The 45,392-nt window shown below is 72.0% G+C and carries 46 protein-coding genes and 1 pseudogene; 22 read left to right on the forward strand and 25 right to left on the reverse strand.

The genetic code is table 11. The features are described 5' to 3' along the window. The first annotated feature begins 32 nt into the window (after positions 1 to 32). Positions 33 to 524 (forward strand): G/U mismatch-specific DNA glycosylase, encoded by a 492-nt coding sequence (gene mug / locus AB8A24_RS26945; RefSeq protein WP_369477850.1) that lies wholly within the window; start codon positions 33 to 35, stop codon positions 522 to 524. A 51-nt stretch (positions 525 to 575) separates the two neighbouring features. Here mug and AB8A24_RS26950 read toward each other — a convergent pair whose 3' ends face one another. Genes AB8A24_RS26950 through AB8A24_RS26960 form a run of 3 tightly spaced genes read right to left on the reverse strand, consistent with a single transcriptional unit; the run spans position 576 to position 2,752 of the window. After that, positions 576 to 1,013: a hypothetical protein gene (locus tag AB8A24_RS26950; RefSeq protein ID WP_328964278.1), complete on the reverse strand. Its 438-nt coding sequence runs from the start codon at positions 1,011 to 1,013 to the stop codon at positions 576 to 578. Between the two features lie 40 nt (positions 1,014 to 1,053). Next, the gene (locus AB8A24_RS26955) at positions 1,054 to 1,803 is read right to left on the reverse strand and encodes an ABC transporter permease (protein WP_369477833.1); all 750 of its coding nucleotides are present in this window, start codon (positions 1,801 to 1,803) and stop codon (positions 1,054 to 1,056) included. Positions 1,804 to 1,840: 37 nt separating this feature from the next. Beyond that, positions 1,841 to 2,752: an ABC transporter ATP-binding protein gene (locus AB8A24_RS26960; protein ID WP_369477834.1), complete on the reverse strand. Its 912-nt coding sequence runs from the start codon at positions 2,750 to 2,752 to the stop codon at positions 1,841 to 1,843. A 108-nt stretch (positions 2,753 to 2,860) separates the two neighbouring features. On the opposite strand from AB8A24_RS26960, the gene AB8A24_RS26965 reads away from it, so the two are divergent. The 3 genes from AB8A24_RS26965 to AB8A24_RS26975 all read left to right on the forward strand — a co-directional run bounded on the left by AB8A24_RS26965 (position 2,861) and on the right by AB8A24_RS26975 (position 5,946). Continuing rightward, positions 2,861 to 4,036 (forward strand): sensor histidine kinase, encoded by a 1,176-nt coding sequence (locus tag AB8A24_RS26965; protein WP_369477835.1) that lies wholly within the window; start codon positions 2,861 to 2,863, stop codon positions 4,034 to 4,036. 4 nt (positions 4,037 to 4,040) lie between these two features. Then, a complete protein-coding gene (locus AB8A24_RS26970; protein ID WP_030388177.1) occupies positions 4,041 to 4,691 on the forward strand; it encodes a response regulator transcription factor in 651 nt (216 codons plus the stop codon). 100 nt (positions 4,692 to 4,791) lie between these two features. Further along, entirely contained in the window at positions 4,792 to 5,946 is a 1,155-nt protein-coding gene (locus AB8A24_RS26975; protein WP_266388825.1) for an ROK family transcriptional regulator, read from the forward strand. A 91-nt stretch (positions 5,947 to 6,037) separates the two neighbouring features. Here the strand turns inward: AB8A24_RS26975 and AB8A24_RS26980 are convergent, their stop codons facing one another. Continuing rightward, positions 6,038 to 6,637 (reverse strand): RICIN domain-containing protein, encoded by a 600-nt coding sequence (locus AB8A24_RS26980; protein ID WP_328964274.1) that lies wholly within the window; start codon positions 6,635 to 6,637, stop codon positions 6,038 to 6,040. Positions 6,638 to 7,051: 414 nt separating this feature from the next. Continuing rightward, complete coding sequence (locus tag AB8A24_RS26985; RefSeq protein WP_266388829.1) at positions 7,052 to 7,822, reverse strand: GntR family transcriptional regulator; 771 nt, start codon at positions 7,820 to 7,822, stop codon at positions 7,052 to 7,054. Between the two features lie 288 nt (positions 7,823 to 8,110). Here AB8A24_RS26985 and AB8A24_RS26990 point away from each other — a divergent pair, with 288 nt between their 5' ends. The 4 genes from AB8A24_RS26990 to AB8A24_RS27005 all read left to right on the forward strand — a co-directional run bounded on the left by AB8A24_RS26990 (position 8,111) and on the right by AB8A24_RS27005 (position 14,369). Further along, positions 8,111 to 8,962 (forward strand): alpha/beta fold hydrolase, encoded by an 852-nt coding sequence (locus AB8A24_RS26990; RefSeq protein ID WP_328964273.1) that lies wholly within the window; start codon positions 8,111 to 8,113, stop codon positions 8,960 to 8,962. Positions 8,963 to 9,175: 213 nt separating this feature from the next. After that, positions 9,176 to 10,744 carry an alkaline phosphatase D family protein gene (locus tag AB8A24_RS26995; RefSeq protein ID WP_328964272.1) on the forward strand — a complete coding sequence of 523 codons (1,569 nt, stop codon included), beginning with the start codon at positions 9,176 to 9,178 and terminating at the stop codon, positions 10,742 to 10,744. A 188-nt stretch (positions 10,745 to 10,932) separates the two neighbouring features. Next, entirely contained in the window at positions 10,933 to 12,417 is a 1,485-nt protein-coding gene (locus AB8A24_RS27000) for a GNAT family N-acetyltransferase (protein WP_369477836.1), read from the forward strand. A 248-nt stretch (positions 12,418 to 12,665) separates the two neighbouring features. Further along, entirely contained in the window at positions 12,666 to 14,369 is a 1,704-nt protein-coding gene (locus AB8A24_RS27005) for a DUF885 domain-containing protein (protein WP_328964270.1), read from the forward strand. 107 nt (positions 14,370 to 14,476) lie between these two features. Here AB8A24_RS27005 and AB8A24_RS27010 read toward each other — a convergent pair whose 3' ends face one another. Beyond that, on the reverse strand, positions 14,477 to 15,001 hold the full coding sequence (locus AB8A24_RS27010; RefSeq protein ID WP_369477837.1) for a rhodanese-like domain-containing protein: 525 nt from the start codon (positions 14,999 to 15,001) through the stop codon (positions 14,477 to 14,479). Between the two features lie 94 nt (positions 15,002 to 15,095). On the opposite strand from AB8A24_RS27010, the gene AB8A24_RS27015 reads away from it, so the two are divergent. Then, on the forward strand, positions 15,096 to 15,542 hold the full coding sequence (locus tag AB8A24_RS27015) for an Lrp/AsnC family transcriptional regulator (protein WP_266388841.1): 447 nt from the start codon (positions 15,096 to 15,098) through the stop codon (positions 15,540 to 15,542). Here AB8A24_RS27015 and AB8A24_RS27020 read toward each other — a convergent pair. From AB8A24_RS27020 to AB8A24_RS27030, 3 genes are all read right to left on the reverse strand, one after another. Then, positions 15,532 to 18,543, reverse strand: coding sequence for an AAA family ATPase (locus tag AB8A24_RS27020; RefSeq protein WP_369477838.1), 3,012 nt, complete (start codon positions 18,541 to 18,543; stop codon positions 15,532 to 15,534). The two genes, AB8A24_RS27015 and AB8A24_RS27020, sit on opposite strands and share 11 nt — an antisense overlap. Continuing rightward, complete coding sequence (locus AB8A24_RS27025) at positions 18,540 to 19,709, reverse strand: exonuclease SbcCD subunit D (RefSeq protein ID WP_328964268.1); 1,170 nt, start codon at positions 19,707 to 19,709, stop codon at positions 18,540 to 18,542. Before AB8A24_RS27025 ends, AB8A24_RS27020 begins: the two co-directional genes overlap by 4 nt. Positions 19,710 to 19,794: 85 nt before the next feature. Beyond that, positions 19,795 to 20,421: a YigZ family protein gene (locus tag AB8A24_RS27030; protein ID WP_030718947.1), complete on the reverse strand. Its 627-nt coding sequence runs from the start codon at positions 20,419 to 20,421 to the stop codon at positions 19,795 to 19,797. A 60-nt stretch (positions 20,422 to 20,481) separates the two neighbouring features. Between AB8A24_RS27030 and AB8A24_RS27035 the strand changes: the two genes are divergently transcribed. Then, the gene (locus tag AB8A24_RS27035; RefSeq protein WP_328964267.1) at positions 20,482 to 21,039 is read left to right on the forward strand and encodes a hypothetical protein; all 558 of its coding nucleotides are present in this window, start codon (positions 20,482 to 20,484) and stop codon (positions 21,037 to 21,039) included. 81 nt (positions 21,040 to 21,120) lie between these two features. After that, positions 21,121 to 21,525: a CoA-binding protein gene (locus AB8A24_RS27040; RefSeq protein ID WP_369477839.1), complete on the forward strand. Its 405-nt coding sequence runs from the start codon at positions 21,121 to 21,123 to the stop codon at positions 21,523 to 21,525. Here the strand turns inward: AB8A24_RS27040 and AB8A24_RS27045 are convergent. Next, positions 21,522 to 22,154 (reverse strand): XRE family transcriptional regulator, encoded by a 633-nt coding sequence (locus AB8A24_RS27045; protein ID WP_328966063.1) that lies wholly within the window; start codon positions 22,152 to 22,154, stop codon positions 21,522 to 21,524. The two genes, AB8A24_RS27040 and AB8A24_RS27045, sit on opposite strands and share 4 nt — an antisense overlap. Before the next feature lie 106 nt (positions 22,155 to 22,260). On the opposite strand from AB8A24_RS27045, the gene AB8A24_RS27050 reads away from it, so the two are divergent. Then, positions 22,261 to 23,127, forward strand: a complete 867-nt coding sequence (locus AB8A24_RS27050; RefSeq protein WP_369477840.1) for an EamA family transporter — start codon at positions 22,261 to 22,263, stop codon at positions 23,125 to 23,127. 20 nt (positions 23,128 to 23,147) lie between these two features. Here AB8A24_RS27050 and AB8A24_RS27055 read toward each other — a convergent pair whose 3' ends face one another. Further along, entirely contained in the window at positions 23,148 to 23,924 is a 777-nt protein-coding gene (locus AB8A24_RS27055) for a DapH/DapD/GlmU-related protein (RefSeq protein ID WP_369477841.1), read from the reverse strand. 139 nt (positions 23,925 to 24,063) lie between these two features. Here AB8A24_RS27055 and AB8A24_RS27060 point away from each other — a divergent pair, with 139 nt between their 5' ends. Next, positions 24,064 to 24,609, forward strand: a complete 546-nt coding sequence (locus AB8A24_RS27060; RefSeq protein WP_030718931.1) for a gamma carbonic anhydrase family protein — start codon at positions 24,064 to 24,066, stop codon at positions 24,607 to 24,609. Here the strand turns inward: AB8A24_RS27060 and AB8A24_RS27065 are convergent. The 4 genes from AB8A24_RS27065 to AB8A24_RS27080 all read right to left on the reverse strand — a co-directional run bounded on the left by AB8A24_RS27065 (position 24,606) and on the right by AB8A24_RS27080 (position 29,294). Beyond that, positions 24,606 to 25,376 carry an ankyrin repeat domain-containing protein gene (locus AB8A24_RS27065; RefSeq protein ID WP_369477842.1) on the reverse strand — a complete coding sequence of 257 codons (771 nt, stop codon included), beginning with the start codon at positions 25,374 to 25,376 and terminating at the stop codon, positions 24,606 to 24,608. The two genes, AB8A24_RS27060 and AB8A24_RS27065, sit on opposite strands and share 4 nt — an antisense overlap. Next, positions 25,373 to 26,044 (reverse strand): DedA family protein, encoded by a 672-nt coding sequence (locus AB8A24_RS27070; protein ID WP_030770461.1) that lies wholly within the window; start codon positions 26,042 to 26,044, stop codon positions 25,373 to 25,375. Before AB8A24_RS27070 ends, AB8A24_RS27065 begins: the two co-directional genes overlap by 4 nt. A gap of 58 nt (positions 26,045 to 26,102) precedes the next feature. Further along, entirely contained in the window at positions 26,103 to 28,619 is a 2,517-nt protein-coding gene (locus AB8A24_RS27075) for a glycoside hydrolase family 3 C-terminal domain-containing protein (protein WP_328964263.1), read from the reverse strand. Between the two features lie 222 nt (positions 28,620 to 28,841). Continuing rightward, a complete protein-coding gene (locus AB8A24_RS27080; RefSeq protein WP_181382609.1) occupies positions 28,842 to 29,294 on the reverse strand; it encodes a DUF4442 domain-containing protein in 453 nt (150 codons plus the stop codon). A 96-nt stretch (positions 29,295 to 29,390) separates the two neighbouring features. Between AB8A24_RS27080 and AB8A24_RS27085 the strand changes: the two genes are divergently transcribed. Further along, the gene (locus AB8A24_RS27085; protein WP_328964262.1) at positions 29,391 to 30,425 is read left to right on the forward strand and encodes a hypothetical protein; all 1,035 of its coding nucleotides are present in this window, start codon (positions 29,391 to 29,393) and stop codon (positions 30,423 to 30,425) included. Between the two features lie 66 nt (positions 30,426 to 30,491). Further along, complete coding sequence (locus tag AB8A24_RS27090) at positions 30,492 to 31,832, forward strand: MFS transporter (RefSeq protein ID WP_369477844.1); 1,341 nt, start codon at positions 30,492 to 30,494, stop codon at positions 31,830 to 31,832. 39 nt (positions 31,833 to 31,871) lie between these two features. On the opposite strand, the gene AB8A24_RS27095 is transcribed toward AB8A24_RS27090, so the two are convergent. From AB8A24_RS27095 to AB8A24_RS27110, 4 genes are all read right to left on the reverse strand, one after another. Beyond that, the gene (locus tag AB8A24_RS27095) at positions 31,872 to 32,663 is read right to left on the reverse strand and encodes a fused MFS/spermidine synthase (protein ID WP_328966062.1); all 792 of its coding nucleotides are present in this window, start codon (positions 32,661 to 32,663) and stop codon (positions 31,872 to 31,874) included. A 100-nt stretch (positions 32,664 to 32,763) separates the two neighbouring features. Beyond that, positions 32,764 to 33,624 (reverse strand): patatin-like phospholipase family protein, encoded by an 861-nt coding sequence (locus AB8A24_RS27100; RefSeq protein WP_328964260.1) that lies wholly within the window; start codon positions 33,622 to 33,624, stop codon positions 32,764 to 32,766. A 102-nt stretch (positions 33,625 to 33,726) separates the two neighbouring features. Beyond that, the gene (gene tuf, locus AB8A24_RS27105) at positions 33,727 to 34,908 is read right to left on the reverse strand and encodes an elongation factor Tu (RefSeq protein WP_328964259.1); all 1,182 of its coding nucleotides are present in this window, start codon (positions 34,906 to 34,908) and stop codon (positions 33,727 to 33,729) included. 276 nt (positions 34,909 to 35,184) lie between these two features. After that, a complete protein-coding gene (locus AB8A24_RS27110) occupies positions 35,185 to 35,901 on the reverse strand; it encodes a DNA alkylation repair protein (protein ID WP_369477845.1) in 717 nt (238 codons plus the stop codon). A 49-nt stretch (positions 35,902 to 35,950) separates the two neighbouring features. Between AB8A24_RS27110 and AB8A24_RS27115 the strand changes: the two genes are divergently transcribed. Together AB8A24_RS27115 and AB8A24_RS27120 are read left to right on the forward strand one after the other, a co-directional pair. Next, complete coding sequence (locus AB8A24_RS27115; RefSeq protein ID WP_369477846.1) at positions 35,951 to 36,679, forward strand: TVP38/TMEM64 family protein; 729 nt, start codon at positions 35,951 to 35,953, stop codon at positions 36,677 to 36,679. Between the two features lie 48 nt (positions 36,680 to 36,727). Next, positions 36,728 to 37,606, forward strand: coding sequence for an undecaprenyl-diphosphate phosphatase (locus tag AB8A24_RS27120; RefSeq protein ID WP_328964256.1), 879 nt, complete (start codon positions 36,728 to 36,730; stop codon positions 37,604 to 37,606). A 109-nt stretch (positions 37,607 to 37,715) separates the two neighbouring features. Here AB8A24_RS27120 and AB8A24_RS27125 read toward each other — a convergent pair whose 3' ends face one another. The 4 genes from AB8A24_RS27125 to AB8A24_RS27140 are packed head-to-tail and all read right to left on the reverse strand — an operon-like array spanning position 37,716 to position 38,940. Next, the gene (locus AB8A24_RS27125) at positions 37,716 to 38,399 is read right to left on the reverse strand and encodes a MazG-like family protein (protein ID WP_369477847.1); all 684 of its coding nucleotides are present in this window, start codon (positions 38,397 to 38,399) and stop codon (positions 37,716 to 37,718) included. Between the two features lie 15 nt (positions 38,400 to 38,414). Next, positions 38,415 to 38,552, reverse strand: a complete 138-nt coding sequence (locus AB8A24_RS27130) for a hypothetical protein (protein ID WP_369477848.1) — start codon at positions 38,550 to 38,552, stop codon at positions 38,415 to 38,417. Then, positions 38,545 to 38,757 carry a hypothetical protein gene (locus AB8A24_RS27135; protein ID WP_328964254.1) on the reverse strand — a complete coding sequence of 71 codons (213 nt, stop codon included), beginning with the start codon at positions 38,755 to 38,757 and terminating at the stop codon, positions 38,545 to 38,547. The genes AB8A24_RS27130 and AB8A24_RS27135 overlap by 8 nt, the downstream gene beginning before the upstream one ends. A 33-nt stretch (positions 38,758 to 38,790) precedes the next feature. Then, on the reverse strand, positions 38,791 to 38,940 hold the full coding sequence (locus AB8A24_RS27140; protein ID WP_328964253.1) for a hypothetical protein: 150 nt from the start codon (positions 38,938 to 38,940) through the stop codon (positions 38,791 to 38,793). Between the two features lie 887 nt (positions 38,941 to 39,827). Here AB8A24_RS27140 and AB8A24_RS27145 point away from each other — a divergent pair. Together AB8A24_RS27145 and AB8A24_RS27150 are read left to right on the forward strand one after the other, a co-directional pair. Then, positions 39,828 to 40,367, forward strand: a complete 540-nt coding sequence (locus tag AB8A24_RS27145; RefSeq protein WP_369477849.1) for a GNAT family N-acetyltransferase — start codon at positions 39,828 to 39,830, stop codon at positions 40,365 to 40,367. Between the two features lie 74 nt (positions 40,368 to 40,441). Continuing rightward, entirely contained in the window at positions 40,442 to 40,564 is a 123-nt protein-coding gene (locus tag AB8A24_RS27150; RefSeq protein ID WP_328964251.1) for a hypothetical protein, read from the forward strand. 666 nt (positions 40,565 to 41,230) lie between these two features. Here AB8A24_RS27150 and AB8A24_RS27155 read toward each other — a convergent pair. Beyond that, positions 41,231 to 41,392, reverse strand: coding sequence for a hypothetical protein (locus tag AB8A24_RS27155; RefSeq protein WP_328964250.1), 162 nt, complete (start codon positions 41,390 to 41,392; stop codon positions 41,231 to 41,233). Between the two features lie 636 nt (positions 41,393 to 42,028). After that, on the reverse strand, positions 42,029 to 42,538 hold the full coding sequence (locus AB8A24_RS27160; RefSeq protein WP_328964249.1) for a helix-turn-helix domain-containing protein: 510 nt from the start codon (positions 42,536 to 42,538) through the stop codon (positions 42,029 to 42,031). 443 nt (positions 42,539 to 42,981) lie between these two features. Between AB8A24_RS27160 and AB8A24_RS27165 the strand changes: the two genes are divergently transcribed. The 3 genes and pseudogenes from AB8A24_RS27165 to AB8A24_RS27175 all read left to right on the forward strand — a co-directional run. After that, positions 42,982 to 43,374, forward strand: a complete 393-nt coding sequence (locus AB8A24_RS27165) for a hypothetical protein (RefSeq protein ID WP_328964248.1) — start codon at positions 42,982 to 42,984, stop codon at positions 43,372 to 43,374. Positions 43,375 to 43,512: 138 nt separating this feature from the next. Further along, positions 43,513 to 44,817 carry a hypothetical protein gene (locus AB8A24_RS27170; RefSeq protein ID WP_328964247.1) on the forward strand — a complete coding sequence of 435 codons (1,305 nt, stop codon included), beginning with the start codon at positions 43,513 to 43,515 and terminating at the stop codon, positions 44,815 to 44,817. Positions 44,818 to 44,874: 57 nt separating this feature from the next. Beyond that, positions 44,875 to 45,392 (forward strand): annotated as a pseudogene (locus AB8A24_RS27175) (hypothetical protein); the annotation flags it as partial.

The raw sequence follows: 45,392 nt of genomic DNA on the forward strand, positions 1-45,392 counted from the left end.
CGTGGCGGGCGGGCCGGGCGGGGCGGGGCGGTCTGCGTGTGCTCTTCTGCGGGATCAATCCCGGACTCCTCTCCGCCGCGACGGGCCACCACTTCGCCCGCCCCGGCAACCGGTTCTGGCCCGTCCTGCACCTCTCGGGCTTCACCCCGCGCCGGCTGGCCCCCGCGGAACAGGAAGAGCTGCTGACCTACCGCCTCGGCATCACCAACGTCGTGGCCCGGGCCACGGCCCGCGCCGACGAGCTGAGCGCCGAGGAGTTCCGCGAGGGGGGCCGCATCCTGACGGCCAAGGTGGAACTGCTGCGCCCCCGGTGGCTCGCGGTGGTCGGCGTCACGGCCTACCGCACCGCCTTCGGCGAGCGGAAGGCCCAGATCGGCCCCCAGGAGCGGACCATCGGCACCACCCGCGTCTGGGCCCTCCCCAACCCGAGCGGTCTCAACGCCCACTGGACCGCCGAGTCCATGGCCCAGGAGTACGCCCGCCTCCGCACGGCCGCGGAAGCCTCCGAAGCCGCCGACGACTAGGTCGTCTCTTTCGGATCTTGTCGGGCCCGGCAAGATCCGGAAAGGGACGGCCTAAAGCGGATCGGTGACGGTGACCCCTGCCATCAGCTGGTAGGGGTCCTCCTCGGACCACTGCGCCACGTAGGCCACCAGCCAGTGGTCTCCGACCCGCCACAGGTGCACGTGGTCGGTGCAGTCGCCGATCTCCCCCCACGGCTGCGGTATCTCCTCCCCGCCGAAACCGCGGTCCCTCAGCGTTCCCAGGCCGAAGACCTGCGGCTCCCCCCACCGGTCGGTCACCGCCTGGGCGAGCGCCCCGTACTCGGCACCGATCTGGTCGGCCGCCTCGATCCGGCCCGTGCAGTCGTCGTCCCAGAAGTCCTGTGTCCTGGCGAGCTGGACCAGGTGGAATCCCGGGCCGCTGCTGTTTCCTCCGGTCCGGACCGGCTCGGGCGGGAACTCCTTCGCCCGGAGCCGGTCGATCGTGTCGAGGTGCTCTGCCGTGGTCATACCGTCAGTATCCCGAGGGCCACTGACAACTGGCCCGACGTCACGCGTCCCGGCGCCGCACCGCCAGCCAGCCTCCCAGCACCGCGACCGCCGCCCACAGCGCCAGCACTCCCAGACCGGCCCACGGGCCGAGGTCACCGTACGACTGACTGCGCATCATGGCCTGTCCGGCCCGGTCCGGCATGAACTGCCCGACCCCGCTCGCCGCCGAACCGACGACGAAGGACACCATGACGACGAAGGGTATGAGGATGCTCAGGACGGCCACGCCGCTGCGCAGCACCGCTGTGAGTCCGGCCGCGAACAACGTCATGAGCGTCAGGTAGAGGCCGCAGCCGACGACAGCCCGCACGGTGCCGGGGTCGCCCAGTGCGAGGGCGCGCTCTCCCATGAACGCCTGGCCGGCCGTGAAGGTCAGCAGGCCGGTGAACTGGCCGACGACGAGGGCGAGCGCCCCGAGCATCGCGATCTTCGACAGGTAGAACCGGGTGCGGTCGGGCACCGCGGTGAGGCTGGTGCGCAGGGCTCCGTTGTGGAACTCGGCGGAGAAGGCCGTCGCGCCGAAGGCGATGGCGGCTATCTGACCGAAGTTGAGCCCGTAGAAGGCGGCGAGGAGCGGGTCCTCCCCCATATCGCCCTCGTCGGCCTCGCCCAGTGCCGCGGCCGTCAGAGCCTGGACGCCCACCGTGGCGATGAGGATGGATATCAATGACCAGAAGGTGCCCCGGAGGCACCGGATCTTGATCCATTCCGAGTGCAGTACGGCGGTTGTGGGCAGAGCGGCGCTCATGGCGAAGCCTCCTGGAAGTGCGGGAGCGGGTGGTCGGTCAGTGGGTCGCGGTGAACTGCGCGTGATCGGCGGTGAGGTCGAGGTAGGCCTGCTCGAGCGAGGCGCGCTCGTCGGACAGTTCCAGCAGGGGAACCCCTTCTCGGGCGGCGAGGCTGCCGAGCTGCTCGGCCCGTATGCCCTCGACGGTCCATCGCCCCTCGGCCGAGGAGGCCAGCTCGAAGCCGTCCCGGGCCAGCGCGGCCCGTAGCCGGACCGGGTCGGAGGTGCGCAGGCGCACCCTGGGGGCGCTGCGGGCGTCGATGAACTCCTCCATCGAGGTGTCGGCCAGCAGCCTGCCGTTGCCGAGCACGACGAGGTGGTCGGCCAGCGCCGAGGTCTCCGACATCAGGTGGCTGGAGACCAGGACGGTGCGTCCTTCGGCGGCGAGGGAGCGCATCAGCTCGCGGATCCAGATGATGCCCTCGGGGTCGAGGCCGTTGGTGGGCTCGTCCAGCAGGAGCACCCCGGGGTCGCCCAGCAGCGCGGCGGCGATGCCGAGGCGCTGGCGCATGCCGAGTGAGAAGGACTTGATCCGCCGCTCGGCGACGGAGGCTATGCCGGCCTGCTCCAGGACCTCGTCCACCCTGCTCGCGGGGATGCGGCCGGCCGCGGCGAGCAGGCGGAGGTGGTCGCGGGCGGCCCGCCCGCCGTGACCCGCCTGGGCGTCCAGGAGAGCGCCGACCCGGTGCAGCGGGTCGGGCAGGTCGAGGTAGTGCCGGCCGCCGATGGTGGCCGTGCCGGATGTGGGCCGGTCCAGACCCAGGAGCAGGCGCATCGTGGTGGATTTCCCCGCGCCGTTGGGACCCAGGAATCCGGTGACCCGCCCGGGCAGGACGTCGAAGGTGAGGCCGTCCACCGCGCGGTGGGTGCCGTATCGCTTGGTGAGTTCTCGGATCTCGATGCTGTTCATGGCTCAAGACTCGCCGCCGGCCCCAACCCCTTCCCTCCCCCATGCGAGGGTGCCGTCTCCCCCACGTGGGGGAGACGGCCGCGAGCAGCGCGCTGCCACCATGGAGTCATGAACCGACTGCTGCGCGCCCCGTTCCAACCAGTGACCTATTCACGCTGGTTGCACCTCTGCGTGCCGCTGCTGCTCCTGGCCGTATGGATGTTCATCATGCCCCGGTGGCCCTGGGTGCCGCTGCTGCTCGTCCTGCCGTTCGGGCTGGTGCCCTGGGTGCGGCTGGCGGAGGGTCTTCAGGCGCGGTTCCTACTGACGCCGTACGACCGCGACTCCTCCGACAGCGCCATAAGCCTGGCTCCGTCGGCCCACTGGGGAGACCGCTGGCGCACCGTGCTGTGGCTGGAGACGCGGATGGTGATCGCGGTCGGTGCGTTCGGCGCCACGGTCTGGCTGTCGGCGATGGCGGTGGAGCTCGTCGCGATAGCGATCGGCCATCCCCTGGGTTCGGACCTCTTCCTGCCGTTCGTACCCGGGCGCTGGGTCGCCGCACTGCTGGTGCCCGTGCCGTTGGTCGTCCTCATCGCCATCGTGACCCTGCTCGGCGAGTTGATCACCACGGCCGCCACCCGCCTGCTCAGCCCGTCCGCCGCCGAGCGGCTGACCGCGCTGGAGGCACGCACGGAGCAGTTGTTGGAGCGCACCCGCATCGCGCGGGAACTGCACGACTCCATCGGGCACGCCCTCACCGTGGCCGTCGTGCAGGCGGGCGCGGCCCGCGCCGCGGGTGATCCCGCCTTCACCGATCGGGCGCTGTGCGCGATCGAGGAGACGGGCCGGGCCGCGCTGGAGGATCTGGAGCGGGTGCTGGGAGTGCTGCGGGAGTCGGGACAGCCACCGTCGCGGGGGCCGACGCTGGTGGAGGCCGACCGGCTGCTGGAGTCGGCCCGGGCCTCCGGCTCCGCCGTGGACGCGCAACTGACAGGGCCGCTGGAGAAGTTGCCGGCTCCGGTCACCCGGGAGGGTTACCGGATCCTGCAGGAGGCTCTGACCAACGTACTGCGGCACTGCGGTCCCGTGCCGGTGCGTGTGCGGGTGGAGATGACGGCGGGCCGGCTGGACCTGGAGGTGACCAACCCCCTGCCGGAACGCCCGGGGGTCACGGTCGGTGGCGGCAGCGGGCTGCGCGGGATCCGGGAGCGGGCCGCGCTGCTCGGCGGGGAGGCCGAGACCGGTCTGTACGAGGGGGGTTGGAGAGTGCACGCCCGGCTGCCGCTGGAGCGAATACGCTGACCGGATGCCGGTTACCGTACTGCTCGTCGACGACGAGCCCTTGGTGCGTGCGGGTCTGCGCGCCGTCCTGGACGCCCAGCCCGACATCGAAGTGGTGGGTGAGGCGGCCGACGGGGCCTCCGTGATCCCCCTGGTCCGGCAGTTGCGGCCGGATGTGGTGGCGATGGACGTGCGGATGCCGCTCCTCGACGGGATCGAGGCGACCCGTGCGGTGCTGCGGACGGTGGACTCCCCGCCGAAGATTCTCGTGGTGACCACCTTCGAGAACGACGAGTACGTCTACCAGGCGCTGCGGGCCGGCGCGGACGGGTTCCTGCTGAAGCGGGCCCGGCCTTCGGAGATCGTGCACGCGGTACGGCTGGTGGCGGAGGGCGAGACACTGCTCTTCCCGGCGGCGGTGCGGGCGCTGGCCGCCGAGTACGGGAACCGGCAGGCCCGGGCGGTGCTGGAGCGGGCCGCCCTGACCGAGCGGGAGGAGGCGGTCCTGCGGCTGATGGCGCGGGGGCTCACCAACGTGGAGATCGCCGCCGAGCTGATCATCGGTACGGAGACGGTCAAGTCCCACGTCAGCGCGATCCTGGCGAAGCTGGGGGCGCGGGACCGGACCCAGGCGGTGATCACGGCGTACGAGTCGGGGTTCGTCTCCCCCGCATGAGGGAAGGTCTGCTTCCGGCCGATGGGGGGCTGCTTCTCGCCGACGCACCGGGCGGGCAGTACGATCCGGCTGACAAGCTCGCTACCTGGGAGGACACACGTTGGGGCAGCTGACCGGCGGGGACCCCTCTCTGCTCCGGCGGATCAATTCCGCCGTGGTGCTGCGCGCACTGCGGACGGCCGGATCGCCGACCCTCACCGACCTCACACGGCTGACCGGGCTCTCCCGGCCGACCGTCGAGGGGGTCGTGGAGGGGCTGATCGCCACCGGGCTCGTGGTCGAGGCGGAGGCGGAGGAGGGCGCGCGGCGGCAGGGCCGCCCGGCCAGGCGGTTCCGGTTCCGGACCGAGGCGGGGCACCTGCTGGGCATCGAGATCGGATCGCACCGGATCGCGGTGCTGCTGTCCGGGCTCGACGGCCGGGTCATCGGCGCCGGCACCAAGGACGTCGCGGAGACGGCGTCCGCCGATGAGCGGCTGGAGAAGGTACGGGCGGCCGTCGCCGATCTGCTGCGCCGCGCCGGGGTGCCGCGGGACTCGCTGCGGGCGGTGGGCGTCGGCAGCCCCGGCATCGTGGAGGCGGACGGTACGGTCCGCCTCGGTACCGCGCTGCCCGGCTGGACCGGGCTGCCGCTCGGGGAACGGCTGCGGCGCTCCTTCCGCTGCCCGGTACAGGTGGAGAACGACGCGAACGCGGCCGCGGTCGCCGAGCACTGGAAGGGTGCCGCGCGGGACACCGGCGACATGGTGTTCGTGATGGCCGGGCTCAGCCCCGGGGCCGGTTCGCTGATCGGCGGCAGGCTGCACCGGGGGTTCGGTGGAGCGGCCGGCGAGATCGGCGCCCTGCACCTGCTGGGCCGTGAGGTCACGCCCGAGCGGTTGCTGTCGACCACGGGTGAGCCGCTGCATCCGCTGGACGAGGCTGCCGTCGCCGAGGTCTTCGCGATGGCCGAGCGCGGCGACGAGCGGGCGGTGGCCGCCGTGGAGCGGTTCCTGCAGCGGCTGGTGCACGACGTGGCGGCGCTGGTCCTGGCGATGGATCCGGAGCTGGTGGTCGTCGGCGGCTGGGCGGCCGGCCTGGACGGGGTCCTGGAGCCCCTCCGCCAGGAACTGGAGCGCTACTGCCTGCGCCCGCCGAGGGTGGCCCAGTCGATGCTCGGCGAGGCCGCGGTGGCGACCGGAGCCCTGCGGCTCGCGCTGGACCACGTCGAGGAGGAACTCTTCGCGGTGGAGAAGACGGTCACGGCCCGCCGCTGACCCCGCCGTGGATCCGGTCCGGCACGGGCTTCTCGGGTTGCCCGTCGTCAACGGGCAACCCGAGGACGGTCACCGCGTCCGGATACCGCGGTCAGTCGGTCCAGACGTCCCACCACTGCTGCGACTGAAAATTCTTCTGCCACAGCTGGACGCGGGCTCCGTTGCCCACGACGTTCGCGTCGCGGTCCATGACGATGTTGCCGCCGCCGTAGAAGCGGGCGTTGTAGATCGCACGGTCCCCGGACGGGTGGGACCAGCTCTGCTGCGGGGTGTTGTTGCAGTCCCAGATCTGCACCTTGGTGCCGTTGCGGCCAGCGCCGTTGAGGTCGGCGTCCAGGCATTTGCCGGGGAAGCGGTAGCTCTCCAGCGCGCCGTTGTTCCAGAGGTACCAACGCTGCTGGGTGGAGCCGTTGCACTGCCAGATCTGGACGACCGTGCCGTTGCCGCCGCCGTTCGCGTCCACGTCCAGACACTGCGTGGTGGGACGCTTGGCGAAGTCGTTGGTGATCCGCACGGGCTGGTTCAGTAATCGCTGCGGCGCGGGGGCCGCCACGCCAGGTGTCGCAACGGTCCAGTGCACGGGCGCGGGCCCGCTCCGGTCCAAGGCGGCATGCGTACCGGTGGGGTCTGCGCCGGCGGTTCCGGTGAGAGCGGTGGCGAGGACTGCGACGGCGGCTGTGGTGACCGCCACCGATCGGACGATGCGAGGCACGTTCTTTCCCTCCTGGCTCTTCGGGTGCGTGCGTGAGGCGCAGCGGCAGGCCGGGGTGCCACGGTGGTACGCGTGCCGGTGCCACGGGCCGGGAGACAGCTGAACACAGCCCGAGCCCCTGTGTCAGGGCGCCTATCGGCCACGGAGGTTCGGCAGTAGCGGCCGAGGAGTCGGCGGCGCCCGGGGCCGGGCGGGGCGGGCGTGGCGCTCCACCGATGCCCCGTCAGGCCCGGACCTGCGCGTCCTCATGGTGCGCGGCAGTGATCCGGGCACGCCGCCACCCGGCTACCGTGCCTGGGCTGTTCCTCGGCGTGGGCGACCTTCAGGGCACGCGAACGCGCGGCCGCTCTCGAACGGCGGCGTGGCGACCGGGAAGCCTCGCACAGGGTCGCGTCAGGAGGCGACGCGCGGCTCGTGGGTGATCTCGACGTTGCCCGAGTCCCCGAAGGTGAGGCGGCAGGTGTCCGCGCGGTAGGTGGCCACCGAAACCGCCGCCGTGCCAGCGGTGGTGAAGTAGCGCGTGGTGACCACGAGCACCGGGGCGCCGGGCAGACGGTCCAGCTCCTTGGCGTCGTCGGCGCGGGCGGAGCCGAGCTCCACCGAGCGGTCCTGCCCGTCGAGCACCAGCCGCTGCAGCTCGCGCAGGACGGCGCGGGCGCGGGCCGGGCCGGCCGGGGCCTCGATGGCGGGGAGTCCGGGCACCGACGCGGCGGGGACGTAGAGCAGTTCGGCGGCGACGGCCTGACCGTGGGTGACACGGGTCCGGCGCACCGTGTGCACCGGCTGGTCGGCGGCGAAGGCGCCCCCGGTTCCGAGGAGTTTCAGCACCGCGGCCGTCGGCAGGGTCTCGGCCGCGTCCACCGGCTCCCAGCCGTCGACGCTCTCGCCCGGCCAACTGTGCTGCGCGCTGCCCACGGCGACGCCGACGCGCGGCGGGGCGACGGTGGTGCCCACGCCGCGGCGACGCTGCAGCCGGCCTTCGAGTTCCAGCTGCTCCAGCGCCTGACGCAGGGTCGCGCGGGCGACACCGAAACGGGCGGCGAGCTCACGCTCGTTGGGCAGCACCTCGCCGACGGCGAAGTCCTGGTCGAGCGCCTCGCTGAGGACGGTCTTGAGGTGCCAGTACTTCGGCTCCGGTGCCGTTTCGAGCTGCGTGGTCCCCACCCTGACTCCTCCTGCCATCGCTGCACTCGCCGTGTGTTCCAGCGGCAGTTCCGCGCCTTTGTTTATTAAAGGTTCCTGCACTATCCCTGCGACGATAGGACGGCACACCCCCTTGGTCAAGACCAATGCTCATACCTTTGCCGGGCAGAACGGGCATACGTATCAAGCCGTTCATGGGATGTTCTCGTGGGCACGGAAGGCTTGTAGTCAAGGGCTACCGGACGGTAATCATGGCGGTAGGCACTACTGACATCCTGTCTCGCACGCGTCCAACCGACGAGGAGCAGCATGACCGCCACGGTCTCCTTCACGATCGATTCGCCGCTCGGCCCCCGCCCCACCACCATCGCCTACGAGCGCAAAGGCGCCGGCGAACCCCTTCTCCTGCTGCACGGCATAGGCCATCACCTCCAGGCCTGGGACCCGGTGATCGACATCCTGGCCGCCGAGCACGACGTGATCGCCGTCGACCTGCCCGGCTTCGGCACCTCGGAGCCCCTGCCCAAGGGGGTTCCGTACTCCCTGGGGACGGTGGCTCCGGCCCTCGGGGCGCTCTGCACGGCCCTCGGCGTCGAGCGCCCGCACGTCGCGGGCAACTCGCTCGGCGGTCTGCTCGCCCTCGAAATGGGTCGGAGCAACCTCGTCCGCTCCGTCACCGCCCTCTCCCCCGCCGGATTCTGGACCGAGGCCGAGCGCCGCTACGCCTTCGCCACCCTCCTCGCGATGCGCGCCGGCGCCAAGGCGCTGCCCCTGCCCGCCGTCCGGCGGCTCTCGCGCACCGCCGCCGGGCGCGCCGCGCTCACCGGCACCATCTACGCCCGCCCGTCCCGCCGCCCGGCCGAGGCCGTCGTCGCCGAGACCCTCGCCCTGCGCGATGCCACCGGGTTCGTGGACACGCTGGCCGCGGGTGGCTCCGTACGCTTCACCGACGACGTACCCGGCATGCCGGTGACCATCGCCTGGGGCAGCCGCGACCGGCTGCTGCTGCGCCGCCAGGGCATCCGCGCCAAGCACACGGTCCCCGGCGCCCGACTGGTCCGGCTCCCGGGCTGCGGCCACGTCCCGATGAACGACGATCCGGCGCTCGTGTCCCGGGTGGTGCTGGACACGGCCCGCAGCGCGCGGCTCGTGGCCGCCTGAAGAGCCTGACCGGATCGGCCGGTCCTGGATCGGCCGGGTCCTGGGCCGGCCGGATCGGGTTCCGGATCGACCGGATCCGCCGAACATCTGAACAGGTGAACGAATGAGCGGCTGACGGCTGTTCATCCGGGGTTCGCGTGGGCGACGCGGCCGGGCCTGTGTGCGACGGCACGCTGGTCCGACCCGTCCTCGCCGGCCCCAGGAGACGTACCGATGGCATCGATCCCGCACACCCGACGGTCCCTCATCGGCGGTTCCCTCGCCCTGTCCTCCGCGCTGATCGCCGCCCCGGCGCTCGCCGTCCCCGCCTTCGCGCGCTCCGGCCGACCGGCCGCGCTCTGGGGCGTCCAGTCCGGCGAGATCACCGCCCACTCGGCCACCGTGTGGACCCGTTCCGACCGCCTGGCGCGGATGTACGTCGAGACCTCGCCGAGCGAGGCGTTCCGCTACGCCGTACGCCGCCACCGCGGCCCGCTGCTGGGCCCGTCGAGCGACTTCACCGGCACCACCGTGCTGCGCGACCTGCCGCCCGGCCGGCAGATCCACTACCGGGTCGTCCTGACCGACCCCGACGACCCCCGCCGCAGCTCCGCACCGGTCCACGGCACCTTCCGCACCACCCCCGTCTCCCGCCGCCACGACGTGCGCTTCCTGTGGTCCGGCGATCTGGCGGGCCAGGGCTGGGGCATCAACCCCGATCTCGGCGGCTACCGCGTCTTCGAGGAGATGCGGCTGCGCGACCCCGACTTCTTCCTCTTCAGCGGGGACACCATCTACGCCGACGGGCCGATCAACGCCACCGCGCCGCTGCGCGACGGCAGCCTCTGGCGCAACGTCACCACCGAGGAGAAGGCGAAGGTCGCCGAGACGCTCGCCGAGTTCCGCGGGAACTTCCGCTACAACCTGCTCGATCGCAATCTGCTCGGCTTCAACGCCCAGGTCCCGGTCCTCGCCCAGTGGGACGACCACGAGGTGCGCAACAACTGGTACCCCGGCCAGCTCATCGACGACCCCCGCTACACCGTCAAGGAGGCCGACACCCTCGCCGCCCGGGCCCGCCAGGCCTTCGGCGAGTACTTCCCCGTCACCGACCTGCGCGGCGGACGCGCCGAGGGCCGGATGTACCGGGTGATGCGGTACGGCCCGCTGCTCGACGTCTTCGTCCTCGACATGCGCACCTACCGGAACGCCAACTCCCCCGGCACCCAGGCCGAGGACCCCATCGGCATCCTCGGCGCCGAGCAGCTGGCCTGGGTCAAGCGCGAGCTGTCCCGCTCCCGCGCCACCTGGAAGGTCATCGCCGCCGACATGCCGCTGGGCATCGTCGTCCCCGACGGGGCCGCCAACTTCGAGGCCGTCGCCCAGGGCGACCCGGGCGCACCGCTCGGCCGCGAGCTCCAGATCGCCGAGCTCCTGCGGCACATCAAGCACCAGCGCATCACGGGCACCCTCTGGGTCACGGCCGACGTGCACTACACCGCCGCGAACCACTACGCGCCGGAGCGGGCGGCCTTCACCGACTTCGCGCCGTTCTGGGAGTTCGTGTCCGGCCCGATCGGCGCGGGCGGCTTCCCGGCCGGGCGGCTCGACGCCACCTTCGGCCCGGAGACCGCTTACGTACAGTCGGCCCCCTTCGCCAACATGTCACCGTCCGAGAACCCGCCGTACTACGGTGAGGTCGACATCGACGGCGGCAGCGGGGAGCTCACCGTCCGCCTGCGCCGCCAGGGAGGGGGCGTACTCTTCACGCGGACGCTCCGACCCGGGCGCGTGGGCCAGTGACGCCCGGAAGCCTCGGGCAACCCCCGGGAGATCCCCGCGAGCCCCGGATCCCGCGGGAGGATCGACCCCTCGGGCCTGCAATTCGGAAATGACCCGGAAAACTGGGTGAAATCGGCCAGATGGACACTTAACCAGTCGGTCACAGATCGTTCGTGATCACGCAACACCCCTGCGCCACAGTGGTGTGCATGACTGACCGTAACCCCGCCTCCGTCCACCGTCCCCACCGTCACCACTGGCGCCGTGACGTCGTCGAACTCGCCGCGATGTTCTGCGCCGTCGCGGTCGCCGACGCCATCGCCAATCTCGTCGTGCACGGCCCGAGGGGCCCGGTCCTGCTCGTGGCCTCGGCCGTCGTACTCCTGGTGACGGCGGCCTTCCACACCTGGTGGGCCCGGCGCCACAGCCATGCGCCCCCGCCGCGGAGCACAGCCCCCACCGATCCGGAGCCGCTCCCGTCGACAGGCTCCGGCGCGACCACAACCGCGACGGCCACCGCGAGCAGCACCACCCTCTGGCGGATGCGCACGACCGTACGGGACGAGCCGGGCTCCCTGGCCGCCCTCTGCACCGCCCTCGCCCGCAACAGCGTCGACATCCTGAACCTCCAGACGCACCCGCTCCCCGAGGGCGGCACCGTCGACGAGTTCCTGCTGCGCGCCCCGCAGGAACTGCCCTCCGCCGACCTCAGCCGGGCCGTCTCCCGGGCCGGCGGCCACAGCACCTGGATCGAGCGCGCCGACGCCCACGACCTGGTCGACACCCCGACGCGGGTCCTCGGCCTCGCCACCCGCACCGCCCTGGACGCCGCCGAGCTTCCCCTCGCCCTGCGTCAGCTGCTCGGCCGCTGCACGATCCACTCGATCCCGGCGACCACCCTCTCCGGCCGCCCCAACGCCGGCGCGGACGCCCCGGTCGAGGGGGTCCTGGAGGCCACGGTGATGCGGCTGCGCGACCCCTCCGGCGGTGCGATCACCGTGGAGCGGCCGTACCTGCCCTTCACCCCGACCGAGTTCGCCCGGGCCCGCGCCCTCGTCGAGCTCGACGCCCGGCTCGGCCCCCGCGTCCCGCGCAGCCAGGACGTACTGACCCTGCCCGAGGGCAACGAGATCACCGTGCGCCGCGCCGACGGCTCCGACCTGCCGGCGGCCCGCGCCATGCACGACCGCTGCTCCGAGCGCACCCTGTCGCTGCGCTACCACGGCCCCGTCAACGACGCCGACCGCTACCTCGGCCACCTGCTGAGCCCCCGCTTCGGCCGCACCCTCGCCGCGACCACCGCCTCCGGCAAGCTCGTCGCCCTCGGCCACCTGCTGTGGGACGGCGACGAGACCGAGGTCGCCCTGCTCATCGAGGACGACTGGCAGCGCCGCGGCATCGGCTCCGAGCTGCTGCGCCGGCTCCTCGCGATGGCCGTCGAGGCCGGGTGCGACAGCGTGTACGCCGTCACCCAGGCCTCCAACACCGGCATGGTCGCCGCCATGCGCGGCCTCGGCCTCCCCCTCGACTACCAGATCGAGGAGGGCACCCTGGTGATCACGGCCCGGCTGGACGCGAACCCGGTCAGCTCCCGCCTGCCTTACGAGCCGCCCTACGAGCTGCCCCGCGAGCTCCCGTACGAGCTCCCCCACGAGCTCCCCCGCGAGCAGTCGGCTCCGCGCCGCCGCCGCTGAACGATCCGTCCGGACAACCGGGACCCCGACCGGGTACCGGCTCCGGCGGGAGGGCGGTTCCGGCGGAATCCGGCCAAGCTGCGCGCGCACCGTCCCCGGCGACGTTCCCGCCGGGGACGTGAAGTCGCTTGTCCAGCACGGTGGTTGAAGGTTTTTCGCACGGACTGGCGACCTCGCTCCGGCCCGCGTCAGCAGTGCGACGGCAATCGGTGATGACGGGAACCCGTCCCGCATACGAAGATGTCCGCATGTCAGAGACCCTCCACAACGGCAGTGCACCTCGGCTGCCCCGCCAGGTGGCCGACGCATACGTCGACGACCTCATCGCCCTCGACCCGATCACGGGCACCTACCTCGGTGTCGCCGCGAGTTCGAGCAAGCTCCCGGACTTCTCTCCGGCGGGCCGTGCGGCCCTGGCCGAGCTCATCCGCGAGACCCTCACGCGCCTCGACGCCGCCGAGTCGGTGCCCGGCGCCGACAGCGACGCCGAACGCCGATGTGCCCGGCTGCTGCGCGAGCGCCTCACCGCCGAGCTCGCCGTGGTGGAGGCCGACGAGGACCTGTGCGCGGTCAGCAACATCCACAGCCCCGCCCACTCCGTCCGTGAGATCTTCTCCCTGACCCCCTCCGACACCGACGAGGACTGGGCGGCGATCGCCGAACGCCTGCGGGCCGTACCGGCCGCCTTCGACGGCTACCGCGAGAGCCTCGAACTGGGCCTGGAGCGCGGCCTGTACGGTGGCCCGCGCGCCACCACCACCATGATCGGCCAGCTCACGACCTGGGTCGGCCAGGACGGCTCCGAGGCCCCCTTCTTCGAGGGCTTCGTCTCCGCCGGTCCCGACTCCCTGCGCACCGAACTCGACGCCGCGGCCGCGGGCGCGACCGCCTCCGTCGTCGAACTCCGCGACTGGATGAGCTCGGTGTACGCCCCGGCCGTCGAGGGCAAGCCCGACACCGTGGGCCGGGAGCGGTACGCCCGCTGGGCCCGGTTCTTCAACGGCACCGACCTCGACCTGGAAGAGGCGTACGCCTACGGCTGGTCGGAGTACCACCGGCTGCTCGCCGAGATGAAGTCCGAGGCGGCCAAGATCCTTCCGGGCGCCGGGCCCTGGGAGGCGCTCAAGCACCTGGACGAGCACGGCACGCACATCGAGGGCGTGGACGAGGTCCAGGCCTGGCTGCAGGGCCTGATGGACGAGGCCATCGAGAACCTCGACGGCACCCACTTCGAACTCGCCGAGCGCGTGCGCGAGGTGGAGTCCCGCATCGCCCCGCCGGGCGGCCCCGCGGCCCCGTACTACACGTCCCCCTCGGAGGACTTCTCCCGCCCGGGCCGCACCTGGCTGCCCACCATGGGCCTGACCCGCTTCGCCGTGTACGACCTGGTGTCCACCTGGTACCACGAGGGCGTGCCGGGCCACCACCTGCAGCTCGCGCAGTGGACGCACGTGGCGGACCAGCTCTCGCGCTACCAGGCCACCGTCGGCATGGTCAGCGCCAACGCCGAGGGCTGGGCGCTGTACGCGGAGCGGCTGATGGACGAGCTGGGCTACCTCAAGGACGCCGAGCAGCGCCTGGGTTACCTGGACTGCCAGATGATGCGCGCTGCGCGCGTCATCGTGGACATCGGTATGCACGTGGGCCTGGAGATCCCGGCGGACTCGCCGTTCCACCCGGGCGAGCGGTGGACGGTGGACCTGGCGCAGGAGTTCTTCGGCCTGCACAGCGGCCGGCCGGCGGACTTCGTCGAGAGCGAGCTGACCCGCTACCTGTCGATGCCGGGGCAGGCGATCGGCTACAAGCTGGGCGAGCGCGCCTGGCTGCTGGGCCGGGACAACGCGCGTGCCGCGCGGGGCGATTCCTTCGATCTGAAGGCCTGGCACATGGCGGCGCTTTCGCAGGGCTCGCTGGGTCTGGACGATCTGGTGGACGAGCTGTCGAAGCTCTGACACCTCGGCCGCGCCGGCGGCGGACGACGGACGACGGACGACGGACGGGCCGCTCATCCCCGGGGGATGGGCGGCCCGTCCTCGTCGGCGCCCGTAAGAGACACACGTCAGCAGCCGCAGTCGTCCGAGTCGGTCGGGGCGGTCAGCGGGTCGGCCTCGGCGCGCTGCCGGCCGCCCTGCCAGGTCTCGACCTCGAAGCCCTCGCGGATCCAGTACTCGATGCCGCCGAGCATCTCCTTGACCTGGAAGCCGAGTTCGGCCAGGGCGAGGGCGGAGCGGGTGCCGCCGTTGCAGCCGGGGCCCCAGCAGTACGTCACCACGGGGACGTTCTTGTCCAGGAGCCGCTCGGCCTGCTCGGGAATGAGGGCGGTGGGCAGGTGGACGGCACCGGGCACGTGGGCCTGGTCCCAGGACGGGGTGGAGCGGGAGTCGACGAGCTGGAAGCCGAGCTCGGCGCCCTGCTCACGGTGGGCCTTGAAAGCGGCGGCGACATCCGACACGTCCGCGTGGAAGGCCAGGCTCGCGGAGAAGTACGCGGCCGCCGCGGCCGGGGAGGCCGGGGGCACCCGGAGCACGGGGTTGGTGGTGGTCGCGGGGGCGGGGGCGGGGGTGGTGTTCTGCGTCGTCGTCATGGCAAGAAATCTACGATCTGTTGATCATCGCAGGAAGTGGCTTTCCCCGGCCTTCTCCTTGTCCGGCCGGGGAAATCCCTGCTAGACCTGCACCATGACCGACTATTCCCCTGACGCCACCGACTGGCGGATCCTCGAAGCCCTCCAGCGGGACGGGCGCGCCAGTTTCACCGAGCTCGCCCGCTCCGTGTCCATGTCCGCGAGCGCCGTCACCGAGCGGGTCCGCCGACTGGAGGAGAGCGGCATCATCACCGGCTACACGGCGGTGGTGGATCCGGAGAAGCTCGGCAAGTCGATCCTCGCGCTGGTGCGGCTGCGCTATCCGCACGGGAACTACAAGCCGTTCCACGACTTCCTGGAGACGGCCCCGGAGATCCTGGAGGCCCATCACGTGACCGGGGACGACTGTTTCGTCCTCAAGGTCGCGACGCGTTCGATGGCGCACCTGGAGGAGGTCACGGGCCGGATCTCGGGCCTCGGACCGGTGACGACGAGCATCGTGTACTCCTCGCCGCTGCCCCGCAGGCCGCTCAGTCCGTGAGCGCCGCCGCCCGGTGGCGCACCACGGAGCCGCCGCGCTGCTTGACGATCTCCAGCTGGGTCTGGACGCGGGTCCGCAGGTCGGCGACGTGGCTGACGATGCCGACGCTGCGGTCCCGCTCGCGCAGTGCGTCCAGGACGTCGAGCACCTCGTCCAGCGCCTGGTCGTCCAGGCTGCCGAAGCCCTCGTCGATGAAGAGGGTGTCGAGCCGCATGCCGCCCGCCTCGTCCGTGACCACGTCCGCGAGGCCGAGCGCCAGGGCGAGCGAGGCGAAGAAGGTCTCGCCGCCCGACAGGGTGGCGGTGTCCCGCTCACTGCCGGTCCAGGCGTCGACCACGTGCAGTCCGAGGCCGGAACGCCCCCGTCCGCTCGCCCGCGCGTCGGAGTGGACCAGGGTGTAGCGGCCGCCGGACATGCGCAGCAGCCGTACCGTCGCGGCGGCGGCCACCTGCTCCAGGCGGGCGGCCAGCACGTAGGCCTCCAGGCGCATCTTGCGCTCGTTGTCGGCGGAGGTGCCGGCGGTGAGTCCGGCCAGCCGGGCGACCCGGTCGTAGGCCTCGCGCAGCGGGCCGAGCGCGCGCAGTTCCTGCTCGGCCCGCCGGGAGAGCCGGTCGAGCTCCGCGCAGCGCACCCGGGCCGCGTCGGCCGCCGACCCCGCCGTACGAAGCTTCGCCGCGGCCGAGGTCGCAGCGGCCTCGGCCGCGTCCGGTGCGGCCGGAGGCAGGGCTGCCGCCAGGGCGGCGCCGGTCTCGCGACGGCGGTCCGCCAGCAGGGCCTCCTCCGTCTGCCAGGCGTCCATCCGGTGTTGGAGCGCGGTGCGTTCGTACTCCGGGAGCACCGCGTCGGCGGCGGCCTCGATGGTGTCGAACCCGGCCTTGAACGAGGCGTCGGCGAGTTGGTCGTCGGCCTCCTTCAGCCGGGCCGCGGTGGTCTCGGCCCGGCGCAGCGAGGTGGCCGCCCCGGAGACCATCCGGACCCGGTCCTCCAGGGTGCGGGCGCGGGCCGCGACGGTGGGCGCACCGTCCCGGACGAGGGCCAGTTCGGCCTCCAACCCGGCCTGTTCGCGGTCCAGGGCCTCGCGCCGGGAGGCCCTGGCGGCGGCCCGGGTCTCGGCGCCCTGCCGGTCGGCGCTGCGCGTGGCGTGCTCCCGCTCGGCCCGGGCGAGCTGTTCCCGGGCGGCGTGCAGGCCGGCGGCCGCGGCGTGGGCGGCGGCATGACGGGCGCTCAGGTCGGCGGTCAGGGTGAGCAGTTCGGCGGTGGTGGCGTCCCCGGCGGCGGCCGCGGCCTCGGCGCGGCCCCCCTGCGCGGCGGCGAGCCGGCGCTCGACGGCGGCCCTCGCCTGCTCGGCCCGTTCCAGATGGGCGTGGGCGGCGTCCTCGGCCGCGCGGTCCACGTGACCGGGGGCCGGGCGGGCCGGAGCGGGGTGCTCCGCGGACCCGCACACGGTGCAGGCCTCCCCCGCGACCAGTGCCTCGGCGAGCTCGGCGGCGATCCCGCGCAGCCGGGCCTCCTTGAGCTCCAGCCAGCGCTCCCGGGCGGCGGCCGACTCCTCGCGCAGGGTGAGCAGTTCACCGGCGGCGCGCGCCGCGTCGGCGTCGAGCTCGTCCCGTCGCCGGGCGGAGTTCAGCTGCATGCGGGCGGGTTCCAGTCGGCCCGCGAGCTGCTCGGCCAGGGTCGCGGCCTGCTGGGCGGCGTCGACGCGCTCCTGCAGCGCCGCACGGGTCGCCTCCCAGCGCTCCAGCCAATCGGCGGACTCCTGGTGCTGTTCCTCGGCGGCGCGGGACTCCCGTTCCAGGTCGGCCCGTTCGCGGCCGATCTCGGCGCTGCGCTGTTCGGCGCGCTGCGCCGCGCCGAGGGCGCCCAGGGCCTCGCGCAGGCGCTGTTCGACGTCGGCCAGCTGCTCGGCGCCCGCTTCCTTGAGCGTCGGCGGGAGCTGCGCCCGGGCGGAGGTCTCGGCGTGCGCGGCGGCCAGGTGCGCCGCGGAGGCGGCGCCGCGCAGTTCCAGGGCGGGGGCCACCAGGGCTCCACGCCGGGCCCGGTCCAGCAGCTCGCGCACGCGGTCCCGTTCGGGTTCGGCCTCGGCGAGCAGGGCGGCCCGCCGGAGGGTCTCCGCGTGCCGGCGCTGCAGCCGGTCGAGTTCCCGCGCGTCCTCGGCGGCCCGCCGGGCGGCGGCGTGCCGGCTCTCGACGGCGGCCAGCGCGTACTCGGCGACCTCGAGACGCTCGCGGGCCGCGCACCGGGCGACGGCCGCCCAGGCGCGGACGGCCTCGGCCAGTCCGGGATCGCCCGGCTGGTGGCCGGGCATCGGCCAGGCCCGCAGGTCGGCGCTGTCGCCGGCTGCCTGGGCGAGCCGCTGGGCGGTGTGCAGCACCTTCTCGTCGCCGGCGCGGACCCTGGCCTCGGCGGCCCGGCGGCGCTCGCCGAGCAGGGCCTCGACGGCTGCGAAGCGGCGGGTGTCGAAGAGCCGGCCGAGCAGTCGGCCGCGGGCCGCCTCGTCGGCGCGCAGGAACTTCGCGAACTCCCCCTGCGGCAGCAGCACGACCTGGCAGAACTGCTCGCGGCTCATGCCGAGCAGCTGCTCGATCTCCTCGCCGATCTCCTGGTGGGAGCGGCTGAGCGGCTCCCAGCCCTCGCCGGTGTGCTCGCGCAGCCGGCTCTGGGCCTTGTCCTTGGTGGTGCCGGTGCCGCGCTTCTTCGGGCGTTCCTGTTCGGGCCGCCGGGTGATCTCCAACCGGCGTCCGCCCGCGGTGAGTTCGAGGGTGACCTCGGTCGGGGTGTCGGCGGCGGCGTGGTCGCTGCGCAGGCTGGTGCCGGGGGCCTGACGGGGGCCGGGCACGGAACCGTAGAGCGCGTAGCAGACGGCGTCGAGCACGGAGGTCTTCCCGGCGCCGGTGGGTCCGTGCAGCAGGAAGATGCCGGCGCCGGACAGGGCGTCGAAATCGATCTCCTGGGGTTCGGCGAAGGGTCCGAAGGCGGTCACGGCCAGCCGGTGCAGCCTCATCGGTGGGTCTCCCGGTGGCTGTCGTCGGCTCGTACGTCGTCGAAGGCGCCCTGCAGGACGGCCCGTTCGGCCTCGTCGGCGTGGCCGCCGCCGCGCACGTGGGCGACGAAGTCCTCGGCGATCTCCTGGTCGCTGCGGCCCTTGAGTCGCTGGGCGTAGGAGGCGCCGGTCTCCTCCTGGCGGCCCTCGGGGTCGAAGGCGAGGGTGAGGGTGTGCGGGAAGCGGGCGGCGAGGCGGGCCATGGGGTCGTCGGGCCGGACCGGGTCGGTGAGGGTGGCCTCGACCCAGGCGTCCTCGTGCGCCTGGTGCGCCGGATCCCGCAGCAGGTCCTCCAGCCGCCCGCGCAGCCGGGCGAGGGTGCGGGGTACGGGGGTGTCGACGCGCTCGGCGTGGACGATGGCCCCTTCCGCACCCAGTTCGATCAGCCACATGGTCTTGCGGTGGTCGGCCTCGGAGAAGGAGTAGGCGAGCGGGGAACCCGAGTAGCGGACCCGTTCGTCGATGGTCTGGCTGCCGTGGAGGTGGCCGAGGGCGGCGTAGTCCACGCCGTCGAAGACCGAGGCGGGTACGGCCTCGACCCCGCCGACGGTGATGTCGCGCTCGCTGTCGCTGGCCTGTCCGCCGGTGACGAAGGCGTGCGCGAGGACGATCGAACGGGTGCCGGGGGCGCGGCGGGCGAGGTCGGCCCGGATGCGGTCCATGGCGGCGCCGAGGACCGCCTCGTGGCTCACCTTCTCGGCGCCGAACTGGTCCTTGACCAGGGCGGGCTCCAGGTACGGCAGCCCGTACAGCGCCACGTCACCGTGCGCGTCGGCCAGGACGACGGGGTCGGCGCAGCCGGCGGGGTCGGTGCGCAGGTGGATCCCGGCCCGGTCGATCAGTCCGGCGCCGACGCCGAGCCGGCGCGCGGAGTCGTGGTTGCCGGAGATCATCACGGTGGGCACGCCCAGGTCGGCCAGGCGGTGCAGGGCCCGGTCGTACAGCTCGACGGCGGGCAGCGGGGGTACGGCGCGGTCGTAGATGTCACCGGCGACCAGGACGGCGTCGACCTCGCGTTCGCGCACGGTCTCGATGAGGTGGTCGATGAAGACCGCCTGGGCGCCGAGCAGGTTGACCCGGTGGAAGGCCCGGCCGAGGTGCCAGTCGGAGGTGTGCAGGAACTTCACTCGCCGACCCCGCCGCGCATGCCGTCTCCCCCTGGTCGTCTCCCGCTCGCTGAACCCCTCTACGCTAACCCGTCCCCGGGGGCGCTCAGGGCGCGTACGTCTCTCCGCCGAGGGTGAGACCGGCGCTGCCCGCGGTGGTGTCGGCGAGCCAGGCCTCGAAGGCGGGCAGGTCCGCCTCCGGGAGGGCCACCTCGATCTCCACCTCGGCGCCGTAGCGCAGGTCCACCACGGTCCGGCCGGTGGAGCGCAGATCGTTCTGGGTCTTGCCGGCCCGCTGGTGGTCGACGGTGACGGTGGCCAGCCGGTAGCGGCGCCGGGTGACGGTGCCGAGTTCGTCGAGGGCTTCGCCGACGACCCCGCCGTAGGCCCTGATCAGCCCGCCGGCGCCGAGCTTCACGCCACCGTAGTAGCGGGTGACGACGGCGACCGCGTAGCGGATGTCGCGGCGCATGAGCATCTGCAGCATGGGCACCCCGGCTGTGCCGCCGGGCTCGCCGTCGTCGCTCGCCTTCTGGACGGACGCGTCGGCGCCGACGACGTAGGCGAAGCAGTTGTGCGTGGCGGTGGGGTGCTCCTTGCGGATGCGCGCGACGAAGTCCTGGGCCTCCTGCTCGGTCGCGGCCGGCGCGAGCGAGCAGAGGAAGCGCGAGCGGTTGATCTCGGACTCGTGCATGCCCTCACGGGCCACCGTCACGTACTGGTCTGCCTTCACCTCACCACCCTAAGCGGTGCAGAACGGGCCCCCTCCCGCCCGTGGCCTAGGTTGGCGTACATGGAGCTGCGGGGGTGGAACTACCGGTATGTGGGACCGGCCGAGCTGAGGGCGCTCGTCCGACCGGAGGGCGAGGGCCGGCGCATCCGCTCGGCCGCGGAGTTCGAGGACTGGGCCTCGGGCCCGGCGTCGGTCGAGCCGTCCGAGCCCGTCACGTTCGTCGTGGACGGCGCCGGTGTGCTGCGGCTCGCGCCGCGGCGGAGCGAGCACGTGGTGTGCGCGGGCGGCGGCACGGTGCTGAGCGCCGGGGAGATCACCTTCGGGCGGGAGTCCGGGCGGTGGGTGGTCCGTGCGGTGAGCAACCAGTCGACCGGATACTGCCCGGACACCTGCTCGTGGCCGGCCGTCGCGGACGCCCTGGACGCGGCCGGACTCGACGTGCGCCCGGACGGCTTCACCCACGAGGTGGTCTTCCGCCGCTGCCCGGCCTGCGCGCAGCTGAACATCGTCCGGGAGGAGTACTTCGTCTGCGTCTTCTGTGACGGGCCGCTCCCGCCGGGGTGGAACGTGGACCCGTCGGCGGGGAGCGGGGAATCGCGCGCGGGCCGTTTCGGTTGACCCGGCAGAGCGCCGGTCCGAGGGCGGCGGGGAAGCCGCGGTCAGGGCCGGCGGGGACGAGAACACCAGGAGGCGGCACACGTGTACGGCGATCCGGCAACCATCCGCAAGATCCTCACCGAGCTCGGCGACACCTGGGCCGTGGTGGGGCTCTCGAACAACCAGGACCGTGCGGCATACGGGGTGGCGCGCGTGCTCCAGCGGTTCGGCAAGCGCGTGATCCCCGTGCACCCCAAGGCCGAGACCGTGCACGGTGAGCCCGGGTACGCCTCGCTGGCGGACATCCCGTTCAAGGTGGACGTGGTGGACGTCTTCGTGAACAGCAAACTGGCCGGCCCCGTCGCCGACCAGGCGGCCGCCGTCGGCGCCGAGGCCGTCTGGTTCCAGCTCGGCGTGATCGACGAGGCCGCGTACGCCCGTACCCGCGAGGCGGGGCTGACCATGGTCATGGACCGCTGCCCCGCGATCGAGATCCCGGCGCTCTAGCCGGCGGACGCGCTGGTTCCGGCGCCGGTGCCCCCGTGCGTGTGCGCGGGGGCCGGCGCCGAGACCGGCGGGACCGACACGGCGAGGGTCATCTCCATCGGTACGGAGCCGTCGTTGCGGTAGGAGTGCGCGAGGTTCGCCTCGAAGGTGGCCGCGGCCCCGGCCGGGACGCGGAACTCCTCCTCGCCGACCACCAGGGTCAGCTCCCCGGCCGTGACGTGCAGCATCTCGATGGTGCCGGACGGGTGCGGGACGGAGTGCGTCCCCTCACCCGGCACCAGGTGCCAGGTCCACAGCTCCATCGGCCCTCGCTCGTCGGTGCCGATCAGCATCGTCGTCGAACTGCCCGCCTCGCTGGACCAGATCCGCACCACCTGGTCCGGCGGGACGATCCGGACCTGCGGGCCCCGGTCGTGGTCGAGGAGCGCGGAGATGCTGACGCCCAGCGCGTCGGCCAGCCTGACCGTGGTGCCCACGCTGGGGTTCGTACGGGCCTGCTCGATCTGGATGATCATCCCGCGGCTCACTCCCGCGCGAGCGGCCAGGGAGTCCAGGGTGAAACCGCGCTCACCGCGCCACCGCTTGAGGTTCCGGGCGAGCGCCTGGGTGAGCTGTTCGAGATCCGACACCATTCCGTCCAATATTTTGGATGACACAGTCCAACAGAGTGCACTAACGTGTTCCGTATTCGATGCTGCACTCCAGCGTTCACCGCACTGTACTGCGAGGTCCCCCATGACCGCCCTCTTCGCCCTGGCCACAGCTGTGCTGTGGGGGCTCGCCGACTTCGGCGGCGGGCTGCTGACCCGCCGGATCCCGGCGCTCACGGTGGTCGTCGTCTCGCAGGTCGTCGCCGTGGTCGTGCTGGGCGCGGTGGTCCTCGGCACGGGCGCCTGGCGGGAGGCCGGTCCGCAGCTGTGGTTCGCGGTCGGCGCCGGTCTGGTCGGGCCGATCGCCATGCTCAGCTTCTACAAGGCGCTGGCCCTCGGCCCGATGGGCGTGGTCTCGCCGCTGGGCTCCCTCGGCGTGGTCGTACCCGTCACCGCCGGGCTGATATTGGGTGAGCGGCCCGGGCTCGGCCAGTTCGCGGGGATCGCCGTGGCGGTCGTCGGCATCGTCCTCGCGGGCGGCCCGGAGCTGCGCGGCGCACCCGTCCAACGGCAGGCCGTCGTCCTCACTCTGGTCGCGGCCTTCGGCTTCGGCGCGGTGATGGCCCTGATCTCGGAGGCGTCCGCCACCGTGACGGGGCTGTTCCTGGCCCTCTTCGTGCAGCGGGTCACCAACGTCGCCGTCGGAGGCGCCGCCTTGTGGGCGCAGACCCGGCGCGGCATACCCGCGCTTCCGTCCGGCACCGGCCCGAAGCTCCTGTGGGGGCTGCTGCCCGCTCTGGCCTTCGTGGGCCTCGCGGACGTCGCGGCGAACGGCACGTACTCCATAGCCGCCCAGAACGGCCCGGTCACCATGGCCGCCGTACTGTCCTCGCTCTACCCGGTGATCACCGCGCTCGCCGCCTTCGCCGTACTCAAGGAACGGCTGCGCACGGTCCAGGCCGCGGGCGCCGGCCTGGCCCTCGCCGGAACGGTTCTCCTGGCCGCGGGCTGAGCTATCCCGACGCCGGGGCCCTACGAACGCTCGGCCTCGGCGAGTTCGATCTCCGCGAGCTCGGCCTCCGTCAGCTCGGCCAGACCGCGCAGCTGCTCCGGGGTCATCCCGTCCGGGATCGGCACCGGCGTCGGCGTGCGCAGCGGCGGCTGCCAGCCCGTCTCCGGCCGCCAGCGCCGTACGATGCGCGCCGGCGCCCCCGCCACCACGGCATGGTCGGGCACCTCGCCCCGTACGACGGCTCCCGCGGCCACCACCACGTTGCGGCCGAGGCGCGCGCCCGGCAGGATCACCGCGCCGGTACCGAGCCAGCAGCCCGGGCCGATCTCCACGGGTTCGCTGCGCGGCCACTGCCGGCCGACGGGCTCGTGCGGGTCGTCGTAGCTGTGGTTGGTGGACGTGATGTAGACGCCGGGGCCGCAGAAGGTGTTCGACCGGATGGTGATCCGGGCGTCGGCGATGACATGGCTGTTCCGGCCGATGACCACCCCGTCGCCCAGGACGAGCATCGGCTCGGAGCCGAGGTCGAGGTCCGGCATCATCCCGGCGGTGAGGGTGACCTGCTCGCCGATGATGCAGTGCGAGCCGAGCTCTATCCAGCGCTCACCGAAGACGGTGCCCTGCGGGAAGGCGAGCCGGGTGCCGTCCCCGATCGCCCCGAACCTGAGCCTCCCCGGGGTCTGCGCGGTGACCGCACCGGCCTGCTGCATCCAGCGCCATCCGGTGTGGACCACGCGGCTCGCCAACCGGCGGCGCGCGGCCGTCAGAGATGAGAACGTGTTCTGTTTCTTCGGCACCCGGCCACGGTAGTGCGCCGGACCCGCGTCGCCCCGACCACACTCCTGTGATCTTCACCCCATCGCGGGCACGGTGCCGCGCGTGGCCTACGGTGCCGATAGCGCGGCAACCGGACGACAGACGGCAGAGGAAGAGAACATGACGTACCAGGCGGCCCAGGCACTCGTGGCGGGTGTCGGCGGCAAGAACCCGGACATCGACCCGACGGCCTTCACGGCACCGACCTCGGTCACGGTCGGCGACGTCACCCTCGCCGCCGGCGCGAGCATCTGGTATTCGGCGGTGCTGCGCGCCGACTGCGGCCCGATCACGCTCGGCGCCGACAGCAATGTGCAGGACAACTGCACGGTGCACGTGGACCCCGGCTTCCCGGTCTCGATCGGCGAGCGCGTCTCCATCGGCCACAACGCCGTCGTGCACGGCTGCACCGTCGAGGACGACTGTCTGATCGGCATGGGCGCGACCGTGCTGAACGGCGCCGTGATCGGCGCCGGTTCGCTGGTGGCCGCCCAGGCCCTGGTCCCGCAGGGCATGGTCGTCCCGCCCGGCTCACTGGTCGCGGGCGTGCCCGCCAAGGTGCGCCGTGAACTGACCGACGAGGAGCGCGAGGGCATCAAGGTCAACGCCCTGATGTACGTCGAGCTGGCCAAGCAGCACCGCGCCTCGGTGACCCCGGACGCCTAGGCCGTCACCGCTGGGGCGCGTGGCGCTGGTGCCGTCACCGGTCCGGCGTTCCCCGCCCGTCGGGGGGCGACATCCGGCGACTCCCGCGCGGCCGCGAGCAGGGCCCTGACGGCCTGGTGGTCGGGGCGGCGCGTGCCGGGTGTCGCGCGGGCGGTGAACCGCTCTCCCTCCCGTCCCTCACGCAAGGTCCGCCCGGTGAGGGCGGCACCGCGGGCGAGGAGCCGTTCCACCGTGGCCGGGTAACCGAAGCGGGCGGCCCAGTCGAGCGGGGTGCGGTCCCGCATCGTCTCCTCGATGTCGGCGCCCCGGTCGAGCAGCAGGTCCACCAGCGGCGGGTTGCCGCTCTCCGCGGACGTGGCCGCGAGGACCAGGGGCACGTAGCGCATCCGCCCGGCCGGGCCGCCCGGTGGGGCGCCTGCGTCGAGAAGGGCCCGGGCGATGTCCGTGTGCCCGTTCATCGCGGCCAGGGCCAGCGGCGTCGCCTCGCCGTACGGGCCCGCGTCGATCCGGGGGTCGGCGCCCGCCGCGAGGAGCAGCCGGACGACCTCCGCGTGCCCGGCGCACACGGCAAGGTCCAGCGCGCGCCGGCCGCCGGGGACCCAGGCGTCGATCTCCGCTCCCCCGGCCGACAGGGACCGCACCGCGGCCGCGTCGCCCTGCTCCGCCGCCCGGCCCAGCCCGTTCGCCCGTGGGTGGTACTGGCTCGACCGGCCTTCGTCGGACCAGTCCGAGTCCGACTCCGCTCGTCGTCGCTGCGCTGCCGTCACTCGCCGACTGTGGCCGGGGCCGACTGCTGTGCGGGGATCTCCGCCTCGGCGGTGCCGGCGGCCGCGGCCGCCTTCTTCATCCGGCTGCGCACCACGAGCGTCACGGCGAGCCCGAACAGCACGGCCAGCCCCAGGGCCAGCCAGGAGAACCGCTTCAGCCACGGCTCGGCGACGATCCCGACCGAGTAGATGACGGCCGTGGTGCCGCCCGCCCAGAGGATGCCGCCGAGGACGTTGGCGATCAGGAAGCGCCAGTACGGCATGCGCAACACGCCCGCCAGCGGCCCGGCGAAGATCCGCAGCAGGGCCACGAACCGCCCGAAGAAGACGGCCCACATGCCCCACTTCTCGAAGGAGCGTTCCGCCAGCGCCACCTGCTGGGGCCCGAAGTGCTTGGGGAAGCGCCGGCCCAGCCGCTCCAGCAGCGGCTTGCCGCCCCGGCGGCCGATCGCGTAGCCGATCGAGTCGCCCACGATCGCCCCGGTGATCGCGCAGAGCCCCAGGATCACGGGGTCGATCTCCCCGTGCTGCGAGGCCAGCAGCGCCGAGCTGACCAGGACGATCTCTCCCGGCAGCGGGATGCCGAGGCTCTCCAGTCCGATGACCAGACCCACCAGGAGATAGATGCTGACCGCCGGAATCGTCTCCAGCCATTCCTGGATGTGCACCGGTACGTCCTCCCGTGTCGTCCTCGGCGCGCCCCCTGTGACACGCCGAACGGGCAGCCTATCGGCTCGCCACGACCGCCTTGGACCTCAGTGGCAGTTCACGCGACGAACGGCCCACGAACACCTGACGTCGGCCGGAACCCAGCACCCAGGCATGCTGCTCCGGGTCCCACGACGACAGGGCCCGCGCGTCGATGTCGAGGGTGACCCGCTCCGCCTGGCCGGGTGCCAGGACGAGCCGCCGGTAGCCGGCCAGCGCGCGTACCGGCTGGTCGAGCTCCAGCTCCGCGGACGGGCCGACGTACACCTGGGCCACCTCGGTGCCCTTGCGGCGACCGGTGTTGCGGACGGTGAACTCCACGCGGAGCCCGCCCCGCTGCGGCCGGACGGTGAGCTTCTCGTACTGCCAGGTGGTGTACGAGAGCCCGTGCCCGAAGGGGAACAGGGGGGTCACCCGCTGGGCGTCGTACCAGCGGTGGCCGACGTGGATGCCCTCGGAGTACTCCTGGCGGCCGCCCACGCCGGGGTAGCGCAGCGGCTCGCCGCCGACCGGGGTGGCCAGCTCGTCGGTGGGGAAGGTCTGGGTGAGTCGGCCGCCGGGGTCCACGTCCCCGAAGAGGAGGTCTGCGGTGGCTCCCGCGCCCTCCTGGCCCGGGTAGTACATCTGGAGGACCGCTCCGGTACGCGAGAGCCACGGCATGGTCGTGCTGGAGGAGGTGTTGAGCACGACGGTCGTACGGGGGTTCGCGGCGGCCACGGCCTCGATCAACCGCTCCTGCCCGCCCGGGAGCGCCAGGGAGGTACGGTCCCGGCCCTCGGTGGCGTCCTCGTAGGCGAACAGCACCACGCTGCGGGCCGCCTTCGCGGTCTTCACGGCCTCGGCGAGGTCCGCGGCGCGGGTCGCCCCGGTGGTGTGCCGCAGCCGGAAGCGCTGGCCTTTGTCCCCGCCCTCGGCGGTCACGGCGAGCCGGTGGGTGCCCGCCTTGAGGGCGAGGGTGGTGCGGCGGACGCTCATCCCGTCGGGTGCGGAGCCGAGCAGTCCGCCGGCGAAGTACTCGGCCACGCCCTGCCGGACGGGGAACAGTTCCTCCCCGTCGAGGCGTACGACGGGCCGCTTCCCGGTGTAGTGGACGAGCAGGGTCCACTCGTCGTCGGCCGCGAGGCGGAACTCCGCCTCGTGGCTCCAGACCCGCCCGGGTTCCACGGCCCGCGCGTCCAGGTCGGCGGCCGGGGTCAGCAGCTCGGCCGGGAGCGGCCGCCCGTACAGGTCCTCCCCGAGGGCGTAGCGGACGGTCGAACCGTTCCCGGCCCGTCGCCGGACGGCGCTGAGCGGGGTGGGCGCCCCGTCGGGAATCACGTGCGCGCTGCCACCGCCTCCGACGAAGGGCACCTGGCCGGTCGGTCCGATCACGGCGATCGAGCGGGCGGCGGCGCCGGTCAGGGGCAGGGTGTCGTGTTCGTTGCGCAGCAGTACGGCCCCGGCGGTGGCCACCTTGCGGGCGGTCCGGGCTCCGGCGGCGGAGTCGCGCGGGGGCCGGGCGGCGGGCCGCGCCGCCAGCAGCCCGAAGCGGTCCATGGTGGCGAGGATCCGGTGGACGGCGAGGTCGACGGCGCTCTCGGGTACGGAGCCGCCGCGCACCGCCTCGCGCAGCGGTCCGCCGAAGTGGGTGCCGCCGGGCATCTCCATGTCGAGGCCGGCGCCGATGGCGGCGACGGTGCTGTGGGTGGCGTCCCAGTCGGACATCACCCAGCCGTCGAACCCCCAGCTGCCCCGCAGCAGTTCGTCGAGCAGCGGCTTGCTCTCGCAGGCGTGGACGCCGTTGACCTTGTTGTAGGCGCCCATGACGGCGCCCGCGCCGGCTGCCACGGCGGCTTCGAAGCCCCGTAGCTCCGTCTCGTGGAGGGTCTGCTCGGCGGCGACCACGTCGACGGTGTCGCGGCCGTGCTCCTGGTTGTTGAGGGCGAAGTGCTTGACGGTGGCGATCAGGCCCTCGTCCTGGATGCCGCGGATCATCTCGCCCACGAGGTCGGCGGTCAGGCGCGGGTCCTCGGCGAAGGTCTCGAAGTTGCGGCCCGCGTACGGGGTGCGGATGAGGTTGACCATGGGCGACAGCACGACGTCCTGGCCGAGTGCCCGGCCCTCGCGGCCGATGACGCGGCCGTACTCGCGGGCCAGCGCCGGGTCGAAGGCGGAGGCGAGCAGGACCGGCGCGGGCAGTGCGGTGGCGGGTCTGGCGACGCGTACCCCGGCAGGCCCGTCGGTGAGGCGCAGCGGCGGGATGCCCAGGCGGGGTACGCCGGGTACGTAGCCGGCCTGGCCGAGGGAGGTGGGGTCGGGGGCGCCGTGCAGCAGGGCGGTCTTCTCGTCGAGGGTGAGCCGCTCCAGCAGCGAGTCGATGCGGGCGGCGCCCTTGGCCTCGGCGCCGGCGTCGGCCGGTGCGGCGGGCGGCGTCCCGGGGGCGCCCGCGCCCGGCGGCACCCCTGGCGCGCAGGCGCCCGCTGCGAGGGCCGTACCCGCCGTGCCCGCCGCCGCGAGCAGTCGCATCGCGGAACGTCTGGACACGGCCTCGCTCATGGGCGCTCCCTGCGGCGTGGGTCGGCGGGAGCGGCCCGCGCCGGACCGCTCCCGCGCCCACTGTGCGCCGCGTGCCCGCCGGGTCCACCGAGACGCGCCACCGCGGCGCCGAGGTTCAGCCCTCCGGCAGCGGCGGCGCGCCACCGGCGCCGCCACCGGCGCCGCGCGACGGACTTCGGGGCGGGCCGGCTCGTGGCCGCGGGGGTGGTGTGCCCGAGGGCGTCAGGCGTTGGGGCGCAGGGTCCAGACGACCGTCATCTCGCCCGTCACGGCCTCGTCCTCGCGCTGGATGGCGATGGTGACCGGGAACTCGGGGCGGCCGCCGGCGTCGAGTTCGGCGATGACCTCCGCGGCCGGGCGGCCGAGGGTGGCGGTGGCGGTGACGACGCCCTTGGCGAGCTTCTTGTAGCCGATCTCGGCCTTCACGGCGAGCGGGACGGCGCGCGAGAGCTGGTCGCCGAAGGCGGCCAGGACGATCGCGCCGCTCGCGGACTCGGCGAGGGTGAACATCGCGCCGGCGTGCGGGCCGCCGACGTGGTTGTGGTAGTCGGGCTGGTCCGGAAGCCGGACGACCGCGCGCTCGGGGGTGGTCTCCAGGAACTGGAGGTTCAGGGTCCGGGCCATCGGTACGGTCGCGGCGAGCAGTTCGCCCACGTTCATCTGGTCTGCGCTCATGAAACGCGATGTTACCCGTGAGTAGTCCTGATTGACCAGAGCTCCCAAGGGGGCGGCCGTGGCTCCCCGCGGCCACGGCCACTATCGTTACCGGCCATGTGGCCAGGACAGCAGCAGCCGCCCGGGGGAGAACAGAACCCTCAGGACGCGCAACAGAACCCGTACCAGCAGCAGCCGGGACAGCCGGGGCAGCCGAACCCGTACCAGCAGCAGCCCGGTTACGGATACCCGCAGCAGCCGGGATACCAGCCGCCCCAGGGCGCTCCCGGCCAGCAGTGGGGTCAGCCCCAGCTGCCGCAGCAGCCCCAGCCCGCCGCCACCGGCGGCGGCGGGAGCCCGTACTCGACCAAGACCGTGGCGATCGTCGCCGCGGCCGCCGTCGTCGTGGTGGCCGCCGCGACCGGCGCGTTCGTCCTGACCCGGGACGACAAGAAGACCGAGGCCGACGACAAGCCGACGGCAAGCCCCTCGGCGCCGGCCTCCGAGGCACCCGCCCCGGCCGGCAGCAGCCCGAATCCGCGGGCCGGCGGCAACGCCCAGCCCGTCATCCCGGGCTGGAAGGTCGTCGTCAACACCAAGTACGGCGTCAGCTACGACGTGCCCCCCGAGTGGAACGTCAACGAATCCGGCGTGAGCCTCTCCTTCCACGACGAGGTCAAGAACGATGGCAGCCCCATCATCACGATGAGCGGCACCGCCACCCTCAAGGAGGAGTGGTGCACGGTCGACAAGGACGCGGACGGCAGGGTCGAGAAGTTCTCGCTCGCGGACACCGGCATCAAGGGCGCCCAGGGCGCCAAGGACACCTCGCAGGTGGCGACCGACAACACCAGCGCCTGGGCCTGGGCGGCCTTCGCCCAGAAGGAGCCCAAGGGAACGGTCAAGGTGGCCGCGGCCAAGGAGTACACGACCTCCTCCGGGATCAAGGGCCACATGGTGGTGGCGACCGCTCCGAACCTGAAGAAGGAGCACAAGTGCTCCACCGACGGCAAGACGGTCGGCTTCGGCTTCAAGAACGCCGTCGGTGACTTCGCCAGCTTCGTGCTCATCAGCGCGGCCGGTGTGAAGGACGAGGTTCCGGACGACGTCTCCAACAAGATCATCAGTTCCATCCGGCTCACCACCCCGTGATCCGTCTCCCGCCCCGGGCCGACGAATCCGTTTGGATTCTCGGCCCGGGGCGGGGATAGTCCGGGGGTGAGTTCTCCCCGCGCCGCAGCACCCCGTACGCCCGTGAACCGCCGCCGACCCGAGTGGGCCGGCCGCAACTACAGCCTGCTCACGGGTGCGGCGATCATCACGAACCTGGGGAGCCACGGAGCGCACATCGCGGCCGCCTTCGCGGTCATGGAGGCCGGCGGATCCGTCGGCGACGTCGGACTGATCGCGGCCGCCCGCACGCTGCCGCTCGTCCTGTTCCTGCTCATCGGCGGCGCCATCGCCGACCGGCTGCCCCGCCACCGCGTGATGGTCGCGGCCAACGTCCTGAACTGCCTCTCGCAGGCCGCCTTCGCCGTCCTCGTCCTCGCGGGCGAACCCCAGCTGTGGCAGATGATGCTGCTGACCGCCCTGTGCGGCACCGGTACGGCCTTCTTCAACCCCGCGGCCGAGGGCATGCTGCTCTCCACCGTCTCCGGCGAACACTCCAACCGCGCCTTCGCGCTCTTCCGCATGGCGATCAACGGCGCCGGCATCGGCGGCGCGGCCCTCGGCGGAGCGATGATCGCCGCGGTGGGCCCGGGTTGGGTGCTGGCCGCCGACGCGGCGGCCTTCGCGGTCGCCGGCGCCCTGCGGACCTTCCTCGACGTCAGCCACGTACCCGACCGGACTCCCGGCGGCGGCCTGCTGTCCGATCTACGCGAGGGCTGGGTGGAGGTCCGGACCCGCCCCTGGCTGTGGAGCATCGTGCTCCAGTTCTCCGTCGTGGTCGCCGTCGTCGGCGCCGCCGACGCGGTCTACGGGCCGTTGGTCGCCCGGGACCAGCTGGGCGGGCCCGCGCCCTGGGGCGTGGCCCTGGCCTTCTTCGGCGTCGGCACCATCGCCGGGGCCGTCCTGATGATGGCGTGGAAGCCGCGCCGCCTGCTGCTCGTCGGCACGCTGTGCGTGTTCCCGCTGGCGCTGCCCTCGGCGGGACTCGCCGTGCCGCTGCCCGTATGGGGGCTGTGCGTGGTGATGTTCGTCAGCGGCGCCGCGATCGAGGTCTTCGGCGTGAACTGGATGACCGCGATGCACCAGGAGATCCCGGAGGAGAAGTTCTCCCGGGTCACCGCCTACGACTGGTTCGGCTCGGTGTCGATGCTTCCGCTGGCCACCGCCCTGGCCGGGCCCGCAGAATCGGCCTTCGGGCGCACCCAGTCCCTGTGGGGCTGCGCGGTGCTGGTCGTCGTACCCACCGCCCTCGTGCTGCTGGTCCCGGACGTCCGCCGCATGACCCGGCGGGCGCACAGCAAGACCATCGCCCCGGCGCCCGCGGCCGAGCCGGCCCCCGCCCCTGCCCCTGCCCCTGCCCCCGCCCCCGCCGACGCCGTCGGCCCCTGAGGCACCGTCGGCCGCTGAGACACCGTCGGCCCCGGCCGCTCACCCCAGGCTGAACGCACCCTCCGGCGGCGCCGGGGAAGGAGCCGCGTCCACGTCGGCCACCGGCGCCGCGCCCTTGCGGAACCGGACCAGCCCGTCCCCGTACTCCACCCTGGCCGCGAACGCGTCGGCCGCGCACCTGCGGGCCAGCGCCCCCACCTCCAGCGGGGCGTCCGAGGCCAGCAGCACGGCGTTCCCGAACCGCCTCCCCCGCAGCACCGCCGGCTCGGCGATCAGCGCCAGCTCCGCGAACGCGTCGGCGAAGTTCGCCACCTGCGCCCGCAGGAAGTCGAAGGGCGCCCCGTCGGCCAGGTTCGCCGCGTACAGCCCGCCGGGCCGCAGCACCCGCGCGGCCGCCCGGGCGTACTCCACCGACGTCAACTGCGCGGGCACCCGCGAGCCGCCGAACACGTCGGCCACCACCAGGTCCACGCTCGCGGCGGGCGCGGCCTCCAGCCAGGCCCGGGCGTCGGCGGTGTGGACGGTGACCCCGGAGTCCGCCGCGAGCGGCAGGTGCTCGGTCACGAGGTCGACCAGGCCCGCGTCGAACTCGACGACCGTCTGCCGGGATCCGGCCCGGGTGGCGGCGGCGTAGCGCGGCAGGGTGAGCGCGCCCCCGCCGAGGTGCAGCAGGTCCAGCGCGAGCCCGGGCTCGGCGGCGCAGTCCAGGACGTGCGCGAGGCGGCGTACGTATTCGAATTCCAGGTGCTGCGGATCGTCCAGGTCCACATACGACTGCGGGGCCCCGTCGACCGTCAGCAGCCAGGCCCGGTCCCGGTCCACGTCCGGCATCAGCTTGGCGGTGCCCTGGCCCACGTCCCGGACGACCGGGATCTGTTCTTCGCTCACCGGTCCATTGTCCGGCAGCGGCCGGGCGGGCTTCGAACAGCCCTCAGGCGGCCCCGGCGGACCAGACCGCCGCCGTCTCCTCCACGTGCTCCTCGGCCTGCGCGAGGCCCGCCCGAGCGGCCGGCTCACGCCGCGTCGGATCCAGCACGTTGCGCCCGAAGGCCTTGCGGGCGGCCGTCGACGGGGTGATCAGCACGACCCGCGCTCCCGCCTCCCGCAGTCGTTCGGCCTGCGCCGACGGTGAGGGGACCAGGCCCGAGCCGAGCGAGATCGGGGCGAGGATCACCACGCGTGCGTACCCGGCGGCCAGGTCGGCATTGGTGGCGGAGCGGATTCCGCCGTCGATGAAGCGGCGGCCGCCGACCGTGACCGGCGGCCACACCCCGGGCACCGCACAGCTCGCCGAGACCGCGTCGACGAGGCCGTCGCCGCTCCCCCGGTCGAACGCCTTGAGCTCACCGGTGAGGGCGTCCACCGCCGTGACGACGAGCCGGCGCTCGGGCCACTCGTGGGAGACCAGCCGGGCGGCCAGGACCTTGCGCCGCTCGGCCTCGCCGCCCGCGCCGGTGTCGGCGGCCAGGGCCATGGCGCCGACCCGCTGCCGGTAGGCCGTCGCGGTGCGCGAGCGCGCCATCGCGACGGCGTACCGGGCCAGGAGACCGGCCCCCAGTTTCGCCGTGGCCTCGCCGGTGGGGTCCCCGAGCTGGCGCTCGTACAGCTCCTGCGCGGTGAGCAGTCCGGAGGTGAGCTGGGCTCCGACCACGGAACCGGCCGAGGTGCCGACGACCAGGTCGGCGGTGGTGAGGTCCACGCCCGCGCGGGCCAGGCCGTACAGGACCCCGCACTCCCAGCCGATGCCGGTCAGTCCCCCGCCGCCGAGCACCAGTGCCGTGTCGCCGCTCATCTCCGCCCGCCCCTCCGCGCATGCCTGTGGTGACGGCAGTCTGGCGCAGCCGGGCCACCGCCACCACAGAGGGGTCCGGATCGGACCGGGATCAGCTCCGGATCACCCCAGTACGGCCGTCACCGTCCCCGCGCCGACGGTCCGCCCGCCCTCGCGGATCGCGAAACCGAGACCCGACTCCAGCGGGACGTCCCGGCCGAGCTCGACGGTCATCGTGACCGTCTCCCCGGGCCGGGCCACGGCGACCTCGCCCAGGTCCACGTCCCCCACCACGTCGGCGGTGCGGATGTAGAACTGCGGCCGATAGCCGCTGGCGACCGGCGTCGTACGGCCGCCCTCGCGCCCGGACAGCACGTACACCTGCGCCGTGAACCGGCGCTGCGGCGTCACGCTGCCCGGCGCGGCCACCACATGCCCTCGGCGCACGCCGTCACGTGGCACCCCGCGCAACAACAGCGCGACGTTGTCCCCGGCCTCGGCGGACTCCATCGGCTTCCCGAAGGTCTCCAGTCCGGTGACGACCGTCAGGGCCGGCTCGCCGTCACCGCCGAGGACCGCCACGCGGTCCCCGAGGCGTACGGTGCCGCGCTCGACGGCGCCGGTCACGACGGTCCCGCGCCCGGTGATGGTCAGCACGTTCTCCACCGGCAGCAGGAACGGCGCGTCCGTGTAGCGCACCGGGGTCGGTACGTACGTGTCCACCGCGTCCAGCAGCGCCTGGATCGCCTCCGTCCACCGCGGGTCGCCCTCCAGCGCCCCGAGTCCGGAGACCCGTACCACCGGCGCCGCGTCACCCCCGTATCCGTGCGCGGTGAGCAGCTCGCGGACCTCCAGCTCGACCAGGTCGGTGAGCTCGGGGTCCCCGGCGTCGGCCTTGTTCAGCGCCACCACGATGTGGTCGACGCCGACCTGCCGGGCGAGGAGCACGTGCTCGGCGGTCTGTGGCATGACGCCGTCGAGCGCGGAGACGACGAGGATCGCGCCGTCGAGTTGGGCGGCGCCCGTGACCATGTTCTTGATGTAGTCGGCGTGCCCGGGCATGTCCACGTGGGCGTAGTGCCGGGTGTCGGTCTCGTACTCGACGTGCGTGAGGTTGATGGTGATGCCGCGCCGGGACTCCTCGGGGGCCCGGTCGATGCGGTCGAAGGGCACGAAGGAGGCGCCGCCGTGCTCGGCGAGGACCTTGGTGATGGCGGCGGTGAGGGTGGTCTTGCCGTGGTCGACGTGACCCATGGTGCCGATGTTGAGGTGCGGCTTGGTGCGCACGAAGGCCGTCTTGGCCATGATTCATTCCCGTATCCGGAAGCTGCGACGGGACCCCGAGAGCGAGCCGACCCTCCCCCTGCGGGGTCCGCCGGACGATCCGGGAAGGGTCAGCTTCGTGCGCCGTCGAATGCGGCGAAGACGGGTGCGAACGCGGGTGCGCCTGCCGGTGCTTCCGCGATTGCGGCAGCCTTCGGCGCGTCCGCGACCGCGGACCGCGCTGCGAGGAAGGCATACCGGTTCATGCCCCTGATCCTGCCGGACGGTCCGGGACCCGTCGAATGAATTTCGGCGCGGTCAGAGGTTCCTGAGCGCCTCGCGGACCGAGAGCGGGGCCAGGGTGCCGCGTTCGGCCTCGACGAAGGCGCGTACGGCTTCCGGGTCCGTCTTCCCGTACTCGCGCAGCGCCCAGCCGATGGCCTTGCGCACGAAGAAGTCCGGGTGGCCGGCCCGGCGGCGGCAGTAGCCGAAGAGCCGGTCGGTGTCGGTGGCGGACTTGAAGCGGAGCTGGTGGAGCAGGGCGGTGCGGGCGAGCCAGAGGTTCTCGTCCTCGATCCACTCGTCCGTCACGGCCGCGAGTTCCGGGTCGGCGGCCACCAGCGGTCCGACCGTGTGCGCGGCCAGCAGGTCGACGGTGTCCCACCAGGGGACGGTGACGACCAGGTGCCGGACCACGGGCAGGAAGCCGGAGGAGCAGCGGGCGGTATGGCGGCGCAGATAGTCCACCGCGAAGTACTGGTACTCGCGCTCCGGGAGGCGCCGGCAGCCCAGCGCGAGCGCCGCGCAGTCCGTCTCGGACGGTTTCGGAGTGTCCTTCGTCACGGTCTTCGACAGTTCCCGGCGCAGTGGGGTGGGGATGCCGAGGAAGGGCGCGACGTCCTTCATGTAGGCGGTCATCGCCCGGGCCCGTACGGGATCGGCGGCGGGCGGATACGCCTCCTGCAGCCGCTCCAGCAGGGTGTCCGCGAGGGCGCTGCGGGGAACTCGCGGGGGGCGCCGGCCGTTCGACTGCATGAGGCCCAGATTACGGCGCACCGCCGTATACGTGGGCTAGTCTCCCGGGATGTCCCTCCTCCTCGCGCCGTGGACCCGGCTGTCGGTGCTCGTCGTGCTGCTCGTCGCGGCCGGCGTGTGCGTGCTGCTGTACGAGCCCCAGCGCATCCTCTCGGAGGGCTGGCCCCCGGGGCTCCCGGTGGGCACGGCGGTCCTGCTGTTCGCAGCCGCGTACGGCGTGTGCACGGCGGCCTTCGTGCCGCGCCCCCTGCTCAATCTGGCCGCGGGAGCCGTCTTCGGCAGCCAGTTCGGCCTTGTCGCAGCGGTCGGCGGCACGGTGCTGGGCGGCGCGATCTCCTTCGGGCTGGGCCGGATCCTGGGCCAGGAGGCTTTGCGGCCGTTCCTGCGCGGGCGCTGGCTCCAGGCGGCCGACGGCCAGCTCAGCCGGCACGGTTTCCGCTCGATGCTGGCGGTCCGGATCTTTCCCGGAATGCCGTTCGTGGTGGCCAACTACTGTGCCGCGGTGTCGCGGTGCGGCTGGGGTCCCTTCCTCCTCGCCACGGCGATCGGGGTCGTTCCGAACACCGCCGCGTACGTGATCGCGGGGGCCAGTGCCTCCTCGCCCGGATCGCCCGCGTTCCTCGTCTCGTTCGGCTTCATCGTCGTCTCGCTCGTGGGCGGCGGGGTCGTCGCATGGCGCAAACGACACCGCCTGACACCCCCTCGAACCGAGGATCGGGTGCCCGAACTGGTGCCCCAGCACCCCCCTGTGGTCAGCGCCGCTTCGCACGGGCCCTAGCATCGGACGCGAACTGCCCGACGATCACAAGGACGAGCGCACCCCGACATGAGCTGGTTCGAATCCCTAATCCTCGGTCTCGTCCAGGGGCTTACGGAGTTCCTCCCGATCTCCTCCAGTGCCCACCTGCGGCTGACCGCGGCGTTCGCCGGCTGGCACGACCCAGGAGCGGCCTTCACCGCGATCACCCAGATCGGCACCGAGGCCGCCGTGCTGATCTACTTCCGCAAGGACATCGCGCGGATCGTCTCCACCTGGTTCCGCTCCCTGTTCGACAAGGGGCTGCGCTCCGAGCAGGACGCCAAGATGGGCTGGCTGGTGATCGTCGGCTCGATCCCGATCGGCGTCCTCGGTCTCGTGTTCAAGGACGCGATCGTGGGCCCGGCCCGCGACCTGCGGCTGACGGCCACCACCCTGATCCTCATGGGCATCGTGCTCGGCATCGCCGACCGGCTGGCCGCCCGCGACGAGGAAGGCGGCCGGCACCGCGCCATCCGTGAGCGCAAGACGCTCCAGCAGCTGGGCGTCAAGGACGGTCTGATCTTCGGTCTCTGCCAGGCGATGGCCCTGATCCCCGGCGTCTCCCGGTCCGGCGCGACGATCTCCGGCGGTCTGCTGCTCGGCTTCACCCGTGAGGCCGCGGCCCGTTACTCCTTCCTCCTCGCGATCCCGGCCGTGCTGGCCTCGGGGGCGTTCGAGATCAAGGACGTGGTGGAGAACCCGGGGCACATCTCCTGGGGCCCGACGATCTTCGCGACGGTGATCGCCTTCTTCGTGGGCTACGTCGTGATCGCGTGGTTCATGAAGTTCATCTCGACCAAGAGCTTCATGCCCTTCGTGGTCTACCGGATCCTCCTGGGCATCCTGCTGTTCGTGCTGATCGGCACGGACGTGCTGAGCCCGCACGCGGGCGAGTCCGGGTCCTGATCCCGGGCCGCACATGTAGCACCATCTAGCATTTCCTGGCGCCTGACTGCATCACCAGCCATGATCATCTCCCACTCGTCTCCCACCTGGGAGGCGGGACGCACTCCCCCTACGGCGTGCGCGTCCGCAAAGCGAGGGATGACACGGAAGGGCCCGCACGGCAAGCCGTGGGGGCCCTTCCGTACAAAGGGTAGAGCGGGTCAGCCAACTTCAGTCCGGCCCGGGCCGCGACCCTCGCCGCGAGGAAACGCAGCCGCTCATCCACCCTGTCCCGGGCATCGCCGGTGAGGTCGTCCAGCGCGGCGGCGGCCTTGCGGATGAGCCGGCCGACGCGCGCTTCCACGTCCTCCCACGTGTGCGTCACCTCGACTGCCTCACCGTACGGACCCGTGCCCAGCGCCCCGTATACGGCGATGGCGCCTTCCCCCATGTCCCCGTTGATCGCGAGGACCTGGAGGAGCCGGATGTCCCCGGCCGCCGTGATCTCATCCGGCGCGCGGCCCCGGAACTGGTGCTCCACCACCGCCGCGCCGTCCCCGCTCACGGTGTCCAGGGCGACCACGGCCGTCACGATGACGTCCGCGAGTTCCTGCGCGAGGCCTCCCCAGTCGTGGGACGCACCCTCGCGCGGGTTGACGCCAAGCGTCCCGTGAAGGGCCTCCGCGACCTCCCCCAACTCCTCGGAAATCTTGAGCATGCGCAGGAGCCAGGCGTCCTCCGCCAACGTCGGGGCCGCGTTCGTGTCGAGCCACTTCCGCAGCCGCGTCACGTGCTCCCGGGTCTCAACCTTCATGCCGATCTTCTCGGGTCAGAACAGCGCCGACGCCGTGACGTCCGCGGCGGCCAGGTCGGTCACTCTCAGCGGCGCCGTGGTGTGGATTGCCAGGGAGACCGTCAGTGTGGACTGGTCTGTGAGCCGGTCCTCGCTGGTGCGCGGCTCACACACGTACCGGGCAGTCCTCTACGTGGCGTGCGAGGGGCCGGGAGACGCGGGCGTGGTCGCAGAGGTAGCCGTCGCCGGCGCGCCCCACCCAGGAATACTCCAGGGCGTCAGGGGCCAGGAGACGGAAGACGTCCCGGTAGCCGGCCGCGGCGGGCCCGGTAGGGAACGCGCACTCCCACACCTGGAACGTGCGGTACTTCGGGACCATGCTCCGGCTCCAGAATGTTGAAGTCCCCGAGGATCAGGCGGTGGCCGCCTCCCCGGTGGGGAGCGCGGCGGCCAGGCCCTCCAGGAACGTGTGCTTCCTGGTGGCCTTCGCCTCCGTCTGCTCGCGGGACGGCACGTACACCTCGAGGGCCTCCAGGGGCCCCGTGGCGGTCTCCATGGTCACGGTGGCCACCCGGTGCGGAAGGTGGTCCAACGGCTGGCCGGAGCGGGCTCGTGGCGAGGCGGGACACGATCATCACGCCCCGCTTCCGAGTGCCCTGGGGAGGCCACGGGAAGGTCACCGTGTAGCCGGCCCGCTCGAACTGCTTGGCCTGGAACTCACACCCCACGCTCCGCGCCGTCTCTGTGAGGACGAGTTCGCCGCCCTTCTTCGTCAGGGGGCGGGCGCGAGTTGATCGACAGCATCCCGCATCGAGCCCTCCGCGGGGGCGTAGCGGCGGGCCTCGCCTGCCCGTCCGCGCCCTCGCCGGAACCACCCCGCCGAGGAGTCGGCCGAGTTACGCCATCGAGGGCGGAGCTCAGCGGCCATTGTCGGTGCGGGCCCGTACGATCCATCCATGCCCTCGCCCGCCAGGCCTCACGATCGACTGCGCCCTGCTGCTGCGCGGATCAACACGGCGATCCGACGACTCATGGAGGATCCCAACACACCCCGGCACGCGGCGGAGTACCAACGGCTCCTGGTTGAGTGGAAGAAAGCCACCCGGGCCGACATGGTCAAGGCGGCGTAACGCACGAGCACCCCGCCGACCGGGCGGGTCCTACTGAAGTCGAACTGGTGATGTCGGCGCCGAGTTGATCACGTTGGCGTGCTGGCCAGACCCCGCGAGTCGCACCAGTCCTCGTAGCCAAAGGACTCAGGGGTACGAACCAGGGCTCGGGTGCGTGCCGCCCAGCTGCCGATCCAGGCTCCTCCGGTCGGCGTCGCCCCGTCGGTCAGCGCGCGCAGGCTTACGAGAAGCCGCACGATCATGACGCGACCTTGATCGCGTAGGAGCCCCGTGACTTGAGTGCTGGTATTCGGCGATTCTGGCCTGACAGGATCGGCTCGTGATCAAAACCTCGGTGACTATGCGCGAGCTCGTTGTCAGTGACTTCCACGCTGTGCATGCCTTCGCCAGCCTGCCGGAGGCTTGCCGCTACCAGGCGTGGGGGCCGAACACCGAGGAACAGACGCGGGACTTCGTCCAAGGCACGGTGGATGCCCGGCTGCAGTCCCCGCAGGCAAGATTCGTGTATGCGGCCTGCCTCGACGGTGAACTCGTCGGTATCGGCGAGCTGAAGGTCCGTAGCCTGGCCCACCGTCAGGGCGAGATCTCCTATCTCGTACATCCTCGGGTGTGGGGTCGAGGCGTGGGCACAGCCATCGGCGGGGAACTTCTCGGCAGAGGGTTTGGGCTGAGGGCACTGCACCGGATCTATGCGACCTGCGATCCTCGCAACGTCGCATCGGCCCGGGTGCTGGGCAAGCTCGGCATGACCCACGAGGGTCGACACCGGCACACCGCGCTGATCCGGGACGGCTGGCGTGACTCCGAAGTCTTCAGCATCCTCGACCAGGAATGGGCGCACCGGCCCGGGCCTGAATGATCGGGGCGTCGGTGGTCAGGCTCCGGCAGCCGCCCTGGTGTCCGAGGCAAAAGCCGCGCGGGATCATCTGGGGTGTGAAGTCGAGTTGGGCCCGCGCGGCCGGGCCGTCCGAGCGCAACTTCTACGGCCATGCGTTCCGCCGCCAACCCCAACGGCGGATCACGGTCGAGCATGCCAACACAGAGGTCGAGCAGTGACGGTCGCTACAACGCTGGACCGGCGAGCGCGACAACCTGCCCGAGGTCATCGCCGCAATCGGCGCCCTGGTCTCCGACCGCAGCGCCAAGCGCCCAACCCGCAGCAGGCCGAGCGTGGAACCCGACCGTGTCCGCGCAACGGCCTGCTGATCCACCCCTGAGTCGAACCGCCAGGCCAGCACATCCCAAGCCCTATCGTGCGGCTACTCGTTACTTCGGGCATCGTCCGAAAACGCATGAGCACGGCGTTGCCACCTAGTGCTGTGACCGGAAAGGTCCACCGGGTCACGGCGCCCGGTACGCCACCTCGCCGCGTTGTCGGACCACGGAAGTACGTCCGGTACGGCCCGCGGCCCTCCGCCTTGCGATGCACCGCACCGGACACCGCGACCCGGCAAACCTTCCCGGCCACAGCACTAGAAGGCACAGGCAGCCGAGGGAAGAACTGACCGCGAGGGCAATGCCCAGCGGCTGCCAAGGTCACGAATAGCGAGCCGAACGCTCGGGCCCAGTCCTGGGAGACCGGGGGCTGTACTCCGGGTACGCAGGCCCAGGTGGCCATCTCCTCATGCGTTGGATTGACTACATCTCTGATCGCTACCCGTGGCGCGCTCAAGCCCAACAAGAACCCCGGCCCATCGGGCAGTTTCTGTGTGCGCCCTCAGGTCAGCGCAGGCCGTCCGTGTCGTCGATCTCTTCGCCGACTGGGAGTGGCTGATGGTCGCCCTCCGGGGGCTCGCCATAGATGACCCCGGAGACCGCCGTGTCGTATGCCTCGTTGAGGCCGTTCCCGCTTGTGCCGAGTATGTTTTCCCAGTCAATTCCCATACCTACGATCCTATCTGCACCACCCGACAGTCTCGGCGATGCGGGACACTGCGGCCGTGCGCCTGCACGGCCTGGGGCTACATCTGATCGACGGATCTATGCCCGCGGCCAGCCGAAGGCCAACCAGGACAACGCGCTTCTCGACGCCGCTGTCACGCCGTCCGAGCCGGCGCCATCGACCTGCGCGCCGTGCACGGTTCACCGGTGGGGCGCATTGGTGGCGGCCTCTACTACAGAAGATGCCCATGCGCGTCGGCGGACGATCATGCGGCGGTCGTACGGGTGCCAACTCGACGCGCACGTCTTTGGCGCCGCCGGCCACGCGGGGCTGATCAGCAGCGCGGACCTTGGTCGTCCACTCCTTGCTGCGGGCGACGCCCCCCCATTCGAAGGGACGCACGGATCCACACGACCGGCGTGAGCGGCGACGCGCTGCACGCGATGCCGCACCGGCACATGGGAGGGGCCGGGAGGGATCCGTCGGCGTACGACTTCCACAGTCTGCGGGCTGGTCATGTCACCCGGATAAGACGGAACGGCGCGAGCACCGAGGAGATCGTGCAGGCCGGCCGGTGGCGGAAACCGAGACGGTGAACGTCTGCGACCGGAAGTTCAACCCGGCCGCCCGCAACAGCGTCATGCGCCTAGGCCTGTCCCCTCTCCGGCCGGCTTGTTGCGGACAACACGCATCCGGACATCGAGAGAGGCCTGGGGCTCAGGGTCGGGCTCGTGGTCGCCGGCGGTTTCAGGGTTGACGCTCAGCGCGTGAGAGCGGAAGGCCTCCCGCTCGGCGGAGAGTTGCTGGATGGTCTGGGTGATCCGGTGGATCTTCTGCCGCAGCCTCTCCCGCTCCTGCTCGGCGATGGCGAGCTCGGCGAGCTGTTTCTGGATCTCAGCCTCGTTTTCCCGGGCGTAGTTGTCGCTGACCAGTGTGATCAGCGGAACCCCGAGAGCCTCGGCAGCGGTGACCGCCTCGTCGAGCCTGACCGCACGGGTCTGCTGCTCGATGCGCGTGATGGCGGTGGAGTCAACGTTCGTGCCAAGCAGTGCGGCCATACGGCGCGCTAGCTCTGCCTGGCTGATGCCGAGGCGTTCGCGCTCTTGGCGAAGCCGGCGGGCGAAAAGGTCACCGGGCAGTGGATTCATGGCGGTTTGACACTTCCTGGTCGAGATCGCGATCGACGGGGGTAGGTGGGGGCGGCCCACCTCGGAACCGAGCAGGCCAGCGTCGCAGCAGTGCTAGAGCGGCACATTACACATCCCGCACTGCGGATTCCACAGGCCTCCGCCGCGCCTCCACGGCCACGCGCCACCTCCACGGCCACGCGCCGCGACGTCGATTCGCCTCGCTTCTGAGCTCCTTCCGGCCATCTATCGACAGACCCTGGCGCCCCCTACGCTCCACCATTCGAATGGTGTAGATTGACCACTCAAGATGCACACGTATACGAGTCGACAAGAGGCGTCGATGGATGTCATCGACCGCTTCAGTCCCTATCACCACCTGCCACGGTAGGCAGTCTGCGCGTGTTGTGGTGCGACTCGATGTCACGCCCACTGAATGAATCGAAAGGCGAGAGGAAAGAAGTATGCCGAACACCTACGGGGCAGCCGTCCTCACACAGGCATCCCTGCCGAGCGCCGCCTGGGACCTGACCAGCTTCCTGACGAACGCCAAGGCCCAGGTCCAGCTCTGGGGAGGTTCTGTCCTCATGCTGCTCGGTGTTGCCGGCCTGGTCTGGGGCGGCGTGCTCTTGATCAAGAAGCTGATGGCCAACCCGCAGTCCGCCGGCCAACAGCAGGGCTGGGGCACGATCGCGCTCCTCATTATCGTCGGCGGAGCTTTGGGCACCGGCGGGTGGACGCTGATCGAGACGATCGGCTCCGGCGGCCAGCAGACCATTACGGATCTCGGCGGCGGCACGGTGATCGTGCGGACCGTCGACCAGGTCAGCGGATTCCTGAGCGGCCCTTCCAAGTAGGGGGCCGTCACAGACCGCGCACACGAACGGTGACAAGGGCATCGAGCGAACCGGGTCGGTTGAGGTGCAAGGCCTCTTCCGACCCGGTTCGCCATATCCGGGCTCGCAGCACGGTGCACGCGCGAAAGAGAGCAGAACATGGGGATCAAGGACAAGGCGCTGGCCTTCAGTAGGAAGTTCAAGCTTGACTCGCACCACGCGATCGAGCGTTTTGGGGTGTTCTTCAGCGTCTTCGCGGTCACGGGCGCGATCTCGATCGGCGCATCAGGGGTCTCGGCATACCAGGCGGAGCGTGACTCGCTGTCGCAGACGGCGCTGTACACCAGCGACTTCAAAACGTCGAAGACGAATCTCGAAGGCACCGTAGACGGGGTCTACACCAACGAGAGCGGCAACAAGGCGCTCGTGATGATGCACTTCAGCCCGACCGCTCAGATCTCGTACAACGCCGCGGACTACAGGGCGTTCCTGCTCGGGTCGGACACCTCGCTCAACAGCGAGCCGGTCAGCACCAGCGGGATCAAGGGCTCCCTCTACGCCTTCGGCTCGACCGGCTACATCGGGGTCCTCCTCAACGCCGACCGGCCCTTCGACCGTCAGGTGTTGAATCTGACGGTCCGTGCGAATGCCGAACTCACCGCGCCCGGAGCGGAGCAGAAGCAGAGCAGCGGCAAGCTGGCCGGCGACGAGACCTTCTCCAAGTACGACCAGTGGCGGGTCTTCTTCAACCCCGGTGCGTCCGGGGTCCAGAAGATCGCGGCGCTCAACGCTCCGACCTTCGATCCCGCGCAGGCCTACTACGGGGTCGCACTCAAGGAGAAGGAGACCGAGGCCAGGAACGCCCTGGACCAGAAGCTCGTCGAGATGCGCGCGAATCTGACGCAGATTCGGTCTTACACGTCCGACCTGCAGACGACGAAGATCGACGGGTTGTTCCTGCGTCCGCCGACCGTTCCGGCCTCGATCGCCACGGACAAGATCACGGGCGTCTCCGCAGCCGAGGCAAAGGACGGTGTCCCGACGCTGGCGCTGCAGACCAAGCACGTCGCCCCCGGCGGCTTCGACCTCAACTGGCGCACAGGCAACGTCTACGACGGCTACCTCGATGCCCTGACGCCAGCCGGACAGAGCTACGCCCAGTTCTTCACGAAGAAGCGTGACGAGGGCTCAGATCCGACGAGTCAGCAGATCTCGGACATGCAGTGGATTCTCTCGGATGGCACCAGTCTCACCAAGGACTACCAGTCCTCTGACGTGACGATGCGCCCGCTCATGAACATCATGAACAACCTTTCACAGGCGTATCAGAACTACTCAAGGAACAAGTCCAAGTACCAGTCGGATCTCTCGCTCGACCTACTCCGACTGGACGTGAGTCTGCGGGACGTGCAGTCCAACAGCACCATTCGCGACGACAAGGACTTCCTCAAGACGCTCCACTGAGTGCGGCGAGGAAGTGTCGCACCCTGCTACCTGGATTGAGCCGGAAAGGAAAACAGCATGGCCGCCGACCAACCGAATCGGAGCTCCAAGAAGGGGACGACGAAGGACCAGCCGGACGCGTCGGTGAGTCAGCGGATGCCCCGGCAGGGTCGCGCGACCAAGAGCCTCGGCCATAAGGAGGACATCGAGAAGCCTCCTTCGGGTAAGACCACCGCGCTCAAGCAGCTCCCGGGACGGGAAGCTGATTCTTCCGGTCCTTCTGGCCCATCGGGCACGGCGAACACTGCGCCGAAGATGTCGGAGGCTGGGTCGAAGATACCGGACAGTGCAGGCACCGCAGGCAAGACAGCCGGGGCCGCGAAGGCCGGGGCGCCGAAGGCCGGAGCCGCGAATCCCGGGGCGCCGAAGGCCGGGGCGCCGAAGGCCGGGGCCGCGAAGGCCGGGGCGCCGAAGGCCGGAGCCGCGAATCCCGGGGCGCCGAAGGCCGGGGCGCCGAAGGCCGGGGCCGCGAAGGCCGGGGCGCCGAAGGCCGGAGCCGCGAATCCCGGGGCGCCGAAGGCCGGGGCGCCGAAGGC

The organism is Streptomyces sp. BF23-19, assembly GCF_041106355.1.
Taxonomy (GTDB): domain Bacteria; phylum Actinomycetota; class Actinomycetes; order Streptomycetales; family Streptomycetaceae; genus Streptomyces; species Streptomyces virginiae_A.

Coding starts and splice junctions, on each gene's coding strand:
- AB8A24_RS27000 (WP_369477836.1), top strand. CDS start 10,933: ATGACTGACCGTAACCCCGCCTCCGTCCACCGTCCCCACCGTCACCAC.
- AB8A24_RS26960 (WP_369477834.1), bottom strand. CDS start 2,752: ATGAACAGCATCGAGATCCGAGAACTCACCAAGCGATACGGCACCCAC.
- AB8A24_RS26965 (WP_369477835.1), top strand. CDS start 2,861: ATGAACCGACTGCTGCGCGCCCCGTTCCAACCAGTGACCTATTCACGC.
- AB8A24_RS27020 (WP_369477838.1), bottom strand. CDS start 18,543: ATGAGGCTGCACCGGCTGGCCGTGACCGCCTTCGGACCCTTCGCCGAA.
- AB8A24_RS26950 (WP_328964278.1), bottom strand. CDS start 1,013: ATGACCACGGCAGAGCACCTCGACACGATCGACCGGCTCCGGGCGAAG.
- AB8A24_RS27170 (WP_328964247.1), top strand. CDS start 43,513: ATGGGGATCAAGGACAAGGCGCTGGCCTTCAGTAGGAAGTTCAAGCTT.
- AB8A24_RS27010 (WP_369477837.1), bottom strand. CDS start 15,001: ATGACGACGACGCAGAACACCACCCCCGCCCCCGCCCCCGCGACCACC.
- AB8A24_RS27115 (WP_369477846.1), top strand. CDS start 35,951: ATGTCCCTCCTCCTCGCGCCGTGGACCCGGCTGTCGGTGCTCGTCGTG.
- AB8A24_RS26970 (WP_030388177.1), top strand. CDS start 4,041: ATGCCGGTTACCGTACTGCTCGTCGACGACGAGCCCTTGGTGCGTGCG.
- AB8A24_RS27160 (WP_328964249.1), bottom strand. CDS start 42,538: ATGAATCCACTGCCCGGTGACCTTTTCGCCCGCCGGCTTCGCCAAGAG.
- AB8A24_RS27080 (WP_181382609.1), bottom strand. CDS start 29,294: ATGAGCGCAGACCAGATGAACGTGGGCGAACTGCTCGCCGCGACCGTA.
- AB8A24_RS27165 (WP_328964248.1), top strand. CDS start 42,982: ATGCCGAACACCTACGGGGCAGCCGTCCTCACACAGGCATCCCTGCCG.
- AB8A24_RS27100 (WP_328964260.1), bottom strand. CDS start 33,624: ATGAGCGGCGACACGGCACTGGTGCTCGGCGGCGGGGGACTGACCGGC.
- AB8A24_RS27005 (WP_328964270.1), top strand. CDS start 12,666: ATGTCAGAGACCCTCCACAACGGCAGTGCACCTCGGCTGCCCCGCCAG.
- AB8A24_RS27060 (WP_030718931.1), top strand. CDS start 24,064: ATGACGTACCAGGCGGCCCAGGCACTCGTGGCGGGTGTCGGCGGCAAG.
- AB8A24_RS27085 (WP_328964262.1), top strand. CDS start 29,391: ATGTGGCCAGGACAGCAGCAGCCGCCCGGGGGAGAACAGAACCCTCAG.
- AB8A24_RS27075 (WP_328964263.1), bottom strand. CDS start 28,619: ATGAGCGAGGCCGTGTCCAGACGTTCCGCGATGCGACTGCTCGCGGCG.
- AB8A24_RS26995 (WP_328964272.1), top strand. CDS start 9,176: ATGGCATCGATCCCGCACACCCGACGGTCCCTCATCGGCGGTTCCCTC.
- AB8A24_RS27110 (WP_369477845.1), bottom strand. CDS start 35,901: ATGCAGTCGAACGGCCGGCGCCCCCCGCGAGTTCCCCGCAGCGCCCTC.
- AB8A24_RS27120 (WP_328964256.1), top strand. CDS start 36,728: ATGAGCTGGTTCGAATCCCTAATCCTCGGTCTCGTCCAGGGGCTTACG.
- AB8A24_RS27015 (WP_266388841.1), top strand. CDS start 15,096: ATGACCGACTATTCCCCTGACGCCACCGACTGGCGGATCCTCGAAGCC.
- AB8A24_RS27155 (WP_328964250.1), bottom strand. CDS start 41,392: ATGGGAATTGACTGGGAAAACATACTCGGCACAAGCGGGAACGGCCTC.
- AB8A24_RS27035 (WP_328964267.1), top strand. CDS start 20,482: ATGGAGCTGCGGGGGTGGAACTACCGGTATGTGGGACCGGCCGAGCTG.
- AB8A24_RS27095 (WP_328966062.1), bottom strand. CDS start 32,663: ATGCCGGACGTGGACCGGGACCGGGCCTGGCTGCTGACGGTCGACGGG.
- AB8A24_RS26990 (WP_328964273.1), top strand. CDS start 8,111: ATGACCGCCACGGTCTCCTTCACGATCGATTCGCCGCTCGGCCCCCGC.
- AB8A24_RS27125 (WP_369477847.1), bottom strand. CDS start 38,399: ATGAAGGTTGAGACCCGGGAGCACGTGACGCGGCTGCGGAAGTGGCTC.
- AB8A24_RS27135 (WP_328964254.1), bottom strand. CDS start 38,757: ATGGTCCCGAAGTACCGCACGTTCCAGGTGTGGGAGTGCGCGTTCCCT.
- AB8A24_RS26955 (WP_369477833.1), bottom strand. CDS start 1,803: ATGAGCGCCGCTCTGCCCACAACCGCCGTACTGCACTCGGAATGGATC.
- AB8A24_RS27050 (WP_369477840.1), top strand. CDS start 22,261: ATGACCGCCCTCTTCGCCCTGGCCACAGCTGTGCTGTGGGGGCTCGCC.
- tuf (WP_328964259.1), bottom strand. CDS start 34,908: ATGGCCAAGACGGCCTTCGTGCGCACCAAGCCGCACCTCAACATCGGC.